Here is a 55,097-nt window from a genome sequence, read left to right as displayed (position 1 = left end):
GGCCGGATCAGCCCCGCCGAGTTCCTCGCCTTCCAGCGCGGGCACTTCCCGGGGCTCACCGAGGAGAGCGCGGCCGAGGCGTTCGGCCACCTCGACACCGACGGCGACGGCGTGCTGTCGCCCGACGAGTTCACCTCCGCCGTCATCGAGTTCTGGACCAGCTCGGACCCCGCCGCCACCGGCAACTGGTGGATGGGCCGCCCCGCCTCCCTCCCCTCCGGCCCCGCCCGGCCGTAGCCGGGGCTTTCGGCGGGGCCGGTCTCAGGGTTTGGGGAGCCAGCCGTGGTGGGCGGCGTTGGCTCCCGCCTGGAAGCGGGAGCGGGCCCCCAGGCGCTCCATGAGGTCGGCGGCGATGCGGCGGGCGGTGCGGGGGGAGACGCCGAGGTGCTTGGCGATGGTCTCGTCCGTGTGCCCCTGGGCGAGGAGGTGGAGGGTGGCGGTCTCCTGCGGGGGAAGGCCGTTGGGGTCGGCCTGCGGCGTGTGCCCGAGGGGGGTGGCGGTGTTCCAGACGCTCTCGAAGAGCGCGCACAGGGCGGCGACGGTACCGGCCCCGTGGAGGACGACGGCCCCCACGCGCGCGTCGTTGGTGTCGACGGGCAGGACGGCGTGGGTGCGGTCGGCGATGATCATGCGGATGGGGAGGGTGGGGCTGGTGCGGACCTGGGCGCCGTGGGTGTTGAGCCAGTCGACGTGGTCGAGGGTGGGCTGGTGGTTGCGGACGCTGTCCAGGTAGACGGTCCGCATGCGGATGCCGCGCTGGAGCAGCTCGGCGTTGGGGGTGCGGCTGGCCTCCAGGTCGGCGGTGGTGTGGGCGCCGCCGGGGGCGAAGGTGGTGATCTCCTGGGTGGCGCGGGAGGCGAGGCGGGCGAGCCGCTCGCGTATCTCCTCGGGGCCGGTGAGCTGTTCGGACTCGGCGTCGGGGGAGCGGGGCCGCAGGGCCGAGCACTCGGCGATGAGCTGGGCGGCGGCGGCCCGCGAGGCTTCCACGCGCATCTGCTGGGCCGCGAGTTCGGCCTGCTGGCGGGCGAGGAGGACCTCCATGGCGGTCTCGGGGCTGATGGCCCTGAAGCCCGCGCCCTCCCGGGCGGAGGGGTGTACGAGGGCGAGTTCGCTGAGCCGGTCGAGACCCGCGCGCACCTGGTCCTCGGTCATGGACAGCAGGCGGGCCAGTTCGGCCACGCCGTCTTGGGGACGGCCGAGCATGGCGCGGTAGACGCGTTCCGCGTCGGTGTCGAGTCCCAGTATGTCCAGCACTGTTCGACCTTTCCTTGGCCGCCTTAGGAGTGCACGGATTGTAAAGGCATTGTGTCTCCTCGCACAGGTGGACGGTTTATGCATGGCCGGAAGCGGCCCGGCTTGTCTGCTTGTGGGGGGTTCCGAGGGCCTTGAGGATCGGGTTCATGTATCTCGTGCACGCCCGCCTGAGGGCCCCCACAGGTCAGCAACTCCCTTCTCACACCGCCGGTTTCGTCTGCTGCCAGGCCCGGGACGCGGAGTGCCTGGAGCACGTCAGCGTCCACGAGTCCGGCGACGACTGGGTGCTGGGACTGTTCTTCACGACTCCCACCCTCGCCGAGGCCGAACGCAACGCGTCCCGGCTCTGCGTCCGCGCCCTCCAGGCCCCCGGACCCCTGCGCGGCTGGGAGCTGATCGGCTCCGGCGCGGCCCTGATCGACGCGCCCTGGGACGTCTGGGACTCGTGACGCGGGCCCTCGCCCCGTAAGTTCCGGTACGACGTCGAGGTGAGCGACGACGCGACGTCGAGCGACCGGCGTACCCCCCCGTACGACCTATGACGCGTGATGCGTGACGTGTGGGATTCGAGACTCGTGGGCGGCGGGCAGCAGGCGATGGCCTGAGGCCCGCGCCCGGGGTCTCAGGGCCCGCGTCCCGAGCTCCCGGGCCCGGTGCCCCCCACGTATCCCCGCGCCTCGTGTCCCGCAGGCGGCGGGTCTCCGGCCGGGCCGCTCCCGGGGCCGTACCGCATCGTGCGAAGACCCCGCCTCGACACGGTCGCCGGCCGCCCCCGAAATCGCGTGCGGCCCCTGCTCGGCCGTGCTGGGATCGATCACCGTGAACGATCTCTCCCCCGACCGGGCCGGTCTGCTGGACCGGATGGAACGCAACCTGGCGGAGCACGCCTGCCACCTCCACCGCGGCATGGCCGGCGCGACCGTCACGGACACCGGTGACCTCCTGGTCGCGGACAGCGGCCTGGACGACGACACCTTCAACATCGTCGCCGCGGCCCGCTTCACCGCCGCAGACGCCGAGGCCCGCATCACCGCGACCGCAGAGGCCCTGGCCGGTACCGGCCGCCCCTTCTCCTGGTGGGTGGGACCCGCCTGACCCCCGTGGACCTCTCCGCCCGCCTGGCGGCGGCCGGCCTCCCCGTGTCCGAACACGAGACGGCGATGTGGGCGGAACTCGACGGCACCCTGCCGCCGCCCGCCGCCCAGGGCCTCGACATCCGGCAGGTGACCACGCCCGAGCAGCTCGCCGACTACGCCATGGTCCTCGCCGCGAACTGGGACCCGCCGGCCGACACCGTCCGCAGCTTCTTCGCCCGGGCCGCCCCGCGGGCACTGGCCGCGCGGTGCCCGGCCCACTACCTGGTCGGCTACGCGGACGGCCGCCCGGTCTGCTCGGCCGAGGTGTTCCACCACGCGGACGTCGCCGGCGTCTACAACATCTCGACCCTGGCCGCCCACCGCCGCCGCGGCTACGGCGGCGCCATCACGCTCGCGGCCCTCCACGCGGCCCGCGCCCGGGACCACCGCATCGCGGTCCTCCAGGCGTCGGCCGAGGGCGAACCCGTCTACCGCCGCTTGGGGTTCCACTCCTGCGGCCGGTTCACCGAACACGCCGTCAACTCCTGAGCCACCCCCTTCCGGCGCCGAAAGGGCTGGTGGCGGGCGTGCGGAGGGTTCTCCGAGGGCCCCGGGCCGGTTCCGGCCAGACGCGGGGGAGGGTGGACGGCTTATGCCACTGCAGGATCCGTCCACCCTCCAGCCATTCCCCAGGCTTCCTCCAGGGGTCAAAGTAGAGCCATCGGCAGCCGCACGAGGGCCGGCCGGAAAGCAAGAAGAGCAAGAAGAGCAAGAAGAGCAAGAAGAACAGGAAAGCAGGAAAGCGGGAATCGGGAACCGGAAGCGGTTCCCCCGGACGATCCACACACGAGAGGAATTGAAATGACAGTCCGTCGCATCGCCTCCCTCGCCGCCGGCGCCCTGATCGTCTTCGGAGCCACGAGCGTCGCGGCGAACGCCGCCGACTCCTCGTCCCCCGCTTCCCCCGGAACCGTCGCCACCACCCCCGCCCCGGCGCAGCCCGAGCCCACGCCGGCGCAGGGACAGGCGGAGCCCACCCCCACGCCCACCCCCTCCGTGGAGGACGTGACCTGGGGCGGCTGAGCCCCCGGCCCCATCAGGCCGCAGCGCTCACCCAGACACCACCTGTCCCACCAGCCCCACCCGCACCACCCGATGCACAGCCCACGAGACGACATCCACCTCATGCGGCCCGTGCGTCACACCCACCACACAGACGCTCCCTCACCCAAGAAAGCAGGAACCCCAGATGAGCGGCATCAACACCACCCCGGCCTTCCTCTCCGACTCCAACGACGCCCTGGACAACGGTGACGTCTTCGGCCGCGAGAGCCGGAAGAACACCACCTGGGTCGTCGCCTGACGGAAACCCGAAAGGCCCCGGAACAATCCGCAGGAACCCGCGAAGAAAAGGCTGGAAACCGCGACAGTCGCCCGAATGACCTCCGGGAAAACCTCCCGAGAGCTTCCGGGAACCCTTGAGGAAGACTTCGCGGAAAACCCTCCCGGAAGATTCTCTCCCGGACGAGAACCGGAGGGAAGCGAAACGAAGATCCGGGAACCGGACGCGACCCCCGAGAGCCGGACGAGAGGCCGGGGGAGCAGGGACCGGAAACGGGTCCCGAGGACCGGACGAGGAGTCCGGATCCGGTGACGCGGCGGCGATTCCCGCCGACCGCGCAGGACGGAAGCGTTCATGGACCGGCCGGTGACCGGCCGAGAGCCGATCGGCAGCGATCGGGAAGGGGTGGAACGAATGCGAGGCAACCATCACGTGTACGCCGGGGCGGACCCGCTGTTCTACGACCACCCCGCCGGCGGCGGTGACCAGCGGCGCTTCGCGGCCGCCGACCGCGAGACCCCCGAGGGCTTCCGCCGGCACGAGACGGCCAGCTGGGTGCACCTGGTGCCCGAGGGCCCCGACGACCCGGCCCTGCCCGGCCAGGGCTACAAGATCCACGTCTCGTCCACCACCGAGGACGCCGAGCGCGTCGTCGACCTGGTCACCGAGTACTGCGTCCGCGAACGCGTGGCGCACAAGTTCCTGCCCACCCACCGCATCCACCTGCTCAACAACGGCAAGTACGCCCGGCGCGGCAGCAGCGGCAAGCTCCTCACCCTCTACCCCGCCGACGAGGCGCGCCTCGCCACCGTCCTGACCGACCTCGACCGGCGCCTCTCCGGCTTCACCGGTCCCTACATCCTCGGCGACCTCCGCTACAACGACGGTCCCCTCTACGTCCGTTACGGCGGCTTCCGGGAACGCTGGTGCACCGAGCCCGACGGCACCCGGATCCTCGCCATCGAGGCGCCCGACGGCTCCCTCGTCCCCGACCGGCGCGAACCGTACTTCCAGCTGCCGGCCTGGCTGACCCCGCCCGACGTCCTGAGCGAGGCCCTGCGCGCCCACGACCGGCAGAGCATGGACCCCTTCCCGTACCAGGTCGAGGCAGCCCTGCACTTCTCCAACGGCGGCGGGATCTACCGGGCCCGTGACGCGGAGGGCGGCGAGGTGGTCCTGCGCGAGGCCCGTCCGCTCGCCGGGCTGGACGGCTCCGGCACGGACGCGGTCACCCGCCTGGAGCAGGAGGAGCGCGCCCTGCGGGCCCTCGACGGCCTGCCCTGGGTCCCCCGTCTGCTGAACCGTTTCACCGTCTGGGAGCACCACTACCTGGCCGAGGAGTACGTCGAGGGCGAGACGCTGCGCCAGTTCATGGCCCGCAACAACCCCGTCGTCCGCCCCGACCCCACCCCCGAAGCCCTCGCCCAGTACGCCGCCCGCGTCGAGGACATCACCGACCAGCTGAGCCGGGCCCTGGACGCCGTGCACGAACGCGGCTGGGCCTTCGGCGACCTGCACCCCACCAACGTCCTGCTGCGGCCCGACGGCCGGATCTGCCTCATCGACTTCGAGACCGCGCACCGCCCCGGCATCGACACGCCGCCCAGCATGGGCTGCCCCGGCTTCGTCGCACCGCACGCCCCCGGGGGCTTCGCCCGCGACCGCTACGCCCTGCACAGCATCCGGCTCGCCCTGCTGCTGCCGCTGACCATGCTGATCGACCTCGACCCGGGCAAGCTCGACGAACTCCTCGCGGCGGCGGCCGAGTTCTTTCCCCTGCCGCCCTCCTGGCAGCAGGAGGTGCGCGCCGGACTGCACCGCCCCACCACGCCCGCCGCGGCCGGCCCGTCCGCGCCGTCACCGGTGACCTGGCCCCGCGAGGAGGACGGAGCCGCCGGCCTGTCCGCCCTGGGAGCCCGGCTGGCCCGCGCCCTGACCGCCTCCGCCACCCCCGAACGCACCGACCGGCTCTTCCCCGGCGACCCCGCCGCCCTCCACGACGGCGGCTACACCCTGGCCCACGGAGCCGCCGGCGTCCTGCACGCCCTCCACACCACCGGTCACCCGGTGAGGGAGGAACACGTCGAATGGCTCTGGCGCGCCGCCCGCGACGCCGCCGACCCGCGCCCCGGGCTCTACGCGGGACTGCACGGCGCGGCCCTCGCCCTGGACCGGCTGGGCCGGCCCGAGCAGGCCCTGGAGCTCGTCCAGCGCGCCGCCCCGACCGACGACGTCTCCCTGCACGGCGGACTGGCCGGCATCGGCATCGCCCTGCACCACCTGCACCGCCCCGCCGACGGCGCCGACCTCACCGACCGGCTCGACGACATCACCGCACGGCTGACGGACCGTCTGGACAGGCCCGCCCCCGGCCCGCACCGCACCGGTCTGATGCACGGCCCCACCGGCACCGCCGCGTTCCTCCTCCACCGCTACGAGGCGGTACGCGACCCCGCCCTGCTCGACCTCGCGCTGCGCGCCCTGCGCGCCGACGCCGAGCACTGCGTCCGCAGCGAAGAGGGCGCCGTCAACCTCCGCGAGGGCACCCGCATGCTGCCCTACCTCGCCAACGGCAGCGCCGGCCTGGCCCTGGTCGCCGGACACTACCTGCGCCGCCGCCACGACGACGCCCTCCACGACCTCCTCGACGGCACGCTGACCGCGGCCCGCGCCCCCTTCGTCCTCTACAACGACCTCTTCACCGGCCGCGCCGGCCTGATCACCCTGCTGGCCGCCCACCGCGACCGCCCCGGCGCCTCCGAAGCCCTCCAGCGCCACCTGCGCCTCCTGAGCTGGCACGCCATCGCCTACCAGGACGGCCTGGCCTTCCCCGGCGCCCAGCACTACCGCCTCTCGATGGACCTGGCCACCGGCACCGCGGGCGTCCTGCACGCCCTGCACGCCGCCGCCGGCGACCGTCCGCCCCTGCCCGGACTGCCCCTGCACTCCGAGCCCCTCATCCCGGCCGCCTGACCGGCCGAGCACGACACCCGCACCACCTCCACCCACCACCCGAAAGGACCCCTCATGTCCGAGATCCTGAAGCTCCAGAACCTGTCCGTGAACGAGCCGGAGGGCTCCGAGGACCAGCAGGTCGCGGACTGGTCGACCGTCAGCACCGGGTGCAACAACACGAAGATCGAGGCCTGACCCTCAGCTCCGCCCCGTACCGCTTCGCACCACCCCACCTCTCACCGACCCGAAGGGAACCCCTCATGTCCGAGATCCTCAAGCTCCAGAACCTGTCCGTGAACGAGCCCGAGGGCTCCGAGGACCCCCAGGTCGCGGACTGGTCGACCGTCAGCACCGACTGCAACAACACCAAGATCGAGGCCTGACCTCCCGCTCCGCCCCGAAGCACTTCGCACCACCCCACACACCCGCCGGCCCGCCGGCCGCAACCGAAGGGAACCCCTCATGTCCGAGATCCTGAAGCTCCAGAGCCTGTCCGTGAACGAGCCGGAGGGCGCGGAGGACCAGCAGGTCGCCGAGTGGTCGACGGTCAGCAGCGGTTGCAACAACACGAAGATCGAGGCCTGATCCTCCGCTCCGCCCCGTAGTACTTCGCACCACCTCCCTTCACACCGAACCGAAAGGAACACCTCATGTCCGAGATCCTGAAGCTCCAGAACCTGTCCGTGAACGAGCCCGAGGGCTCCGAGGACCAGCAGGTCGCCGACTGGTCGACCGTCAGCACCGGCTGCAACAACACCAAGATCGAAGCCTGATCCTCCGCCCCACCCCCGAGCGCTTCGCACCACCCCACCTCTCACCGACCCGAAGGGAACCCCTCATGTCCGAGATCCTGAAGCTCCAGAGCCTGTCCGTGAACGAGCCGGAGGGCGCGGAGGACCAGCAGGTCGCCGAGTGGTCGACGGTCAGCAGCGGTTGCAACAACACGAAGATCGAGGCCTGATCCTCCGCTCCGCCCCGTAGTACTTCGCACCACCTCCCTTCACACCGAACCGAAAGGAACACCTCATGTCCGAGATCCTGAAGCTCCAGAACCTGTCCGTGAACGAGCCCGAGGGCTCCGAGGACCAGCAGGTCGCCGACTGGTCGACCGTCAGCACCGGCTGCAACAACACCAAGATCGAGGCCTGAACCCCGAGGCGTCATCCGTGAAGTGGCCGGCACCTCGGTGCCGGCCACTTCGGCCGTGGCCCGAAACCGAAAGGAGATGCAGACCCATGCCGGCACCCGCGTCAGCCCCCGTTCCCGCCCCCGCGCCCGCACCCACGCCCCTGCACCGCAACCGGGACTACCAGCGGCTGTGGCTCGCGCACGCCCTGTCGGGCTTCGGATCCCAGGCCAGCGCCATCGCCCTGCCCCTGGTGGTGCTGCACGCCACCGGATCCATCACCGCCTTCGGCCTGGTGACCTTCACCGAGATCCTCGCCTCCGTCCTGGCGACCCTGCCCGCCGGCGTCCTGGTCGACCGCCTCCCGCGCAAACCCGTCCTGATCATCAGCGACGGCGCCCGCGCCCTGGCCTACCTGGTGATGACGGCCGCCGTCCTCACCGACCGGGTCACCCTGCCCCTCGCCCTGTGTGTGGCCGTCGCCAACAGCGTCTTCAGCGCCCCCTTCAACCCGGCCGCCTCCGCCGCCCTGCGCCACGTCGTCCCGCGCGAGCAGCTGCCGACCGCGCTGTCCCTCAGCCAGGCCCGCTCGGCCGCCGTCACCCTGGCCGGTCCGCTCATCGGCGCCGCCCTGTACGCCGTCGCCCCCGCCCTGCCCTTCCTCGTGGACGCCCTGTCCTACCTCGCGTCCACCCTGTGCGTGGCCCTCGTGCGCCTGCCCGCGGGCCGGCCCTCCGCCGAAGGCCGCCCGCCCGCGCCCCGCCTCATCAAGGACCTGGGCACCGGCTGGAAGGAGGTGCGCCGCAGCCCCTTCCTGCGCTACACCCTGGTCAACGCCGCCCTGGTCAACCTCGCCTTCAGCGGCATCGTCCTGGTCCTGGTCACCGGCGGCGCGCACACCACCTCGGGCGGCTTCCACAACGCCGTCATCATCGCCGCCTCCGGCGCGGGCAACCTCGTGGGCTCCCTCATCGCCGCCCGCACGACCACCACCCTGCCCCCGCGCACCCTGGTCCTCCTGGTGTGCTGGAGCACGGCCCTGTTCACCCCGCTGCTGGCCCTGAGCGACGACACCGCCGCCCTCGCCCTGGTGATCGGACTGTGCAGCCTGGCCACCCCGGCCGCCAATGCCGTGATCTCCGCCGCGCGCCTGCACACCATCCCCGACCACCTCCAGGGCCGGGTCCAGACCGCCTGCGGCCTCATCCCCGCCCTGATCATCCCCTTCGGCCCGCTGCTCACCAGCGCCCTGCTCACCCGTACGGGTCCCGCCACCGTCCTGCTCGCCAACTCCGCCCTCCTGCTCGCCCTGGCCTGCTACAGCACCTTCAACCCCGGACTGCGCCGCATCCCCGACCTGCGCCCCGGGAAGCAGACCCCGGCACAGCCCCCCGCACAGGACCCGGCCCCGGCACAGGACCCGGCTCCCGCGCAGGAGGCCCCGGCCCCCGTCCCGGACCGGACCCCCGAGCAGGACCAGGCCCCCGCACAGGCCCCCGTCCCGGCCGCGACCAAGGCGTGACCCGCCCCACACCCGCGTCCCCCTTCCGGGCCCCCTCCCGGTGCTAGGGTGATGTCGGATCGATCTCGATCGTCAGGATTGTTACTTCCCGAGGACACCACCCGCGTCGTCAGCACGACGCACGGCGGTGCACCGCTCGAGGGAAGGCAAGGCCTGGGTAGCGCCCTGTGCGCGACCCGGGCCTTTTTTGTTGCCCGAATCCAGGCGGAAGAGATCGAGGACAGCAGGCAGGACGGCAAGAGCCCCAGGATGCAAGGAAGCATCATGAACACACCCGTAGCGGGACCCGGCACGCTGGCGGAGCGCATCCTCCGCGGCGTCGGCGGAGCCGAGAACATCGAGAGCCTCACGCACTGCGCGACGCGGCTGCGCTTCCAGCTCCACGACGGGGCGAAGGCCGACCCGGCCGCGCTCGACGCCCTCGACGGCGTCATGGCCACCGTCCCGCAGTCCGGGGACCGCCTCCAGATCGTGATCGGCGGAGCCGTCGCACGGGTCTGGACCGAGATCATGAACCTGCCCTCGATGAGCGGCGGCGCGGGCGCCGCCCGCCCGAAGTCCGACGCCGACGTCAAGGCCGAGATGCGGGCCAGGAGCCGCGGCCGCTACGCCTGGGTCGACAACTTCTTCGAGTACCTCTCCGACTCCTTCCGCCCGCTCATGGGCGTCCTCCTCGGCTCCTCGCTGATCATCGCGATCGCCTCCGTCCTCGACGCCCTGGGCGTGGTCGACTTCCGTGCCGCGGACAAGTCCGCGAGCTGGGTGTTCGTCGACGCCATGTGGCGCTCGGTGCTGTACTTCCTGCCGATCATGGTCGCCTACAACGCGGCCAAGAAGCTGAAGGTCGACCCCTGGGTGGGCGCCGCGGTGATGGCCGCGGTGATGACCCCGAACTTCACGGGCATGCTCGACCCCGACTCCGGCATCCCCGGCATCACCTGCACCACGAACGCGACCCTGGGCACCCAGAGCTGCGTGGCGCACGTCTTCGGCCTGCCGATGCAGCTGAACGACTACGGCGGCCAGGTCTTCGTCCCGCTGATGATGGCCGCCGTGCTCGCCCTCGTCCACAAGGGGCTCCAGAAGGTCTTCCCGGAGACCGTGCACCTGGTCTTCGTCCCCTTCTTCAGCATGCTGATCATGATCCCGGTCACCGCCTTCCTCATCGGCCCGATGGGCGTCTGGGCCGGCAACGGCCTCGGCGAGGGACTCTCCTGGCTCAACGGCAACGCCCCGATCGTCTTCGCGATCCTCATCCCGCTGCTGTACCCCTTCCTCGTGCCGCTGGGCCTGCACTGGCCGCTGAACGCGCTCATGCTCGTCAACATCAACACCCTCGGCTACGACTTCATCCAGGGCCCCATGGGCGCGTGGAACTTCGCCTGCTTCGGCGCGACCGCCGGCGTCCTCCTGCTCTCCCTGCGCCACCGCGAGGCCGAGATGCGCCAGACCGCGACCGGCGCCCTGGCGGCCGGCCTCCTCGGCGGCATCTCCGAGCCGTCCCTGTACGGCATCCACCTGCGCTTCAAGCGGATCTACCCGCGCATGCTCGTCGGCTGCCTCGTCGGCGGCGTGATCGTGGGCGTCATGGGCGGCGTCGACACCGAGGCGTTCGCCTTCACCTCCCTGCTGACCATCCCGGTCTTCTCCCCGATGACCACCTACGTCATCGCGATCACGGCGGCCTTCGGCGTCTCCATGGCGCTCGTGTACTTCTCCGACTTCCGCACCCCCGAGGACCGCGCCCGCGCCAACGCCGAGCGCGACGCCGCCGAGGCGCTCGCCCCCGAGGAGACCGCGACGGCCGGCGCCCGGGAACTCGCCACGGTCGGCACCGCCAAGACCACCGGCACCGCCGGGACCACCGCGACCATGGGAACCACCGGAACCGCCACGACGGCCCCGGCCCCCGTGACCGAGGCCCCCGAGACCCAGCCCGAAGCCCCCGCCCCCGAGGCCCCCGCGCAGGGCACCGTGCTCGCGGCCCCGGTCGCGGGCCGCGTGGTCGACCTCGACGAGGTCGGGGACCCCGTCTTCGCCTCCCGCGCGCTCGGCGAGGGCGTCGGCATCGAACCGGCCGACGGCCACGTCGTCGCCCCGGTCGACGGAGAGCTGGCCGTCGTCGCCGAGACCGGCCACGCCTTCGGCATCCGCACCGCGGACGGCGTCGAGGTGCTCATCCACGTCGGCATCGACACGGTCCAGATGAACGGCGAGGGCTTCGACGTCCGGGTCCGTGCGGGCGAGCGGGTCCGTGCGGGCGACCTCCTCGTCGAGGTCGACCTCGACGCCGTACGCGCGGCCGAGCACCCGGCCGTCACCCTCATGACCGTCACCAACACCGCCGAGCTCGCCTCCGTCGAGCCGCACACCGGACGGAGCGTCGCCGCGGGCGCACCCGTGGTGACCGTACGGCGCTGACGAGGCCGGTCACCGGTCCGGCGGGGGCCGCGCCCACCCGGGCGCGCCCCCGCCGGACCGGCTCCGGGCGGCCGGCTCCGGGGGAGGCCGGACCGCGGACGGCGGACGATGCGGGACCATGGGGAAGAACCGGACCGCGCACGAGACAGGGAGAGCAGGCGTTGAAGGCGCTGCGTGTACTCAACAACAACGTGGTCCTCGCGCGCGACGACAAGGGCCAGGAGGTCATCCTCACCGGCCGCGGCATCGGTTTCAGCTCCCGCCAGGGCAAGCCCGTCGACCCCGCCCTGATCGTGCGCGTCTTCGTCCCGGCGGACGGCCGCGACCCCGACCACCTGAGCGAGGTCCTCGCCCTCATCGACGAGGAGGTCCTGCGGGCCGTCGTGATCGCCCTCGACGAGGCCGGCATCGAGGGACGCGAGTCCACCCGGCCGACCCTCGCCATCGCCGTCGCCGACCACGTCGCCGGAGCCCTGGACCGCGCCGCGCGCGGCATCACCGTCGAGTACCCGCTGCGCGCCGAGGTCCAGGCCCTGTACGCCGCCGAGTACGCCCAGGCCCAGCGGCTCCTCGCGGCCATCAACGAGCGCGTGGACCCGCGCCTGGAGGAGCCCGAGGCGATCGCCCTCGCCCTGCACCTGGTCAACGCCGGCTTCGCGACGGGCGACCTGTCCTTCACCTACACGATGACCGGGATCATCCAGCAGATGCTCGCCGTCGTGAGGCAGCGGCACGGCCTGTCCGTCGCCCAGGAGTCCATGAGCGCGGCACGGTTCATCACCCACGTCCGCTACCTCTTCGTGCGCATCCAGCAGCACCGGCAGCTGAAGGGCCACGAGTCCACGATCGGCCAGGGCATCCGCCGCCACTACCCGGAGGCGACCCGCACCGCCCAGCAGCTGGCGACGATCGTCGAGCTGCGCCTGGGCCAGCGCCTGAGCGAGGACGAGGTCTCCTACCTGGCGCTCCACGTGGCCCGCATGACCACGGAGCCCGACGGCACCCTCGCCTGAGCCCTCCCCGCACGCGGTCCGGTCCGCTCCCGTAAGGTCGGCGGCGGGCGGGGCCGTAGCGCAGAGGTCGTCGCGCGCGGTCTCCAACACCGCGAGGACGCCGGTTCGATTCCGGTCGGCTCCGCCTCCTCCCTCCCCTTCCCCGGCTCCGGTATACCGGTCACCTCGGGGCCGCGCCGAGCGGACACCGAGCCGGCACGGAGCAGACGCAGAACAGAGGGAGAACCGCCATGGCGCTTCAGCGGATGGACAACGTCGGCATCGTCGTCGACGACCTGGACGCCGCCGTCGCCTTCTTCGCCGAGCTGGGCATGGAGGTCGAGGCCAGGGCGCAGATCGAGGGCTCCTTCGCGGACCTGACCGTCGGGCTCGACGGCGTCCGCAGTGAGATCGCGATGATGCGGACCCCGGACGGACACGGCAAGCTGGAACTCGCGCAGTACCACGCCCCCGCGGCGCTCGGCGACGGATCGGCCGACACGCCGCCCAACACGCTGGGCCTGCACCGCGTCATGTTCGCCGTCGACGACATCGACGACACCATCGTCCGGCTGCGCTCCCACGGCGCCGAACTGATCGGCGAGGTGGCGCAGTACGAGAACGTCTACCGGCTCTGCTACCTCAGGGGCCCCGCGGGCATCATCCTCGCCCTGGCCGAGCGCATCGGCTGACGCCCCCTCGGACGGACGGAAGCCCCTGCGCGTCACCGACGTCCCCGACCTCCCCGGAACCGCGAACGGTAAACCGGATAAAACGCCTGTCGTACGCCTCCGAACAATCGTCCTGTTCTCCGCGATCACGCGCTGCGGTCCCCCCTCCCGCCACCGTCGGACCCCGTACGACCCCGGCTCCCGGGCCGGCCGTGACGCGCCGTTGACGTCCTCTTTCGAGCGCCGCCGCCAGGGAACCCACGAGGAGTCACGTCGTCCCCCGGCCCCCGCCGCGACCGCCCGGCCACCGGGTCGCCGGGCCGGGCCGCGCCGTCGCCGCGCGCTTCGGCGGCGCCGTACGGGCCCCCGGAGTAAGCTGGCAGCGCCGCCCACCGCACCCGACCAGCCCGAAGGCCGGATCGACGTCCGGTCGGCCGGCCGGCCGGTGCGCGCGGCCTCGCTGATGCCGGATTCCGGGCGTCGCGCATCCACCAGGGCCGACCCGTCCACCTGCCGCACCACTCGCACCCGTACACGTACACCGGCACACCCCGGGAGAGGCCCATGACCGTGAAGACGACGCACCTCGACCCCGAAGAGCTCCACTACAACCCCGCCTTCACCCAGGGCGTGATCACCCCCGCAGGGCGGATGCTGCACGTCGGCGGCCAGCTCGGCACCGACAGCACCGGAAACCTGCTCGACGGCATCGAGGCCCAGACCACCCAGGCCATGCGCAACGTGCTGACCATTCTCGAGGCCGCGGGCACCGGCCCCGAGCACGTCGCCAAGCTGAACATCTACCTCGTCGACGGAGTCGACGCGCGGGCGGGATACGCGGCGTCACGAGCCGCCTGGGGCGACCACCGCACGGCCATCACCGTCGTCTCCACCGCGGGACACGCCCGTCCGGGCGCGCTCGTGGAGATCGACGCGGTGGCCATCATCCCCGAATAGCCACTTCCCGAACGCCCGCCTCTCGGACACCCGTCTCCCGGACGCCCGGCCCGTCGCGTTGCAGGATGACCCCATGACCACTCATCTGGACGTCCCGCGACTGGCCGCCGGCGACCGCTTCCTGCTCCGCCCCTGGGAGAGGGGCGATCTGCCGCTCGTTCAGGAGGCGTCGGCCGACGCGTACATCCCGCTGATCACGACCGTCCCCTCCCCGTACTCGCGGGAGGCCGGCGAAGCCTTCGTGCGGCGGCAGTGGGAGCGGGCGTCCACGGGCACCGGCTACCCGTTCGTCATCGTGCGGACCGAGGATCGGTGCCCCGTCGGCGCCATCGGCCTGTGGCTGAGGGACGCCCACGAGGGCCGGGCGTCGCTCGGCTACTGGACCGCCGGCTCCGCCCGGGGCCAGGGCGCCGCCGCGGCAGCCCTCCGCGCAGTCGCCTCCTGGGGACTGGCCGACCTCGGCATCCCCCGCCTCCAACTCTGCGTGGAACCCTGGAACACCGCGTCGGCGCGAACGGCCGAGGCCGCCGGCTTCCACCGCGAGGGCCTGCTCCGGAGCTGGCAGCCGGTGGACGGCCGACGCCGCGACATGCTCATGTACTCCCTGCTGAGCACCGACCTGCCCTGACGCCCGCACCTCCGGCGGAAGGCACGGGACGGCGCTTCAGGCGCCGGCCGCTTCGGACGCTTCGGACGCTTCGAGGGCGATCCGGTCGAACTGGGCGCCCATGGCGGCGGCGAGGGCCTGCGCGGCGGAGAGCGGCCGGACCATGACCGTGAAGTCGTCGATCAGCCCGTCCTCGTCGAGGTGGAGGAAGTCGCAGCCCTGGATCCGCTTCCCGTCGACGGTGGCGGTGAAGACGAGGGCGTGATCACGCCCTCCGGGATCCGCGATCTCACGGACGTAGGTGAAGTCCTCGAGGACGCGCATCACGGCGCGCAGGATCGCGGCGGTGACGGCCTTGCCGGGATAGGGCTTGAAGGCGATCGGGCTGGTGAAGACGACGTCCTCGGCGAGGAGGGCCTCGATGGCGGCCTCGTCGCGGTTTTCGACGGCGGTGCGGAACGGGTGCATGGCCAACCACTCCATAGTCAACTAAGTGAATAGGTGACACGGAGCGTAGAAGGGGGGAGGCGAGGCTGTCCACCTCTCCGCCACCTCCTCCGCGCCGGACCGCCACCGAGGGATCCCGCGCGTCGCGATGAGTTCGGCGGCGCCCGGCGGTCGTACTGTCGAACCCGGCACTGAGGAGGACTGCTGATGCGCAAGGTGACCTACTCGATGGGCGTCTCGCTCGACGGCTACATCGTCGGCCCGGACGGCGGCTTCGACTGGTCGGGCCCCGACGAGGACGTCTTCCGCTTCTGGATCGACGAGATCCGCGAGGTCGGCGTCCACCTGCTCGGGCGGCGCCTGTACGAGACGATGCTGTACTGGGAGACCGCCGACCAGGACCCGTCCCTCGGAGAAGCGGAACGCGAGTGGACCGCCCTCTGGAACCCGCTTCCGAAAGTGGTCTTCTCCACCACCCTGTCGACGGTCCAGGGCCAGGCCCGCCTGGCCTCCGGCACCCTGACGGAGGAGATCGCCCGCCTGCGCGCCGAACCGGCGCAGGGCGACATCGCGATCGGCGGCGCGACCCTCGCCGCCGAAGCCGCCGAAGCGGACCTGATCGACGAGTACCGGGCCGTGATCCACCCCGTACTCGTCGGCGGCGGCATCCCCTTCTTCCCCCGCGACGAACGCCAGGTGAACCTCGAACTCCTGGAGACCCGCACCTTCAGCTCGAAGGTCGTCTACCTCCGCTACGGCGTGAAGCGCTAGCCCCGGCCGCTCGGCACACCCCCCCCACGACGTTTCCCGCCCCATCGCCGGGGCGGGAACGAGGCCGGGGCCGGGCTGCCGGGTCAGACCACCATCAGTCGCGTGGGTGCGGGGAAGCGGCTGAGGTTGCGGAACAGCTTCTTGATGTCGTTGGGCTCCAGCTTGATGCAGCCGGCGGACTTGTAGTCGCTCACGCCGTCCCAGCGCCGGCTCTCCGTGCTGCCCCGGCCGCCGTCGCGGGTCATCTCGCTGTGGATGAGCAACTGGGTCCGCCACGTCCGGTTGTCGCTGCACTTCTTGTCGCTCAGGGGGATCGCGTAGCCCTTGACGAGGGTGCCGTTGTAGCGGGTCTGGGCCGCGCCGACCTTGTACGTGCCCCGGGGCAGCCAGCCCTGCTCGCGGACGCACTCCTTGCGGCCGTTCCGGTGGGTCTTGCCGAGGCCGGATCCGGCGCGGAACTCGGCCACGGGCGTGCCGCCGCGGATGACGTACAGCCGGGAGTTCTGCGGGTCGGCGGAGTTCCTGACGAACTTCAGCGTGGTGACGACGTCGGACGCCGACGGCCGGCCCTGGTCGTCGGGTGCGGCCTGGCCGCCGGGGGCGGTGGCGGCGGCCGTGGTCACGAGGGCCAGGGCGCCGAGCCCGACCGAGAGGAGACGGGCTCGCAGGGAGGACGAAACGGACATGGTGATCACTCCTTAGAGGGGTTGGGGAAGTGGCGGTGCGCCGGACTCCGGCGTGGGCCACGGCACGTCCCGTGGCGTGTGCCAAGGGCGTATCGCCCTGTGGGCGGGCCTTCCGGACCGGCCGCCGCGGGCTGCCGAGGACAACCCTGCCCCCTTCCGGCCGCCCGGCGGGGCCCCATGCGCCATGCACCGATGCGTGATGATGCATGCACATATGCAGGGCGCTGACGTGCGGTTATGCAGGCGCGAAGAAGCTCGGAGGCACACATGGTCGAGGTCCGGCCGGACCGCACGGCGAGCGGAGCGGGGCAGGAACTGGCGCTGCTCCTGCGCGCGTGGTGGGAGGCCGCCACGGACGAGAGCGGCAGAAAGCCCACGCAGGAGTCCCTCGCGCGCCGGGTCGGCGTCAACCAGACCACCCTGTCGCGCTACTTCAACCCCGCGCACGCCTCGAACGCGCCCAAGGACATCGTCCGGGCCCTCCACGCGACCCTGGGCGCACCGCCCGAAGACCTGCCAACAGCCCTGGCCCTGGCCGAGACCGCCGCGGGCGGCCCCGCTCGGTCGGAGCCGCCGCCACCTTCCCCGGCCGCGCCTGCGCAGCCCTTTCCTCCCGCCCCGGAACCGATCTCCCCACCGAACTCCCCACCGGGCTCCCCGAAACCGCCCCGGAGCCTGTGGCGCACGGCCCTCGTGGCGGCGGTGACGACGAGCATCGCCCTCGCCTCCTGGGCCCTCCTCGCGGACCGCCGGCCCCCGGCGACCCACGACCGCCCCGTGGCGGCGGCCCGAGGCCCTGCCGCGACGGCACGCTGGCCCCTGGTGAGACTGGGCGAGAAGTCCTCCCTCACCTGGACGATCCAGCGCCTCCTGCAAGCCGACGGCCGCCGCTTGAGGGCGGACGGCATCTTCGGCCCGGAGACCCGCCGGCACGTGATCGCCTTCCAGCGCACCAGGGGCCTGCAACCGGACGGCAAGGTGGGGGAGCGGACCTGGCCGGTGCTGGTCCGCTCCGTCGCCTCCGGCGCCACGGGTCCTGAAGTCGAGGCGGTCCAGGACCTCCTGGGCCAGGCCGGCCTCCCCGCCGACATCACCGGCGTCTACACGGCGGGCACCCTCCGCGCCGTGTCCGACTTCCAGACCCGCCGCGGCCTGCCCGCCACCGGCGCCGTCGACACCCCCACCTGGCGGGCCCTGACGGCGTCCGTACCCCGCCCGTGAACGGGCGGGATCACCGTGACGGATCGAGTGCGGAGCGCCTCCGGACGGCTACCGGCCTTCGTTCCCGCCCCGCCCCGGCCCGAGGACCGAAGGCTTCCGCCGAGACCCCGACCGCACCCTCCGGCCGCCTCCGACGAGCTTCACACGATCGGGGGCCGCCCGGCGCGGGTGAGGCGGATGACGGTGTGCCGGCTCATGGGGGCGCGGCGTCCGTGGCCGCCGCGGAAGCCCGCGGCGGTGGCGCGGAGGGCCGCCCTGTCGCGGGAGCGCCAGAGGGTGAGGAGGACGAAGTCGGTGAGGTTGAGGGGGGCCAGGGGCGCGGGGAGGTTCCGTCGTGCGAGCCAGACGCGGTTGCGGGCGTTGAGCCGGTGGAAGCGGTCGTGGCGGGCGGGGTCGGTCGCGGGGTGGTGGACGACGACGTCGGGCAGGTAGCGGCCGGTACCGCCCCGGTCCCACGGCCGCCAGGCGAGGTCGACGCCCTCATGGAAGAGGAAGGAGTGTCCGGGCCGGCCCCCGGCGGCGTCGAACGCGTCGCGGCGGATCATGACGACGCCCTCGGCCATGACCGTCACGACTCCGGGCCGCTCCGGATCGCCGGCCCGCAGCCGGGGGAGCCGGCGGCGCACGGTGATCCCGGTGCCGGGGTCGGCGATCCGGGGCTGGACGTAGACGAGGCCGGGCTCGCGCAGGAGGGCACCGGCGAGGCGGACGAGGACGTCGGCGCCGGGCAGGACCGCGTCGTCGTCGAAGAAGAACAGCAACTCGCCCTCGACGCCCCGCGCACCGATGTCGCGGCCCTCGGGGATGCCGACGTTCTCCGCCAGGGCCACCGTCTTCACCCCGGCCGGAACCTGCGCGGGCACACAGCCGTTGCCGACCACGACCACGACCACGACCACGACCAGCTCGACACCCTCCTGCGCGAGGGGGGGACTCCATCGCCCTCGGGAGCTCACCGGGACGGTCGTTCAGCGTGAGTACGACCGCCCCGACGCGCGGTGCGCCGGTGCCCACGAAGACCACACCCCCTCCCGCGCCGGGAACCCGCCCGCCGCCGTCTCGCCCGCTGGAAGACGGCCCACCCTGGCCGTGTGCGGGCCGCACCCGTACGACGGCAGGCAGTGGTCGGACGGCGGCCGGGCGGCGACCGGGCCTGCGCGGGCCGCCGGGAGCCGGCCGCGCGCAGGTCAGGCCCGGCACGCGGCCCCCGTGGCTTGATACGGTGCAGATCTCCGCCGCAGGCGCCGACCTGGTGGTCCGCCTCGGCGGGGCGCACCGGACAGAGGCCGCTCCGCGCAGCCCCTGGACGGCGGCGAAGACCTTCATGACGACTGCCCCAACCCCTGGTGAGGAGCACCGCAGTGCCCCTGGTTTCCGTGGTGATGCCGGTACACAACTCGGCCGTCACTCTCGGCTCGTCGGTACGTTCCGTGCTGGCGCAGACGCATACCGACGTGGAGTTGTTGATCACCGACGACGCGTCCACCGACGACTCCATGGACCTGCTGCAGGAACTGGCCCGCCAGGACGAGCGCGTGCTCCCGCAGGCGGCGCCGGAGCAGGGCGGCGCGGCCAAGGCCCGCAACCTGGCGCTGGCGCGGGCGCGGGGCGAGTACGTGGCCTTCCTGGACAGCGACGACATGTGGCTCCCGGCGAAGCTGGAGCGGCAGATCGCGTTCGCCGCCGAGGGCGACGCCCCGCTGACGTTCACCTCCTACTACAAGGTCGACGGCGACTACACGGGCGAGGCGTGCGACTTCACGCCGAACGGCCGGGTGGTCGAGGCGCGGGAGCGCGTGACGTACCGCGACATGTTGGTGCAGGACCACATCGGGGCCCTCACCGCGATGTACGACCGGGCGGCGCTGGGCACGAGGCTGATGCCGGACATGCCGAAGCGGCAGGACTACGCACTGTGGCTGGCGATCATGCGGAACGGGAACCCGGCCCGGGGCATGAAGGAGCCCCTGGCGATCTACCGGGCCGGCCGGGCGGGTTCGCTCTCCTCGAACAAGCTGGCGCTGGTGGAGCACAACTGGCGGCTGTACCGGCAGCACGAGCGCCTCTCGGTGCCCCGGTCCGCCCTGGCGCTGTACGGCGCGGCCTGGCACTCGCTGCGCAAGTCCCGGATCTAGGGGACGGTCCGGTGCCCCCGTCGGCCCCGGAAGAGCGCAGGGCGGAGAACTCGCGGTGACGCCCTGCCGTTCGTCCGGGGCGGGGCTCACCAGGCACAGGGCCCGGAGAGTTCGGTGACGGGCCGGCGGGCGGCCCGGGGGATGCGCAGCGAGGCGCGGGCCCGGTGGACGGCCTGGAGTTGGCCGGCGGCGGCGGGCCCCCAGTCGAACAGTTCCACCACCTGCTCGGGGGTGGCCAGGACCCGGACGTACGCACGGCCGGTGGCCGGATCGACGGGCGGCGCGCCGACGCGTCGGAGCGTCGCGGCGTAGCGTACGCGTGCGCACGGCTCCTCGGGGTCGGAGAGGTGCCCGAGGTACACGACGTCGGCCAGTTCGGCCGCGGCCTCTTCCCGGGCCTCGCGGACGAGCGTGGTCGCGGGATCGCCTCCGTCCCGGCCCTCCGGGGTCCCGCCGGGCAGGCAGGCCGCACCGGTGTCGGGTTCGAGGAGCACGAGGACCCGGCCGTCCGGGGCGAAGGCCCAGCACCACGCCTGCCGCACCACGAGGCCCCCGGGGACCGGCCGCGGGTGGAAGGGGAAGTGGTGCCGCGCCCGGGCGGTACGCAGGACCCCCACCCGGTCCAGGACGCCCGGCGTGACCGGAACACCGTCCTCCAGCAGGACGACCCCCGCACCGTCGATGCGGGCGCGCAGGGCCGCCAGAGCGCGGCGCGCGTCGCCCGGCGACATGAGGGCCGGCAGATCGGCGGGCTCGACGCACTCGACCGCCTGGATCTCGTCCGCCGCCAGCCGGATCGCGGCGAACCGCTCCTCGCCCCAGATGCCTCCGTCGAAGACGTGCAGGATCTCGCCGGGGAACCGCATCTCCGCGGGTGCCCCGACCGCGGCCGCGGAGACCCAGTCGACGGCGAGGCCGCGGCGGACGTCGAGGGCGACGCCGAGCTCCTCCTGCACCTCCCGGACGGCGGCCCGGCGGGCACTCTCGCCCTCGTCGACGGCACCGCCGGGCAGGAGGCGGAAGGGCCGGTAGCCGACCTCCTGGACGAGGACCCGCCCCCGCTCGTCCGTGATCAGCACGGAGGTCCCGGCCCACACGGCGGCCGAGGCGCGCAGCGCCCCGTACTGCTCGTCGGTCATCTTCGAGGTGGACGGCTGGGCGGGGGACTGGTCAGCGGCGTTCGTCGTCATGGTTTCTCCGATGGGCGGGTGGGGCTGATGCCGCGGCGCGGCGCGTCATGTCGGGGCACGGCCGGCCGGTCAGACGACGAGCCGGTCCGCGACGGCCGGGGCCGGGGCCGGGCCGAGGCCGATCCTGGTGAACTGCTCGGACCGGAGGATCCGGTGACGGTCGGCCGCCGGGAGACGGGCGAGGACACCGGGCAGGGGCCGCTCGCGCGCGACCTCGCCGCGATGCGCGAGGATCGCCCGCCACTTGACGCCGATCCACGGTGTGACGTCGACATGCGCGGTCACGTACGCGTCGTCGACCGCGAGGACGCTCTTGCCCACGCGCTCCAGCAGCGGGCCGAGCAGGCCCGCGCCCGACGTGGAGTGGGTGGCCGCGTACAGGGCCGCCGGCCGCCACGGCGGGCCTGTCTCGGGGTACAGATGGGCGTGCCCGGAGGCTTTGACGGCGAGCAGGACGACCTGGTGTGTCCGTACGTGGTCGGGGTGCCCCGTCAGCTGTCCGACCTCGTCGTGGGTGACGACGACCTCGGGCCTGAAGTCGCGCAGCTCGGCGACGAGACGGCCGACGACCTCGTTCAGAGGCGCGTCGACGAGCCGAGGCCGCCCCGGAGCCGCCTCGGGATCGCGCGCGTCCCCGTAACCGAGCAGACGCGGAGGGCCCGCCCCCAGCACGTCGAGGGCGGCGGCGAGCTCCGGCGCCCGGCGGCTCCCCGGCGCCCAGGTGGCGGTGACGACACTCGTACGCGCCCCGGCGGCACGGTGCTGCGCCAGCACACCGCCGGCCAGGAGGCTCTCGTCGTCCGGGTGCGCGAACACTCCCATCAGCGAAGGCATGGACGGGCCGTTCATCGCGTAAGGGCCTCCTCGAAGTCCGCGGACGGAACGGAGGTGACCCTTCCCGGCCGCCGTGGGATCGAAGCCCCCAGGCGGATGCGCACACCAGACCGCCGATACCGCCGGGCAGGAACAACACGGTCGACGCCGATTTCCCGTTCTGGCTGTTCCTTTATGGCCCCTGGCGGTCCTGTCGCTGGTCCGGGCCCCGTTCGATCCAGCGCAGCGCGGTTCGTGTTCTCGTATCGAGGGCGGAGTCAGAACAGGCAAGACTGCTCCCCCTCAGGAGCCGAAGACGACCGCTTGGGCCGCACTCCGGCGGTCATGTCCAGCTCCGGCAGGGTGCGCCGCCGCCCGTCCCGCTCCCCGTCCGCCAGCAACCTGACCAGAAGCTGGGCGGTGACTTCGACGTCCGGCATTGCGCGGTGCCGTCCGGCGGGCCGGGGAATGCCGTAGTGGGCGAGCAGGCTGTCCAGCCGATAGGAGCTGAGGCCGGGGACGGTCGCCTTGGCCAGTCGGAGTGTGTCCAGCAGCGGGATCGCCGCGAGCCTCGGACAGGGTTCCGCCTGGCGGGCGATGATCCCGGCCTCGGTCGAAGCGTGGTGGGCCACCAGACGACACGGTGACGCGGGCAGGCCGGCGTCGAGTCGCGCCATCACCACGGAGGCAGGGGCTCCGGGGGCGAGCATCCGTTCGGTGATGCCCTTGAGGCGGACGTCCATCGCCGTCACCGGCACGTCGGCGGGCGGCCGGATCAGCTCCTCGAACCGGCCGGTCTCGACCAGCCGTCCGTGCTCAGGGCGCAAGGCCAGTGCCGCGACCTCGACCGGTTCGGCCGGCCTGCCCGCCGGAGTGAGCCCTTCGAAGTCGATCACGATGAAGGTCGTCTCGTCGAAGCGAGGGTCGATCACCGCCATACGTAGGGCCCGTCCACCATCGCCGGCAGTTCGACGGGCTCGTCCGGCGGGCCGGAAAGGCCGGTGAGCACGGCGCCGACGGCGGGGTAGAGGTGGAGGCCCGCGGCCTGGCCGACGGGGATCCACACGACCCGGGCGCCGTCGTCCGCGTCCTGCTCGGTCGTGGCGATCAGGGCGCGGTCGCTGTCGGGCACGGTGAGGGTGTGGACGAGATGGAGCCGCTCGAACAGGCCTGGTGTTCGGGGACGGGTGGTGCGCTGGTACTGGACCCATCGCAGCACGGGCGGCTCCGGTGTCTTGAGGGCGTCGAACCCCAATTCCTCCGCCAGCTCGCGTACGAGGGCGTCCGTCGTGCTCTCGCCGAGGTGCCGCAGGCCGCCGGGCAGGGAGTACTGGTCTCCTGTCGGCCGCCGGCGATGGATGAGGCAGAGCTCGTCCGCGTTGGTGATGACCGCGCAGGCACGGACGAGGATGCCCGCGGGCGGGGGAGCGCTGACGGGGGCGGCTTTCGAGGGGAGGACGGCTGCCGGAAGGTGCCCGTCACGATGCCGACGTGCGTCCGTGCCGGACGGGACCAGGGCGATCGGCTCGGCGCCGTGGGCCGGTGGGAGCGTGCCGGCCGGGTGGGGAACCCCGGGCCGTGGGAGCGTGCCGGCCGAGAGGAGGGCGCCGGGCCGGACGCTGCCGGTGGCGAGGCGGGTGAGGGTGCGGCGGCCCCGTTCGACGAGTTCCGGATCCCCGGTCCGCGTCCCGAAAGCGATGCCGGAGACCGCGTCCAGGGCCGCGCCCGCGACCAGATGCGCCTCCTCCGCGGGGGTCGGCCGTCGGCCGTAGCCGGTGAAGAAAGCGGTGGCCAGGTCCTCGCGGTCCTCGAAGCGGTCGAGAAAGCGGACGAAGTCCCGTACGCGCGGCTGGGGTTCACTGCGTGCGAAGTCGATGACGCGCACCGTGCCGTCGGCGCCGAGGAGGAGATTGCGCAGCTGCAGATCACCGTGGGTCACCACCGGCGCGAGCGGGCCGGAAGCCTGGGCCATGGCGACGGCCCCACGGACACGCTCCTCGTCGCCCGGCTCCAGCAATGCCCGCGCCGCCTCCAGTCGGCGTTCCATCCGGTCGTACGGCCCTGCGGGCGCACCGCCGCCCGCCACTTCATGAAGGGCGAGAGGAGAGGCGTGGACGCGAGCCGCGAGAGCACCGATCGCCTCGAACACCGCACGTTCCTCGGCGCCGGTCAGCACCATCCCGTGCAGGGGCCGTCCCTCGACGGCCGTCACCACGATCGCCCGCGACTCCGGGGCGGCGGCCACGAGGCGCGGCCCGGCGCCGCCCAGTCCGGGAACCCAGCCGCGGAGCGCCGCCACCTCGCGCCGATGGAACTCCTCGTTCTGGTGGACCTTCACGAACCACGTACCGCCCGCCGCACCGCGCGCCTGCCAGACCCGGCTGTTCTCCCGGGCCCAGGACACGTCCGTCCACGCGGCGACGCGACCGACCGCGCGCTCGGCGAAGCCCTTCACGGCCGCGCCCGGTCCGCGCTCGGCAGCCCCAGCCCCAGCCCCGATCCCTGGGACGAGGCGGAGCCTGTCGAGCGCCGGATCGCAGTCGTACCCGATCGGGTCATCCGGCTCCTGGAAGTGCAGCGCGACCCCGGCACCGGCCCGGTACGCGTCCAGTCCGGCACGGCAGTACGCCACCATCGGGTCCGGCAGCACGTCGAACGGGAACCAGTCCATCCCGTCGCACACGTCCGGCTCCCGGATCTCCGGCGTACCGGACCAGCGCCGCACCTCGAACAGGATCCCGATCCGGGCGCTCCCGGAGGGCGCGCGGTGGTGGACGGTGACCGCGGCGCGCACGTCGGCGGGATCCACGACGAGACCGGTCTCCTCGGCCGTCTCCCGGACCAGCGCGGTGACGACGTCCTCGAAGGGGCCGTCCACGTGCCCGGACGGCAGGTGCCACAGTCCCGCCGCGTAGACGCCACCCGCGCGGCGCGACAGCAGCACCTCCGAACCGTTCTTCCCCTCCCGGACCGCGAGGAGGTGCACGTCGACCGGCACCGCGTGCCGGCCGCCGCTCACAGGGACCCGCCCGGACGCCGCGCGAGCAGCACGGTGAACACCGCCTCCTCGACGAGCCCGGCCCCGGCGGCGTGCCGCTCCAGCAGCAGCCGGGCCTCGCCCTCGAAGTCGGCGTGCCGCTCCGCGAACTGCGCCGCGCCCGCGAAACTGCTGCTCCGCAGATATCCGAGGACCCGCTCGGGCGTCCAGGTCCGGCGGACCGGGAAGCGGTACGTGGAGACCTCGCCGAACGCCGACTCGGCGAGGACGTCCTCGTGGGGGCGGACCGGTTCCTCGTAGAGGGAGGTGCCCGCCCGGCGTGCGGCGCCGAGGTAGGACTGGACGAGGGCGCGCAGCTCCACGGTCCACGGCGCCTCGCAGGTCCACAGGCTGCCGTCCCCCATGATCGCGACGACGGCCGTGGGCGCGGTGACCCGGTCGGCCGTCGCCATGACCTTCGGGAGGTCCATCCAGTGGGCGGCCCGCGCACAGGTGACCAGGTCGGCCCGGTAGCCGTCGTGGGGCGGCGCGAAGTCCTGGGCGGTCACCGGGTGGAAGTGGACGTCACGACCCGCCAGGAACGGGGCGAGCATCCCGGCGGCCTCGGCCAGCATGCTGCGGCTGGAGTCGACCAGGTCCATACGGCCGATGCGGGGGACGGCCGGCAGGAGGGCGGCCGGTACCTGCCCGGTCCCGGTGCCGAGGTCGAGCAGTGCGGGCCGTTCGATCCCCTCCACCGCGTCCGCGAGGAGGCGGACCGCTTCGTCGGGAAGTCCGGGACGGTGGAGGGCGTAGTGAGGCGCGGCGGCGTGGAACATGTCTTCGGGCTCCTCGTCCGTCTCGGCCGCCGGCTCCTGCCGCAGCAGCACGCGCAGTGCGGCCGCGTCGGCCAGGAACCTCTCCTCCTCCTGGCGCCCCTCGCTGAGAAACTTCCACGGCATCGGTCCCCCGGGTGCCGGGTCGCCCTCCCCGTGGCGGGGGAAGACGTGCGAGTGCAGGTGGGGCACGGCGTTGCCGAGGGTGGAGTAGTTCATCTTCAGCGGCTTGTAGAACGCCGTCAGGGCCCTGCCGAGAGCGAGCGTGTCGCGCCAGTAGGCGGCGGCGTCGGCCTCGGACAGGTCCGTGGGCTCGGCCACGTGCGGAGGACCGCGGTGGATCAGCACGCAGTAGCCCCGCACGCACCCCTGTCGCCACAGGTAGGCGTCGGCGACCTCACCACGGCGCAGCAGGACGCCCCGGCCGATGTCGTCCGAGGCGTGGTCGTCGCGGCACATCGGGCATCCGTCCCCGGCGACGCGCGCCGGGAAGTCCTCCGGCCAGCCGGCCGGAGACGCGGCGCCGGGAACGGCCGGGGGAAGTGCTTCGTGAGCGTGACGCATGAGCAACTCCGTTCGAAGCGAAGGCTTCAGGGGACTGGTGGGAACTGAAGGGAACTGATGGGAACTGGCGGGGGATTGATGGAGGTCGGCCAGGGCTGCTGCGTGTGTGGCTGGACGGCAGCGTGTCGACGAGCGGAGACGGACCGGGGCGGACGTCAGTACCCGCCGCATCCGCCGCCTTCCGGACGAGCTCACCGCACCCACTCCCCCTCGGTGTACGTGCGTCCCGCCCGGATGCCCTCGATCGCGGCGCGGGCGTACGGGACGATCGGCTCCGGCAGGTCCTCGGCGTTCCACCACTGCCAGGCGAGGCACTTGTCCGGCTCCCGCAGTTCGGGGGTGCCCTCCCACCGCCTGGCCCGGAAGAAGAGCTGGAGGCGGGGCGGGGACGGTGCGGGCCGCTCCCGCAGGTGCACGGTGTGGACGAGTTCGACGTCGGCCGGGTCGATCACCAGCCCCGCTTCCTCGTACGCCTCCCTCACCAGGCACTCGGTCGCGGTCTCCGCCTCGCAGTGCCCCGCCAGCACGTGCCACGTCCTGCCCGCGTACGCCGAATCCGGATGCCGGAGCCCCAGCAGGACCCGGTCGTCGCGTTCCAGATAGAGGTGGACGCCCACGACGTGCAGCAGCCTCCCCGACGGCTCCGCCGCCGGGCCCGGTCCGTCGGCCGACGGCTCCTCCCCGGACGCGGGGTGCTCTGCGGCGTGCCGCTCCAGCAGGGCCCGGGTGGTCCCCAGCATCGTCATGTGCGGGAACTTCTCGGGCGTCACCCAGGCGAGCATCACGCCCTCGGTCAGGCGCAGCCGGTTCGGGTCGCCGCTCCACAGGCCGGTGAACAGCTGGATCGGCACCCGGGTGCCGTCGGTGCCGGTGACGTTCTCGACCGCGTACGGTTCGAGACCGGCGACGGTGAGGCCGGCCTCCTCCGACAGTTCGCGGACGATCGTGTCGCGCAGGGTACGGTCCTGTGGCTCCCGGCCGCCGCCGAGCAGCGACCAGCATCCCGGCTCCCAGATCCACGGCTTGTTGGCGTCGCGCAGGTGCAGCAGGTACCGGCCGCGGCCGTCGTGGACGATCGCGGAGGCGTTCACCGGCACGATCGCGCCGCCCGCGGCGGAGGCGGTGAGCTTCGCGCTCAGCGTCGGGCAAGGCACCTCCTCGAACGGCAACCAGGCCGTGTCCGCCACGCCCTCGGCTCGCGGAGCGAGGTGGGGCGCGTCGTCGGCGAGGCGGAGGACGAAGCGGAAGTCGTAGTGCCGGTGGCCCGGCCGGTTCTCCACCGGTTCGGTCTCTGCCGTCCCGCCCTCCACCGGTTGGGGGACGACGTCGTGGACGCCGACGTCGATCGGCCCGTCCCGGAACTCGGGAGTCCGGACGAGGAAGGAGGCTGCGATCCCCGTCTCCTCCTCGACCTTCCGCAGGGCCGTGGCCAGCGGCGTGTCGTCGGCGGCTTCGACGGGCCCGCCCGGGCGGAGCAACAGCCCCCCGCTCTCCTCGGGGCGGAGGTGGAGGACGCGCTGATGCCGGTCGATCACCACCGCGCTGCACGTGATGTGCGAGGGAAGAGCGGTGGTGCCGGTCGGATCGCCTTCGGCTTCCAGAGCGGCCGACAGCCCGGCCAGCGCGCTGCGCTCGCCGGGATTCCGGTCCAGGTACGCGGCGAGCAGGGGACGAAGGCGGGTGAGTGCGGGCGGCATGTGAGACCTCGCAGGTGAGGAAGCGGAGAGGCGGAAAACGGGGGACGGAAAAGGGGAAGGCGGAAGACGGAGACAGGGAGGCGAAGAAGAAGGAGGCGAAGAGGAGGGACAGGTCACTGGACACAGCGGTCACGGCCGGCGTGCCTCCCCGTGGGGCGTCGGTCGCCGGTCGTCGGCGGGAGCGCCGAGTCCGCGGGGCGGGTTGGACCGGAACCGAAGGGATGGGGAACTGTCGGGCCTGCAACTCGTATCCAGGATGCGAGCGGTCACGGCCGAAGCCGACCGGCAGTCCGCGCCGATCCCCCGACAGGACGGCGACAGCCTCGGTCATCGGCAGCGCCGCGCGCACCCTCCTGGAAACGTTCCCGGGACCGAGGCCCCCCACGAGCAGGAAGTTGACCGTGATCAGGGAGACGGCCCGCGTCACCCCCTGCACGATCTCGCTCAGCGAGACCGTGCCGAACGCCCGGCGGTCGGCTTCGCGGGTGAGCCGGACGGCGAGCCGGACCTGCCGGGGAAGCATCCGGCCCATCTCCCATGTCCCCAGCGCCACCCAGGCGTCGGAGTGGACGGCGAAGCCCTGGTCGTAGGTGAGCTTTCCCCCGAACAGCAGCCGCTCCGACTCCGAGGCCGCGTTCGCCGCCGCTCCCGGCCCCGCGCCGAGGCCGGTGGACCTGCGCGAGACGCTGGAGAAGGGGAAGAGGAGGCATCGCAGGCTCCCGGTGGATCGAGTCAGGCTGTCGCAATGCTCAACGAGACCGGACGCCGGAGCGAGCACACCGGATTCGGACGCTGTTCGAACCCCGGAACCATGCGAAAACTCGTTCGTGTGGTGTGCATCGATCCGCCGGGGACGGGGAAACGGCTCATGGCACAGATGGCCGAAACACCACTGAGGCGGCTCTCCACGAAAACCGCCCCCGGAACCCCGCCGACGAGGACGTACCACCGGAGCCGCCGCGCTCCCTCGGACGGGCGCCAGACCTTTCCGTGTACGTCCTGCTCGTGGGCCGGCTCTCCTTCGACACGTCCTCACACCCCCCGGCAGCGGCCGGACATCGCCCGGCCGTTCTTCCTCACCCCGCACGAGGGAGCTGCACGAAGAGCCTTGCCCCGGCGCCCGTGCTCTGATCTCGGCCCGGCCCGACCCCGGGACTACGTCTTTGGTGCCGGGGCGGACGGGGCCGTGGTCCGATTCGGCGGGGCGCGGGCGGGGATAGCTTCGCCGCATGCGTATCGGACTGCTTGGTACTGGAAATGTCGCTCGCGCACTGGCTTTCGGCTGGAAGGGGGCGGGGCACGACGTCGTTCTCGGGTCGCGCCGCCCCGGGGAGCGGGAGGGTCTCGGCCTTCCTGTGGCGGGGCTGGGGGAGACGGCTGCGGAGGCGGAAGTGCTCGTCAACGCGACCCCCGGCAACGTCTCCGTGGAGCTGTTGCGTTCGATCGGGGAGGAGGCTCTGGCCGACAGGCTCCTCGTCGACGTCGGGGTCGGTCTCTCCGACGACTACACCCGGCTCTCCCACCCCAACGACAGCCTGGGTGAACAGATCCAGGCGGCTTTCCCCCGGACCCCCGTCGTCAAGACGCTGTGCACCATGGACTCCACCGCGATGGTGGATCCGGGCGCGCTCGACGGGCCGAGCACCGTCTTCCTCTCCGGCGACGACGCCGAGGCCAAGCGGACCACCGGGCGGTTGCTCGCCGACCTCGGCTGGCCGGCCTCGTCCCAGCTGGACATCGGAGGCATCGTCACCGCCCGCGGACAGGAGCACTTCGCCTTCCTCTTCATGGGCATCGCCGGCGGCCTGGGCGCCCACACCTTCAACATCAAGGTGGTGCCCAGGAAGGCGTAGGGCCTGCTGCCCTGACACGGACGGGGTGTCCCCAGGGTGGAAGGGCGTGGCGGAGGGCGACCGCGTACGGGTTCGCGGACGGGGGAGGGGGAGGTCGGCCGGCCCGACCGCGTACCGCCGCCTGGCATCCGCCTCGGTCTCGCGCACTCTGAAGCCGGTGAGCACGACGGTCCCGTGGCCGCTCCCTTTCCCGGGTCCGGCGGCAGAAGTTCGCCGCGGCCTCGGCCCGTTCGAGCGGATCGCTGTCGGCCGGCGTCACCTCGCCCAGTGCGTGCGCGCCCGAGAGGACCTCGCGGGTGAGGGACGCCGAGGCGACTGCGTGCGGTACGGGATTTCTCCCGCAACCGCCTGTGTATGCGTCCGTGGCCGAATCGCCCCGCCCACGCCAGAGAGCACCCCTGGCTCCAGACCACGAACCGCGCGCCGGGCCCGTTGGCCCGGCTGCGGGCCGGTGTCGCGTGCACCCGCCGCGGCATCCCCCGGGGCTCAGAGCGCGATGAGTCCCGCCGTCGTCGGCGTGAAACCGCAGGCGTCGAAGTAGAACGGTCGCAGGTGGTCCTCGAAGTCGACGTGCAGCCAGGTGCATCCGGCCGTGCGGGCCTGCCGGGCGGCCTCGGCGACGAGTTCGGCTCCGATGCCGGACCGGCGGCCGGCTGCCGTGACCACGGTGTCGAGGAGGAACGCGTGGACGCCGCCGTCCCAGGCGACGTTGACGAAGCCGGTGAGGTTTCCGTCCTCGCGGGCGCAGACCCAGCCGAGGCTGTGCCGGCGCACGCGGCTGAGCCAGTCGGTCTCCGAAGGCGGGCCGTCGAACCCCTCCGCGTGCAGCGCGTTGAGCGAGGCGTTGTCGAAGTCGGCCCGCCACTCGTAGATGATCGCCATGGCGCGAGGGTAGCCCGCGCTTCTTCCTGTCCTCGGCGGGGTCTGTTCCCGCATGGCCTCCGCTGTTGTCAAGTCCGGTGGGAACGGCCGTGAAACGTGCCGTTCCGCCGTGCGTACGCTGCGGGCGTCCGGCCGTTTGTGAGGAAGAGCTGCGGATGTCTGAGAACCCTTCTGTGCCCGGCCAGCGCCGGAACATCATGATGCGCAACGACTGGTGGGCGACGGGGTGGGAGCACGTCCTGCCCCGCCAGGGGCTGCCGCTGACCATGCTGATCGGGACCGCGAGCCAGCCGGGGTGCACCGGCTCCCTGGACGACGTGCTGCGGGAGGTCTTCGACGGCCACTGGGCCATGATCGGCGGCGACCTCGAAGGCGCGCTGTCGTTCCGGTGGTCCGACGAGGAGTGGGACCACGAGGAGGAGCCGGAGGGCCGGGAGGCGTACGAGGCGAGGCACTGGGAGAAGTTCGGCGCCATGCTGACGGCCGCGGGCTTCCCCGTCCCCCGGACGGTGCGCGACCTCTCCGAGCTCTATCTGGCGTGGGGTCTGGCCGGCCGCGAGGAGGGGCCGGAGGGCACGCGGTGGTCGATGCCCGACACGCTGCCCCTGCCCGAAGAACTGCTGCCCCTGGACGCCGAGGCCACCGAACTGATCGCCCGGACCCGCTGGGCGCTGCACGTCCACCCGCTCGTCAACAACCTCACCGGCCACTTGATCGACCGTTTGGGTGCACCGAAGGAGATCCTCACCTCCCTGGACAGGCTGGCGGCCGCCACCGGCCAGAAGGTCGGCGACGTCCGTCACGCCCTCCTGGAACTCGTGAAGTCCGACGACGCCCGGGTGTACCGGGGTGAGGAACCGGCCGAGTCGGCAAGCCTGGAGGCGCACCAGCGCTTCCGTCTGGTCATGGACTGGGACCACTTCCACGAGGCCCGGGTGTGGGCGGTGGGCGACACGGACGACGGCACGTGACGCGAGGGGAGTCGTGTCGTGCGGTGACGTGAGGGCGCGCGCCGGGGGGTGGAGCGGAGTGCGTCCGGTGTCCCGGTCAGGCCAGGCGTTCGGTGTCGGTGGCTGCCGCCGTGTCCTGGAGGAGCCGCAGTACGTGTCGCAGGTCGGGACGCTTGCTGGTCCCTGCGCGGCTGACGGTGAAGACGGACCGGGAGACGGGGTGGAGCAGGGGGTGCAGACAGAGGCCGTCGGCGGTGTCGGGCAGCGCCATGCGGGGGATGAGGGCGATGCCCGCTCCTGCGGCGACCAGGGCCGCCAGCACGGCGAAGTCGCTGCTGCGGGCCCTGATGTCCGGGACGAAGCCGGCCGCACCGCAGGCGCGTTGGATCATTTCGTAACAGGAGGTCTCCGGTCCCGGCGTGAGCCAGGGCATGTCCGCCGTGCGGGACAGGTCCACCGGTCGGCCGGGCTGTAGGCCCAGCTCGCCGGCCTGGCGCGGATGCAGGGCGAGCAGTACCGGTTCCTCCATGAGGAGGGTCTGCTCGTAGGCGGCGGGGAAGCTGCGTGGCAGCACGGTGTAGCTGTGGACCAGGGCGAGGTCGGTGGAACGCTTGTGCAGTTCGTCGAGGGCTTGGTCGGGTTCCTGTACGGACAGCCGCAGCGACAGCTCCGGGGCGGGATCGGTGCCGGTCAGCCGTTGCCACAGGGGAGCGACCAGGGTGCGGGCGGCGGAGGCGAAGGCGGTGATCCGCACGATGCCGCGCCGACCGCTCTGCAGGGCCGCCAGACCGGACTCGGCTGCCGCGAGTTCCGCGAGGATGATCTCGGCGTGAGCCACGAGCAGTTCCCCGGCCGCGGTCAGCCGCAGGGTGCGTCCGTGCTTCTCCACCACCGGTGTGCCGGCCTCTTTCTGCAGTGCGGCAAGGTGCTGGGAGACCGCCGGCGGCGTCAGGTGGAGGGCCTCCGCGGTGGCCGCGACGGTCCCGTACGCGGCGAGGTGCTGCAGGATGCGCAGGCGTCGTACGTCGAGCACGGTCTACTCCTTGATCGGGGCAGGGGCAGGGGCAGGGGCGTAGCCGGAGCCGGAGACGGGTTCCGCGATGCGGTGCGGGCCGGGGCGGGCGTTCTCGCCCTGCGCGGTCTCGGGCCGGTCGGCCGTCGGGCGGCCGGGGGCCCGCCGGTTGATCATGATCACTCCCGCGACGCTGACCGCTCCGCCCGCCAGTTCGATCAGGTGGGGCACCTCGCCCAGCCAGAGGAAGGAGATCAGCAGGGTCACCGGCGCGACCAGGTACAGGGCGGCGGTGGAAGCGGCGAGTGGCAGTCGGGCCACGGCGTACGCCCAGATGACGAAGCCGAGCGCGGAGGGAAGCAGACCCAGGTAGACCGCGGAGAGCAAGGCGTCGGCCGGCGCCCGCAGGGCGGCGTGCCAGGCGGCGGGGGCCAGCGGCAGAGCGAGGACCGTGCCGGCGACCATCGCGTAGGTGGCGACCTCCAGGCCGGTGTAGCGACGGAGGAGGGGCTTGGTGGCGACGTGGTACACCCCTTGGGCCACGGCGGCGGCCAGGACGACGAGCGCGGAGGGGGTGAACCCGCCGACGCCCTCGGCCATGCTGACGACGGCCGCGCCGGCGAGCGCGACGACACTGCCGAGGACGATGCCGCGGCTCAGCCGCTCCTTGAGGACCAGGCTTCCCAGCAGCACGCTGAAGGCGGGGACGATCGCGATCAACAGGCTGGCCGTACCGGCCGCCACCTCGACCTCGCCCCAGTTCAGCAGGAGCTGGTAGGCGGTGATGCCCGTCGCCCCGCACAGGGCGATCAGGGGAAGATCGCCCCGCCGGGGCATGCGGACCTTCGCGAACGGTGCCACCAGGAGCAGGGCGACGGCCGCGATCGCGATGCGGGAGAACGACAGGGCCTGGACCCCCAGACCGTCGACCCCGACCCGGATGGCGGGAAAAGCCGAGGCCCACAGGATCACGGTGCCGGTCAGGGCGAGGGAGCTGGAGGAAGTGAGGCGTGGCTGCATGGGTCCACCATCCCCGCCAGGAATGGAAAGTTCCATTTAGTCTTTCGGAGGGGAATCGTTAGTCATGCTTATGCGGTGGCCCGGGAGCGCTGCGCCCGCCCTCCCCGTTCTCGGTGACACCTCAGGATCCCTCGATGGAGTTCCCCACGAGGACGGCGCGCGCCGACCCTCACGCTTCCGGGAGCCCGAGGAAGAACGTGCCGGGCGGCCGAGGACGTCGGAGAGGACGCGGAGCTGCTCGGTCCGGTGGGGGAGGGGCCGGCGAGGTCGTAGGCACGGCTGTCGTGACCGTCCTCCAGGGGGCGTGGGCGGCGACGGCGGCGATGCCGCGCTCGTCGATTGCGCACCACCGGCGCCCCGCTCCACTCGGTCGCCGCCCGCGTCGGCTACGCCTCCGAGTACGCCTTCGCCCACGCCTTCAAGCACGAGTTCGGCACCCCGCCCGGCCGCTGCCGCCGCGAGGAACGCCGGGCCCCGCGGCCGGCGTAGCCGCACCGTCCGCGACCCGGCCGGGGACGTCAGCCCTCGTGCCGGGACGTGTCACCGCGGACGCTCGGCTGTGCCTCCGGCACCGCACAGCCGTGTATCAACCGTGCATCACCGCTGGTCAGGCGGACGGCTCGGCGGATGGCGCAGGGCCGTGGGGTGCGTGGAGAACCGTGGGAGGAGGCATGATGGGGGCCGCCGACCACCCCGCCCGCCTGATGGATGCGCATGTCTGAAGCCACTCCCGTGATGATCCTGCTCGTCGAGGACGACGAGGTGATCCGCAGATCCGTCGCGATCGCCCTGGAACGCTACGGCTACGGCGTGACCGTCGCCGGTGACGGGCTGACGGGGCTCGAACTCTTCAGGGAGGGCCGTCACGACCTCCTGCTGCTCGACGTGATGCTGCCCGGCCTGGACGGCATCGGGCTGTGCCGCCGCATCAGGGAGTCGAGCACGGACCCGATCCTGATGATGTCCGCGCGCGGCGACGCCCTGGACGTGGTTTCCGGCCTGGAGGCCGGAGCGGACGATTACGTGGTCAAGCCCGTCGACACCGCGGTCCTGGTGGCCCGGATCCGCTCGCTGCTGCGCCGGGCCACGTTCGCCTCCCCGGTCCGGGACGGAGCGGCCGGGCGGGACGAGGCGGACGGCCGACTGGTCTTCGGGGACCTGACGATCGACCCCGCGGCCCTGGAGGTGACCAGGAACGGCCGCGAGCTCACCCTGACGCCGACCGAACTGCGGCTGCTGCTGGAGTTCGCGGCCCATCCCGGGATCGTGCTGGACCGCCAGGCCCTGCTGCGCGAGGTCTGGGACTACGGCTGGGACGGCGACACGAGGGTCGTCGACCTGTGTGTGCAGAGGCTGCGGAAGAAGATCGGCGCCGACCGCGTCGAGACGGTCCGCGGCTTCGGCTACAAGCTGCGGCGCTGAAGGGGGTCACGGACCATGACGGCCGCCCGCTCGCCGCAGAACCTCCGCTCGCCGCTGAATCCCCGCTCGTGGCCGAGCCCCCGTTCGCTGCTGAATCCCCGCTCGATGCGCTGGAAGACCGTCTTCCTGGTGGCCGTGGCGTGTTCCTCGATGGCGTTCACCATCGGCCTGCTCGTGCACGACTCGACCCTCGACCGGTCGATGAACGACGGCGCGGCCAAGGCCCGCGGCAGCCTGGACCGTGCCCTGCACGACGCCCGCACCACGGGCCAGGAGCCGCCCCTCGCCACCCCCGGCGAACTCCCGGACGCCCTGCTGCGGCAGCTCGACCAGCACGGCGAGGGCACCCTCTACGAGAACGGTCCCCCCGCCCCCGTCTACTGGGCGGCCCTGAAGGAAGGCGGGAAGCTGTACGCGGTCGAGGTCGACATGACCACCGACCTGCTCACCCGCCAGGCGCTCGACCGGCACCTGTGGAAGTACTCCCTGCTGACCCTGGCCGTCGTCGTCCCGGTCACGGCCCTGGCCACCGCACTCCCCGCCCGGCGGCTCCGCAGGGTCGCCCGCACGGCCCGCAGCATCACGGCCGGCGACCTGAACGCACGTACGGGCATGGGAGGGAGCGGCGGCGACGAGATCACCGAGATCGCCGCCACCGTCGACTCGATGGCCGACAGCCTGCAACGGCGCATCGCGGACGAGCAGCGCTTCACCGCCGACGTCGCGCACGAACTGCGCACCCCGCTGATGGGCCTGCTCACCTCGGCCGGTCTGCTCCCCGAGGGGGAGGTCACCGATCTGGTGCGGGACCGTGTCCAGGTCCTGCGCGACCTGGTCGAGGACCTCCTGGAGATCTCCCGCCTCGACGGGGGCGCCGAGCAGCCGCTGCCGAGGCTTGTGGACCTCGTCGAGTTCGTCGAGGAGTCGGTGGCCAGGACCGGCTTCACCGCCCGGGTGACCACCCGGGGCACGCCGCCGGCGGCCTGGACCGATCCCCGGCGCCTGGACCGCATCGTCGCCAACCTCGTGGCCAACGCCCACCGCCACGGCGCCGGCCCGGTGGAGATCACCCTCTCCGGCACCACGATCACCGTCCGGGACCGCGGCCCCGGCTTCCCGGAGGACCTCCTCGCCCACGGCCCCCGCCGCTTCCGCACGGGCGCCGCCGAACGGGGCCGCGGGCACGGCCTGGGCCTCACGATCGCGCGGGGCCAGGCGCAGGTGATCGGAGCGGAGCTGGACTTCACGAACCATCCCGAGGACGGAGGGGCGGTGGCGGTACTACGTCTTCCCGAGACGGCCCAGGACGCTCCCGAGGACCACCAGGGGCCGGAGGGCCCCGATCCGGTGGCGGCGGTTCAGGCCTAGGCACCGGCCGATACACGGCTGATGCCTTTCCGAGCCTCCGCGGAGCGGTCGCGGCGGACGGCCCGACAAGCCGCCCCCGCAGCCTTGCAGGCGTACCCCGACCCGCACGGCAATCCCCGGAGGTGGCCTCCATGCCCCTTTCCCCCGCTCGTCGTCACCACGTCGCAGGCGGCGCGCTGGCCCTGCTCGTCCTGTGCGGCACGGCCGTCACGGCCGCCACGGCGGGGAGCGGGGCCGACCCCTCGTCCGCGTCCGCCGCACGGGCACCGGGCTCCGACCGGGGGCCGGTCCTCGACGGAAGCACGATCCTGTGGCCCGAGGACGGGCAGAGCGCGGTCGAGCTGGTGGGCGCCGGAGCCCCGGAGGCACGAGGCGAGCAGCGGCCGGTTCCGATCGCGAGCCTGACGAAGGTGATGACCGCCCACGTCATCCTCAGGGAACATCCGCTGCGGCCGGGCGAGCCGGGCCCGCAGATCGAGGCGGACCCGCAGGCCGCCCACGAGGTGGCGGTCGGAGGCGAGTCGACCGTCCCGCTCCAGGCCGGCCGGACGTACTCCCAGCGCCAGCTCCTCGAACTGACGCTGATCCCCTCGGGGAACAACGCCGCCCGTCTGCTGGCCCGCTGGGACTCCGGCAGCCAGGACGCCTTCGTGGAGAAGATGCGGCGCGAGGCCGCCCGGCTGGGGATGGACCGGTCGACCTACACGGGAGCCAGCGGGATCGAGACCACGACCGCCAGCACGGCCGTGGACCAGCTGAAACTGGCCAGGGAGGCGATGAAGGACCCCGTCCTCCGCGAGATCGTGGCCAGCCGGAGCGTCACCGTGCCCGGCATCGGCCCGGTCACCAATACCAACTCCCTGCTGGACACCCCCGGAGTCGTCGGCCTCAAGACCGGCTCCAGCACCCCGGCGGGCGGCAACCTCCTGTGGGCCTGCGAGGTCCGTACCGGTGGCACCACCCGTCTGCTCCTGGGCGCCGTCCTGCACCAGCGGGCGGGCACCACGCCCGGCGAGGGGATCCACGAGGCCCTGGAGAGCAGCCGCCGGCTCGTCACCGACCTCCGCGACCGGCTGTCCTCCGCACGGACGGGGAGCTGAACCACGATGACGACCCCACGAATGGCGTCCGGGGCCCCTGCCCGGGACGGCGAGCACGGCGAGGCGTCGGACGACACGACGGCGACGACGGCGATGAGGGCGACGACGGGGACGGGGGTGACGACGGAGGCGGAGGTCGGAAGCCCGCCGCAAGGCCGAGGGATGCGACTGCGGCAGCCACGCCGGTCACAGCAGGCCCAGGAGGCCGAGCAGGTGCCACAGCGGCCGCAGCAGACAAAGCGATCGCGGCGCAAGGGCACGATCACCACGGCCTGCGCCGTCCTCCTCGCGCTGATCGTCGCGGGCCACCGCTGGATACCCGACGGTCCGGGCCACGTGGGCAGCCTGGCCGAGACCCTGCTGCCCTGGACCGCGCTCGCCCTTCCCGTGCTGCTCGTGGCAGCGCTGCTGCGCCGGTCGCGGACGGCGACGGCGGCTCTGCTGCTCCCGGTCACCGTCTGGCTCGCGGTCTTCGGCGGCCGGCTCGCGGACAAGTCCTCGCCCGGCGGGGACCTCACCGTCGTCAGCCACAACGTCCGGCAGGAGAACCCGGACCCGCGCGGCACCGCACAGAGCCTCATCGCCTCCCGGGCGGACGTCCTGGCGCTCCAGGAGCTGAGCCCCGACACGGCGCCCGCGTACGAGCGGGCCCTCGCGGCCGCGTATCCGTACCACTTCTACCAGGGCACGGTGGGCCTGTGGAGCCGGTACCCCGTGCGCGGCGCGCGTCCCCTGCCGATCATGCCGTGGACCCGGGCCCTGCGGGCGACGGTGGACACCCCCGCAGGCCCGCTCGCCGTCTACGTCGCCCACCTCCCCTCCGTACGCGTCACCCCCTCCGGGTTCACCATCGGCGCGCGCGACGAGGCCCTCGGCCGCCTGGCCGCGTACCTCCGGGCCGAACGCGTCCAGCGCGTGGTCCTGACGGGCGACCTGAACGGCTCCGCCGACGATCGCGCGCTGCGCCCGCTGACCCGTCACATGGAATCGGCCCAGGAGACGGCCGGCGAGGGCTTCGGCCTCACCTGGCCGTCGCGCTTCCCCGTCGTCCGGATCGACCAGATCCTCCTGAAGGGCGTGAAGGCCACCTCGGCCTGGACCCTCCCCGCGACGACGAGCGACCACCTTCCCGTCGCCGCCCGCGTCGGCCTCGCGCCCTGACGCCGTTCCGCCCTCCGCCCGCACCAAAACGGAGCCCATGGTTCCTTACCCTTGGACCACCAGGTACCTTGTATCGCATGACACCTGGTGAGGCGGCGGCCAAGCACGCCCGGGCGGCCGTACAGCTGCGCAAGGGCGTGCTGGAGTACTGCGTGCTCGCCCTGATGCGGGACCGCTCCCGCTACGGGGTGGAGCTCGTCCACGCCCTGGAGGAATCCGGCGTTCTGGCCACCAGCCAGGGCACGGTCTACCCGCTGCTCTCCCGGCTCCGCCGCGACGACCTGGTCACCACCACCTGGCAGGAGTCCTCCTCGGGGCCGCCCCGCCGCTACTACGCGCTCACCGAAGGCGGCCGGGCGGCACTCGACGAGTTCACCCGCGTCTGGCCCGCCTTCCGCAACACCGTCGACGCCTTCCTCGCGCCCGCGCCCGCCCCCACCGGAGACCCCGCATGAAGACCCCCGCCGATCCCGTACGCGACTACCTCTCGGCCGTCGAACGCGAGGCGTCCGCGCTCCCCGCCGACCGCCGCCAGGAACTCCTCGCCGACCTCGCCGAGCACATCGAGGTGACCCGGGCCGAGCACCCCGAAGCCGGCCCCGGAGAGGTCCTGGCGCGGCTGGGGGATCCCCGCACCATCGCGGGGACGGCCCTGGCCGAGGCGGGAACCGGAACCGCCGGCGCGGCCTGGGACCGGCCCCGGGCCGCCGCCCCCGCCCGACGGGCCAAGGTGCACCCCTCGGTCCCGCTCCTCCTGATCACGCTCCCGTTCCTCCTCGCGACCGTCGTCCCCGACGCCCCCGCCCTCCAGCTCTGCGTCGGGACGCTCCGCATCATCGGCGCGGTGTTCCTCTGCACCTCGGTCTTCTGGACCCCGGTCCAGAAGGTCGTCGGCGTGCTGCTCGCCATTGCCCTGCCGGCCACCGCCAACATCGTCTGGGAGGTGACCACCGTCGCCCCGGCGGGCGACGAGCCGGCCCTCGTCGCCAACCTCGCGACGCTCGCCCTCCTGGCCGCCACGTCCACCTGGCTCTGGCGAAGCCGCCGCGCCTGAACCCGCCCGCGCAAGACGTCGGCCCCTCCCGGAGAACGCCTTCCGGGAGGGGCCGCCGTGTTTCCCGGTGAGGTCGGAAGGCGCGGACCCGGTCCTGGGAGTCGGCGTCGCCCGGGGTCTGGGCGGTGACGGACGCCGTCCTGCCGAACCGGTCGACCGCCCCGTACTCCTCACTCCTTCCGCGCGTCGGTCCCGGTCAGCCCTCGCGGGCGGGCGCCGTTCCCTTCTCGCGCTCGGGCTCGTCACTCCGGATCACCACGACGGGGCAGGGGGCGTGCTGTGCGCAGCGCCGGCTCACCGAACCCAGGAGGGCGCCTTCGAAGGTGCCGAGGCCCCGGCTGCCGACCACGAGCAGGTCGGCTCCCTCTGAGAGGTCCAGGAGCGCGTTCGCCGGATCACGTGCCAGGACCTTCGGGACGACCGTCACCCCGCCGTCCGGGCCGACCGCCCTGTCGATGCCGGCGTCCAGCACCTTCGCGGCGCCCTCGAAGGGGTCGAAGCGGACCGCCTCGTGCAGGGTGCGCGGCACTTCGACGGCCAGCACCACCTCGAGCCGCGCGCCCGTCAGACGCGCTTGGCGCACCGCCCACGCCAGTGCCTTGTCCGCGTGCGGTGAACCGTCGACGCCGACGACGATCCTGGGCGGGGCGTCCTCTTCGGGGCGGGGCATGTCGACCTCCCGGTGGCCGGTCACGTACACGTCCTTCCACCCTCGCTCCGCCTCCGGCCCGACGGGCAGGGCCACAGGTCCCTCCCGTGGGGCCCGGGTGGCAGGGGTGGCTGTGCGGGCTTCCCGCCCCCGGCCGGACGGCACGACGGCGAGTTCCCCAGGAGCGGGGGACCGCCGTGGCACGATCGCCTCACCGCCGTCCCGGATCCCGGATCCCGGATCCCGGATCCCGGATCCCGGATCCAGAATCCTGGATTCTGGATCCCTGATTTTGGATCCCGCCTTTTGTCCTCCAGCCCCTGCCACCCCCCGCCCCCCTCGGACCCTGAAGGACCGCTGTGTCTCCCCTCCCCGTCGTGCTGCACAACGCCCGGATCGTCGACGGCACCGGCGCCCCGCCGGTCCCCGACGGGGTCCTGGTGATCGAGGGGCCCACCATCCGATGGTGCGGTCCCGCCGGCGAGGCCCCCGACGACCCCGACCTGCGCCGTGCGACCCGAGTGGACCTCGGAGGGCGGACCGTCTGCCCGGGGTTCATCGACGCGCACGTGCACTTCGCCCTGCCGGGTCCGGTGGAGAGCCCGTTGGCGGGCGCGGGCGAACCCGTCAGCTACCGGACGCTGAAGGTGCTCGAACGGCTCCGCGTCACCTTGCACAACGGGGTGACCACGGCACGCGACCTCATGGGACTCGACGCGGGCTTCCGGCGGGCCGTGGCCGAACGGCGCGTCGCGGGGCCGCGGCTCCTCGTCGCGGTGAGCATGCTGAGCCAGACCGCGGGCCACGCCGACTTCCGCCTCCCGAGCGGCATCGACGCCCTCGCCTCCGCCGTCGCCTTCCCCGGCAGTCCTCCCGGCATCGTGGACACCGTCGACGACCTCCGCACCCGCGTGCGCGAACTCGTCGCCGCCGGCGCCGACTGCGTCAAACTCGCCGCCAGCGGAGGGGTCACCTCCCCGCACGACCAGCCCGAATGGCTCGGACTGCGGCCCGAGATGATCCGCGCGGCGGTCGAGGAGGCCGAGGCGTACGGGGGCCTTCCCGTCGCGGTCCACGCGATCGGGGAACCCGGCATCGCCGCGGCCGTCCGCGCCGGCGTCCGCAGCATCGAGCACGGTTACGCCCTCACCGACGAACTGCGGGCGGAGATGGCCGAACGCGGCCAGTTCCTCGTCCCCACCCTCCTGGAGACCATGCACGACCCCGACCCGTCCACCGTGCCCGCGGCCGTGCGCGCCAAGGCCGTGCACTGGCACCGGGTCGCCCAGGAGTCCGTGGCCCGCTCCGTGCAGGCCGGGATCCGTATCGCCATGGGGACCGACGCGGGCCTGATCGCCTCCCACGGCCAGAACCTCAAGGAACTGGGACTCCTCGTCCGCATCGGCGGCATGACCCCGCTCCAGGCCGTCCGGGCGGCCACCTCCGACGCCGCCGACCTGTGCGGCGTGGGCGACACCACCGGCAGCCTGACCGCAGGCAAGGCCGCCGACCTCGTCGTCTGCGGCACGGACCCCCTGGACGACATCGACTCCCTCGCCGATCCCGCCCACGTGCACGCCGTCCTCAAGGAAGGCCGCGTCGCCATCGACCGCGCCGGCGTCCTCACCGCCGCCGGCCTGCCCGACCTGATCCCGTAGAAGCACGGAACGGAAGGGAACAGAAGGGAGCAGGCGGAAACGGGCAAGAACAGAGGGGCGAGAACGACGTGGCTTCAGACGGCGAGTGGTGGCTCGTTCGGGTTCCTCTCCCTCCCGGGCTCGTGGAGCGGCGCGCCGCGTCGGGCGGCATACGCGACGCTCATGGCGCGGTAGGGCGCAGGGGGAGGGCGTCGCCCCTTCTCTGAGGGGCGGTTCTCCGGAAGGCGGCTCACCGGGGGCCTCGTCTGCGCGTACGGTGGCGTCACCACGTCCCTCCTGGAGGTGCCGATGAGCGCGCAGCCCGACCACACCCCCGCCCCTCTCCACGCCCCCGCGCCCGGGGCGCCGGCCGAACTCCTCGCCCGGCTCCGCTCCAGCGACCGCGCGGAGCGATGGGTACCGGCCTTCGAACGGGAATGGGCGGCTGCGCTGGAGGAGTCCCGCCGTACGTTCTCCCTCGCCGGACTGTACGAGGTCGTCCGGGACTGGCAGGGCCGCCTCGCCCACGCGTCGGCGGTCGACGCGTTCATCGCCTCCGGATACGACGACGGCGACGCGATCGACATGACGGAGCTCAGGGGAAGGCGCCGCCGATGACCGGCGCGCCCTACGCGGTCCGCATCTCCTCGCAGGCCGCCAAGATCCTCGACACCCTCCCCGACCACGTCGAGGACACCGTGTGGGACGTCCTGGACGCCGCTGCGGCCGACCCGTGGGGCTTTCGCCCGTGGAACGCCGACGATCCCGAAGGCGAAGACGTACGGTACGCGTCCGTCGGCCAGTTGTCCCTCGCCTACTGGGTCAACCGCCCCCTGCGCCGGCTGACCGTCCTCGACATCGTCTGGCTCGGGCAGCAGCCGTAGGCAGACGCAGCGGAGTATCCAGGCCGGGACGCCGGCAGCCGTCGCCTGTTGTGACCCACAGCGGCTGCCCCCCCCCGTGAACGAGGGTCCGGCACTCGAAGCCCTACACCACTGCCCGCCGGGACGGTGGCCGGAGCGTCCGATACGACTCGACTGTTGTCCGGACCGCCCCGGACGGCATCCGGGGGCGTCACCAGACAGCGGCGTCGCCGACCCCGTACTCGGCTGCGCGATTCCGATCGCCCTGGCGATAGCGGCCGCCGGAATCTGGCTGCTGAGCGTCAGTTGGGGCCCGGCCGCCTCGGAAGGGCGAGCCATGTGCGGCAGCCGGGAAACGGAAGAGGGCCAGGTCTGCCTCCGTGGAGTCGGCGATGACGCCGTCCGGTCCGATGCCGATGAGGAGAAGAGGGGGGACGAGCTCGCCCGGCGGATATTCGGCTGGATCGGCACCGCCGTCGGAGGGGCCGTCTGGGTGGGCGGAGCCGCCATGCTGGTTGTGGTGATCAAGGATCGGAACGGCTGACTTCGGGAGGGGCCGCCTCCGGCCGGAAGTCGTCGGCGACCCCGCAGCGGTTGCCCCCCGCCTCGCTCCTGACGCGGGCGGGGCATCCGATGACGGAACTCAGCAGGCGTTGTAGGTGTTGGACTGCCAGATCGGGTAGCCCTTGAAGTCGTAGATGACGATGTTGCTGTCGTTCTGGATCGCCAGGAGGGAATTGGCGTGGCCCCAGGTGCGTGACGCCCAGACAGCGGTCGCGTAGTCGCTGCGGTAGAGCACGAAGTTGCCGTCGTCCTGGAACTTCGCGGTTATGGCGCCGGAGTTCCACGTGCCGGTGGACCAGACGGGCCGGCTGCTGACCGGAATTCCGTCCTGCCAGTCGACGCAGTAGAGCACGAGGTTGCCGTCTCGCTGCATGCTGAGCTTGGTCTTGCTCGTCACGTAGCAGTCGCCGCCGTTCATCCGGAATCCGCCGTTGTACCAGAGGGTGCTGCCGCCGTTCCAGAAGCAGTCCCCCGGCCCCATTCCGTAAGCCTGCGCCGGGGTCGCGGTGGCCGCCACTCCTGCGACGGAGAGTCCGAGGGTTGCCACGAGCGCCAGGATCTTGCGCTTCATCCGGGATCGCCTTTCGAGTCGTCAGGTGCCCGGTCACCCCGGGAACGTCGTTGATCATAAGGGCACATGATCGACGCGGGAGCGATTCGTGCGGGCTTCGCCCACACCCTCTGTGCCGGTCAAGCCCAGGCTCAGAAAGGCGTGTTGATCGCCCGCCGGTGATCCCGCCGCCGGACACGACGCCCGTCGCCGGCCGGCAGCAAGTGCCGAAGCCGCTTCCGCTCGGCATCGCTCGGATCACTCCGACCCCTGCCCACGTCGACGGCTTGGGAACGCCCGCCGTCACGTGGCCGACGCGACGGCCACCCGGCGGCCTGGAGAGGAGAACCCGGCGGATCCAGCTCGTCGAGGCCGTCGACGACGGGAACCACGAGACGCGTCCCCATCAACCGCCGCGCCGCCGCGCCGCCGCGCCGCCGCGCCGCCGCGCTGCCGACGCCGAACGCCGCCGTCAGGTGCTGGACCAGCCAGTCCTCCGGGTCCTGACCGGTCCACGAGGAGGCCGTCATGCGGAGGGCGACGGCCTGCCCGGGCTCCCTGTCCCGCGCGACGTCGAGCACCCACGACAGGGCGGCCAGGGAATTTCCGGTTCCGGCGTCGTCCGTGACCTCGGCCCCGGTGACGACCATGCGCGGTGGCGAAAGGCATCGGTGCAGCGCGGTCGGCTCGCTCGACCGGCCCCCGGCCGGCGCCCCTTCGACCGCCCCGTGGACGAGCACGGTGCAGGCGAGGCCGATGCGGCCGCCCGTGCTCCTGCCCAGCCACCGCACCTACTCGGCCTGCTCCCTTCGGAGAGGGCTCCGCACGCGGGGGCGGTGCCGCTGCGTGCGGCACCGATCGCACGTTCCCGGGCCCGCTGTCGGGTCCGCGGTCGAGGTGTTCGCACGCACGGGTTCGCGTGCGCGCGGCGGCCGAGCCTCGTGGGCGGGACGGATCCCGGTCACGCGCGGACGGCGTACGCCGCGGACAGCTCCGCGAGGCCCTCCAGGCCGCCGTCCTCGGTCGGGCCTCCGTCCAGGCAGGAGATCCAGAGCACCCGGGCCGGTACGCCGGCGGCGGCGTACGCGGCGAGCCGGTGATGGCCGTCGAGGACCACGCCGACGAGCCACCGCTCCTCGTCCCGGGCCTCCACGTACCGGTCGTCGACCCAGCCGAGGACCACGGCGGCCGGCCGTTCCCCCGCCGCGACGGCGGCCGCGTGCCGGGCGACGGTGGCCGGGTCGAGCGCCTCCGGCGGCTGGGAGGGCAACAGGGCTCCGTACGTGGCCGGCACCCGGGCGCCCGGGACGGGCGTGGGGAGCTGGAGGTGCGCGACGCCGGGCCAGGCGTCTTCGGGGCGGGCCTCCTCGGCGTAGGACTCGTCCTCCTCCGGCGGCCGGGCCGCGGCGCGGCGGTGCCACCACGAGCGAGCCGGATCCGTCACCCGCTCCAGGGGGAGGTCGAGCAGGAGGGCACGGTAGTGGCCGGTCGCCAGCTCGCCGAGCACGGGACTCCAGTCGGCCAGCAGCGCGGCGTCGAGCCGGTGCAGGTCGGCCAGCCGTCCGCGCATGCGGGCGGCGACGCGGCTCGCCTCGCCGTCCGGCCAGCCGAGGAGCGACAGGCCCAGCTCGCACGTGCCGCAGACCGAGCCGACCCGGTACAGCGGCTTGCCGTCGAACGTCAGGGACCGGTCCCAGCGCGGCCAGGAAGAGCCGGGTGCCGGCGGGTCGAAGTCGACCCGGATCCGGCCGGCACCCTCCTCGACGCGGAACCGGGCGCGGGTGCCGGAGTCCACGACGAGGTCGCGCACTCCCGGCCGGGCGGGCTCGGTGCGACCGTCGGCCCACGCGGCGCGCACGGCCGCCGCGTACGCGGCACCCCTCGCGCCCTCCGGCAGGAGCGGGTCGCGGCCGGTCAGCCGTACGAGCGCGTGGTGGACGTCGTGGACCCGCTCCTCGCGGCTCTCCGCCAGCCGGCGCAGCAGGTGCGGGACGGCGGCCCGGTCGCCCATGAGCTCCAGCGCCACGGCGAACGCGGCGCGGTCGAGTCCGGTCACCTCGAAGAGCCCTTCGGCGATCGGCACCGTCCACGCGCGGGCGCCGAGCCGGCCGAGCGCGAGTGCCGCCCTGCCGCGCGGAGCGGAGGGGTCGCCGAGCAGTGCTCCGAGGCGGGGCGCGAAGGACGGGTCGCCGGACAGGCCCAGGGCGTCGACGAGTTCCGGAGCGGGCGGGCCGTCGGCGTCGGGGGCGGTCCCGCCGGGCGCGGGGCTTAGCCGCGCGTAGGCGCGCAGCGCTTCCGCCGGCAACCGGAGGCCGCGGTCGACGGCCGCCCTCAGCACGTCCTGACGCTCGGCGGGCGCGAACGTCCGCTCGACGAACAAACGCTTCAGGAGCTCGTCGCCCGCCTCGCCGAGCCGCTTCAGGAACCAGGTGAGGTGGCGGCCGAAGGCGGCCCGGTCGGGGTCCGACCGGTACATCTCCTCGACCGCCCCGGCGAACGGGCCGGGCCGTCCGGTGTCCAGCGCGTACAACGCGGTCCACGGATCATCGGCGCACAGGGCGGCGCGCAGACGTGTCCGGACGGTGTCGTGATCCCCCATGCGGGCAGTATCGGCCATGAAGCGGCACGTCGGTGCGCAAGCGGACTTCGAACGCGCCGTGGGTGTCCGTCCGGACGGACACCCACGGCATACTGGCCCGGACCTCGCCCTCGGCCTCCGGATCAGCCGGGACGGAGGCGGATCGGACGGATCAGGGGCAGAGCCGGCCCGGGCGCGGCTGGCACTCGGGCTCTTCCGGGTCCCCGGGTCCGCCGGGACGGAAGTTGGACCACCACAGGGGGGTCGATCCGTAGTACACCACCATGTTCCCGGAGTTCTGGATGGCGAGGTGGGCGCCCGGGTGGGAGTGCGTCCGGCTGTTCCACACGGGGCGCATGCCGGCGTCGTAGACCACCAGGTTGCCGTCCGCCTGCATGTAGAGCTCGTTGCCGACGCCGTAGCTTCCGCGGGCGGTCCAGATCGCGGCGCCGTCGTGGTACAGCACGGCGTGGCCGTCGCCCTGCATCGCGAGCATGGTCCGGCCGTCGGGCGAGTACCAGGCCTGGCCCCGCGCCAGCACGCTGGTGCCCTGGATGACGGTGTCGCCGGGGGCCGCGGCCACCGCCGTGCCGGCCGCCGGGGGAGTCCCGGCGGGTGCGGCGGCGGCGGGGCCGGCCAGGAGGCCGACGGCCGCGAGGAGCGTGCCGGCGGCGACGGCGGTGCGTGCGGCGAGCGGGTGGCGCGGGAGTCTCATGACGGGTCTGCTCCTCGGGACGTCGGATGCTCGGGACCGGCCGTGGCGGCGGTTCGTACGGTGCGTCCCCCCGGACCCGCCGCCTCGGCCGGGCCCCAGTGTCGCCACGCCTCCATACGGAGGACAAGGCCCTTCGAACTCCCTCGAATCCGGACACGGGACGCGTGCCGTGCGGCGTCTCCCGGCCAGTTCCGCGACAGGCGGCCACGGCCCCGCACCAGGACCGTTAGCGTGCCGTGAGCTGGTCGTCCACCGTCGCCGTCCCTTCCGGAGAACAACCGGTGCTGCGTATCCACTTCACCGCGGAGGACCTCGTCCGCGTCCGCGTGGCCCGGGTCCCCGACCCGCTCGCCGAGACCGTCCTGAGCCTGCCCGTGCTCCAGGACGGCGGGCCGGGAGGCGTCGCGTTCGCGGGCTGGCGGGAGCGCACGCGCGGAGGCCTGCGGGCCGCCATGCGGCCGCTGTTCGAACTGGCCCCGGCCGGCGTCGGGGAGTACGTGCCGGAGGTCTTCGGACACGCCGCCACCGGCACCCTCGCGGACAGCCTCGACCACACCTGGTCCCTGCCGCGCCTCCAGTGGACGGCGGACCTCGACGCCGTCGTCAGGCAGCGCCCCCGCGCACCGCGCTGGATCCACGCGCTGCACCACGGCGACCCGGAGTGGGGCTCGGTCGTCCGCCGCGCCCTGTCGGCGTACCACGCCGTGGCCGTCGCCCCGTACTGGGCGCAGATCGCGGCTACGGCGCACACCGACCGTACGCGGCGCGCGCTGGCCCTGGCCGACACGGGCGTCGAGGGGCTCCTCGCCGGCCTGCACCCCGAGGTCCGCTGGACCGCGCCCGTCCTCCACGTCCCGTGCGAGGCCGACGCCGACCTGCCGCTGGCGGGGCGAGGGCTGCTGCTCGTCCCCACCTTCTTCTGGCCGAAGCCGCTCGCCCTCACCGACAACGCCGCCCCGGACCGCCCCCTGGTGCTGCGCTACCCCGTCGCCCGCGACCTCTCCGACTACGGCCAGGTCTGGGCGCCCTCCGCCCCGAGCCGCCCGGACGGAGCCCTCGGCGCCCTCCTCGGCAGCACCCGCGCCCGCGTGCTGCGCGCCGCCGAGGCGCCCGCGAGCACGGCGGAACTGAGCCGGCGCACAGGTACGTCCCCGGCCACCGCGAGCCACCACGCAACCGTGCTGCGCACGGCCGGCCTGCTGACGTCGGACCGGTACGGGAACGGGGTCCGCCACGTCCTGACGCCGCTGGGCCGCGCCCTGCTGAGCGACAACTCCTAGTCGAGGCGCCGGTCCGACACGGCTGGACCGGGTCGGACCCGTCACCGCGACATTCCTGCGACGTCGTGTGCACGGCCCTGGGCGAGGCCGTCGTCCTGCGCGACCGGGGCATCGACGCCGCCGCCGGCACCGCCTTCCCCGGCGCCCTGGCCGTGGCCGGCGTCGTCTTCCCCGGCATACGGGAGAGGGTCGCCGAACTCGCTGTCCTGAAGGCCACCGGCTGGTCCGACGCGGACCTCGTACGACTCGTCCTGCACGAAGGAGCGCAACCGGGTGCGCCGGGAGCGGCCCCGGGAGCCGCCACGGGCACGGCGACGGTCGCACGGCTCACCGGACCGCTCGACACCACCGTGGCCGTCACCGCCGCTGCGGCCGCGCTCGGCGGCGTCGTCCTCACCGCCGCAGCCGGCCTCGTCCCCGCCGTCGCCCTGCTCCGCCTGCCCGCAGTTCTCCCTGCTCGCCGAGGACCGAACCCACGAACCGCCGCACGACCTCCGGCGCGCCCCCGACGCGGACCGGCTCAACCCGTCTCAATCCGGCAGACGGCTTTCCAGCTCCGCCAACTCCTCCGGCTCCAGAGTGAGTTCCACGGCCCCGGCGGAGTCGGTGACGGAGGCGGGGCGGCTGGCTCCCGGGACCGGGATCACCGCGGGGGAGCGGGCGAGGAGCCATGCCAGGGCGACCTGCTGGGGGCTGACGCCGCGCGCGGCGGCGACGCGGTGGAAGGCCGTGCGAGGGAACGCGGGGTCGGGGGAGGCCGGGCCGGAGGGGCCGTCGAGGGAACTGCGGGAGATGCCGCCCAGCGGGCTCCAGGGCAGGAAGGCCAGACCCAGTCGCTCGCTCAGCCGCAGTTCGGGCTCGCTGTCGCGGACGGCGGGCGAGTACCGGTTCTGCACGGAGACCAGACCGTCGCCGAGGATCCGGTGCGCCTGGCGGATCTGGGCGGTGGTGACGTTGGAGATGCCGGCGGTACGGATCGTGCCGGCGTCGAGGAGGTCGCGCAGCGCGCCGACGGATTCCTCCCAGGGCACGGCCGGGTCCGGCTTGTGCAGCTGGTACAGGCCGATCGCGTCGACGCCCAGCCGCCTGGCGGAGGCCTCGGCGGCCTTCTTGAGGTGGGCGGGGGTGGCGTCGACGGTCCAGCCGCCGTCGCCGGTCCGGCCGCGGCCGCCCTTGGTGGCCACCAGGACCTGGGAGGTGTCACCGCCGTAACGGGTCAGGGCGCGGGCGACGAGCAGTTCGTTGTGTCCCGTCTCGCCGGCGTGCCAGTGGTAGCTGTCGGCGGTGTCGATGAGGGGGGCCATCCCCGCGGGTGCGGGGAGCAGTTCGTCCTGGGTGACGTCGAGGCGTTCGTGAAGGGGCCATCCCCGCGGGTGCGGGGAGCAGTCTTGCTGACCAGCAGTTCTACCCCACACCAGCCCCCTCCCAAGCAACTTTCACCGAAACAGACAAACCACCCACCCCACCCCCGCCGACGCAGGGAGCAGGGGCTGATTGCGGCGGGGGTAGGGGGTGAGGAGGCCATCCCCGTGGGGGGGCGGCCCACATCGCATAGGGCGGAAGTGTGGGAGTGGGCAGCCTGCTTGGCGCTGTCCCGCGTTCTGACGCCTTGCTGGTCTCTTCCTCGTCGGCCGTAGCCTTATCGGCCTCCGAAGCGCCGGCGCTTGGACGCTTTGCTCCATCCGGACTTCTTGGCGGGGTCGGTCGTCGGCGCCGGTGAGGCGGGGGAAGGGCGGTGGATCAGAGTCAGGCCTTCGTGGTCTTTGGGGTGCCAGGTGTGGTCGAAGGTGCGGAAGGTGTAGCCCTGTTCGTTGTTGGTGGTGTGGGCGAGGAGTGCCCGGCCTTGGTCGGCGTATTGCTGGACTTCGTTCCAGAGGATGTCGCGGATGCGTGCCGAGGGATTGCCGATGAAGACGCCGGCGGAGATTTCGAGGAGCCAGCGGGTGAGGAAGCCTCGCAGGCCGGCGGGGCAGTTGGTGAGGACGATGACGGTCACCAGGTGAGCACCAGCCCGTCGTGGGTGGGGTCGTTGGCGTCGCCGTAGTTGCGGCCTGCCGGGACGTGTTCGTTGCGGTCGCTCTGCAGGGTGACGACGTCCCAGGCGATGTCGATGTCGGGTGGGGTGGGGTCGTCGGTGCCGAGGAGGAGCCGTTTGATGTCGTTGACGCAGCGGTCGAGGAGGGATGTCTCGTGGATGCGGTCGCGCAGGGCTCTGCGGGTGCGGGAGGCGACGTCTTCTTCGTGTTCTGCGGCGATGTCGAAGGCGAGGGGGATGCCGATGTCGGTCTTGTAGAGGTCGGCGATGTCCAGGACGAAGGAGAGTTCGTGGCCGGAGTGGACGAAGCCGAGTGCGGGGCTGCATCCCAGGGAGGTGACGACGGCGTGGGCGACGCCATACATGCACTGGGCGGCTGCGGTGATGGCCTGGTTGACGGCGTCGCCTGCGGTGAAGTCGCCGGGGACGTAGTTGCGGCCGCGCCAGGCGACTCCGGTGCGCTCGGCCTGGGCGCGGTAGCACTTCTTGACGCGGTCGCCTTCGTGGCCGAGGAGTTCTCGGCGGGTGAGACCTGCGGGGTCCTCGTCGGGGAAGCGGAGGCGGTACATGGCGCGGGCGACGGCGAGGCGGGAGCGGTTGTTGGCCCACTGGACGGCCTGGGCTTCGGCGAGGGCGGAGGAGCGGGTCAGGGCGCGGCCGCTGGCGTAGTAGCGGACGCTGTGTTCTCCGACCCAGGTGACGGCGGCGCCGGTCTCGCCGAGGACGCTCATGGCCTGGTGGGTGATGCGGGTGCCGGGGCCGAGAAGGAGGGTGCCGATGGTGGCTGCGGGGATGTGGGTGGTGCCGTCGGCGTCGGTGGCGGTGATGGCGTTGGCGTCGCGGTGGATGGTGCAGCGTTCGAGGTAGAGGAAGGAGAGGCGTTCGCTTGCGCGGGTGAGTTCGCGCGGGGTGTGGGCGCCTCGGCGGGAGACGGTGGTCACGGGGTTGCTCCTTGTGGGAGCGGAGCGAGCGTCATCAGGCCGCATCCGTAGGCCTTGGCCTTGCCGATGCCGTGGGTGAGGGTGCGGCGCATCAGGTCGGGGTCGGTGACTTCCAGGCGGCCGTCGTAGGTGACGGTGACGAGGGTGACGGGTTTGCCGCGTCGGGCGCCGGCGGGCCGTGCTTTGTCGAAGGCGGAGGTGCGGTGGTCGCGGACGGTGAGCTGGTAGCGGTCTCCGTGGTGTTCGTGGCCCTGGTGAGTGGTGCCTTCGGGCAGGAGCCGCTTGTCCTTGGCTTTTTCCAGTATGCGGAAGCCGCCGCGTTCCTGGCGGGTGGGGTCGAGGAGCCATCCCATCTGGTGGTGCGGGGTCAGGTGGGCGGTGCGCTTGCGGAGTTCGTTGTCGGTGCGGCGGATGTGGTGGACGGGGTTGGCCGTCAGGCGGAAGCCCCAGTGTGCGCCGGCGGTCAGGTTGTCGAGGAAGGGGGTGTAGGCGCGGGTCTGCCATCCGGGGCCGTCGACCAGGGCGGTCGGCCATCCTGCCTGTTCGACCAGGTGGGTGAGGTCGGGGGCGTCGGGGCTGACGAGGTAAAGAAGTACTTCGCCGGGGGCGTTGTGGTCCAGGCGCCATAGGACCCGGGGAGCATCGCCGGTGGGCTGGTCGTTGGGCAGCAGGGCGGGGAAGGAGGACATGACGGCTGCGTGCAGGACCTGGCGGGAGGACAGCAGGCGGCGGGCGCCGGTGCGGGCGGTGTTCACCCTGAAGCGGGTCAGGTACATCAGCGGCTCTCTTCTGGCAGCGCGTCGAACGGGTCGTGGTCATGCCGGGGCCGCGGAGTAGTCGTGGGGATGTCGACCGAGGTGCGGACGATCGTGCGCAGGGCGTGGCGGCGGTGTTCGGCGGCGAAGCTGACCGGCTGGTCGCGCAGGGTGTCGGTGTCCGCGGTGGTGTCGTCGCTCTCGTGCAGGACGGGGAGGGTGATGTAGGGCCGTTTGGTGTGGCGTCCGGTGTGCCAGCGGGAGGCCTGCCAGGGCTCGTGGCTCAGGGCCTGCAGGAGGTTCTTGTCGGGGTGGAGGCCGAGTTCGAGGGGGCGTGCGGGCGGGCATGAGCGCCGGCCGAGGAACGGTGGGTAGGCGGGGGTGCGCAGGGCCGCGTGGAGGTCGGCGAGGAGGTCGGGGTCTCCTTCGACGGCGGCGACGAAGACGGCGTCGGCGAGGTAGAAGCGTTCGGACAGCGGCATGGACTTGCCGCTGTCCCAGTGGATGGCTGTCTGGAAGTCGCGCAGCCGGGTGCCGGGCTGGTCGATCCGTACGCCGAAGCGGAGGGCGGTCAGGGGGCGCAGCTGGTCGTCGTCGCCGCGCTGGATGCCTTGTGCGGAGGCGAGGAGGCCGATGACTCCGCTTTTGGTGGGGGCCGCTTCGGTGGTACGGCGGGAGAAGCGGGCCGCGGCCCCCCAGGACTGGAGGGGGCCGGCGAGCAGGAGGGTGAGGGTGCTCATGCGGGGGTGTCCAGGCGGTCGGTGACGGCCTGGCCGACGGCGGCGACGAGGTCGGAGATGTTGTCCGCCTCGATGCCGATGCCGCTGAGCTTGTGGGTGTTGGGGCCGACGCGCAGGACCCAGGTGAGGGTGGAGGTGTCGTCGCCGTAGGCGCGTTCGATGTCGGGGATGTACTCGGCCAGGCGCTCGGCGGCTTCGCGGAGGTGTCCGCCCTGGTCGCCGCGTACGGCTTCTTCGAAGGCGGCGACGAAGCTGATGGGGCGGGTGGTGCGGAGCTTGACGATGACGGCTTCGGGCAGGGTGTGGTTGCCGAAGGTGTTGATCTTGCCCTGGGGCAGGGACTCGACGAAGCTGCGGACGAAGGCCTCGACGGCGCGGCGGACGGGGGTCGTCCTGGACTCGTCCTCGCGCAGGCCCTGGCCGAGGTTCTCGGCGAGCTGGTGGACGCCGAGGGCGGCGTAGCGGTAGAGGGTGGCGGAGTTGAAGTCGACGGTGCCGATCATGCCGGCGCCGGGCTCGTCGTCGTTGTTCTCGTCGTCGACGGCGGTGTAGTAGTCGGACTCGTTGTCGACGCGGTGGACGCTGATGGCGTGGGCGACCTGGACGGCGGCGTCGACGTTGATGTCGGTGACGTCGGCGACCATGCGGCCGAACAGGGCGATGTCGACGGAGTGGCGGGTGTCGGCGTGGGCCTTGGCGCGGTCCTTGTTCGCCTTCTCCTTGAAGAAGGCCTTGCTGTCCGCGGCGCTCTCGATGGCGAGGGCGGCCAGGGAGTCGAGCTGGCGGGAGCTGAGGAACATCAGGTACTTGGCTTCCGGCAGCGGCTCCGGTTCGCCGTTCTTCTTCGCGGCCTCGGCCTTGCGCTTGGGGACCTCGATCTTGAGGCCGGCGGCCTGGACGACGTCGGCGGCGAGCTGTTCGGCCCGGGCTGCTTCGAGGGCGGGGTCGGCGGCGGTGATGCGGGCGGCGACGACCTCGACGATCTTCTTGGTGCGCACGCCGAGCTCGCTGGGGTCCAGGAGTTGCTCGTCCTTGAAGTAGGCGCGGGTGGCGCGCTTCCAGGCCTGGCTGGAGACCCGGGCCCGGGGCACGCCGCCGTAGGTCGCGGTCTTGGGGGCGCCGGTGTCGTCGCGGTTGAGGTTGCTGGGCGGCACGGTCTGCAGGGCGTGCACGTCGAGGTAGAAGCGGTTCACAGGGTGTCCTTGTCGGTGGCGTCGGGAAGGTCGGAGGAAAGGTCGCCGGGAGCGGGGTTGTCCTGCTGGGGGCCGGAGGCGCGATGGTCCTGCCAGGCGTGGAAGGAGCGGCCCCAGGCGATGCGAACGCGGTCGGCACCGCCTGGCCACTGCCACTGGTAGAGCTGTCCGGCGAGCAGGGCGTAGTCGAGGTGGACGTCTTCTCGGCGCAGGAGGGTGACGATGTCGCGCAGGCGCTGGGCGAGGGTGGTCAGGTCGGGTGCGTTTCCGGCGCGGACCAGGCGCTTGCGCAGGGAGTCGTCGATGTCGTTGGGGGGCATGAGGCGGTGGACGGCGGCGCCGAGGCCACGGGGGTGCTCGGGGCGATGCGGTTGGTGCATGCCGGTGCCGCGGGACTGCTGGTGCAGGGCCCACAGGGTCACGGCAGTGTGCAGGGCGTCCTCGGCGCGGGCCAGTTCGGTCTCGCTGAGAGGGCGGCCGTCGCGGCGCGCTTCGTGCAGGCCTTGGGTGTCGAG

General features: G+C 72.9%; 57 protein-coding genes, 1 tRNA gene and 4 pseudogenes (2 of these 62 only partly in view). 37 read left to right on the top strand and 25 right to left on the bottom strand.

From position 1 onward, the window contains the following. Positions 1-237, top strand: the final stretch of a protein-coding gene (locus tag IE326_RS20590) for an EF-hand domain-containing protein (protein ID WP_190042544.1). 348 nt of this gene lie to the left of the window's left edge; 237 of the gene's 585 nt are visible here — the last part of the coding sequence; its start codon lies off the left edge, out of view; the stop codon is at positions 235-237. Positions 238-261: 24 nt separating this feature from the next. Here IE326_RS20590 and IE326_RS20585 read toward each other — a convergent pair whose 3' ends face one another. Then, a complete protein-coding gene (locus tag IE326_RS20585; protein ID WP_030748625.1) occupies positions 262-1,254 on the bottom strand; it encodes a helix-turn-helix domain-containing protein in 993 nt (330 codons plus the stop codon). Positions 1,255-1,400: 146 nt separating this feature from the next. On the opposite strand from IE326_RS20585, the gene IE326_RS20580 reads away from it, so the two are divergent. From IE326_RS20580 to IE326_RS20530, 17 genes and pseudogenes are all read left to right on the top strand, one after another. Beyond that, positions 1,401-1,703 carry a hypothetical protein gene (locus tag IE326_RS20580; protein WP_150226269.1) on the top strand — a complete coding sequence of 101 codons (303 nt, stop codon included), beginning with the start codon at positions 1,401-1,403 and terminating at the stop codon, positions 1,701-1,703. A gap of 412 nt (positions 1,704-2,115) precedes the next feature. Further along, positions 2,116-2,879 (top strand): annotated as a pseudogene (locus tag IE326_RS20575) (GNAT family N-acetyltransferase). A 312-nt stretch (positions 2,880-3,191) separates the two neighbouring features. After that, positions 3,192-3,413, top strand: coding sequence for a hypothetical protein (locus tag IE326_RS20570; RefSeq protein WP_150226268.1), 222 nt, complete (start codon positions 3,192-3,194; stop codon positions 3,411-3,413). Between the two features lie 673 nt (positions 3,414-4,086). Continuing rightward, a complete protein-coding gene (lanKC, locus tag IE326_RS20565) occupies positions 4,087-6,645 on the top strand; it encodes a class III lanthionine synthetase LanKC (protein ID WP_190042543.1) in 2,559 nt (852 codons plus the stop codon). A 54-nt stretch (positions 6,646-6,699) separates the two neighbouring features. Then, complete coding sequence (locus IE326_RS41535; protein ID WP_267882304.1) at positions 6,700-6,822, top strand: hypothetical protein; 123 nt, start codon at positions 6,700-6,702, stop codon at positions 6,820-6,822. A 65-nt stretch (positions 6,823-6,887) separates the two neighbouring features. After that, positions 6,888-7,010: a hypothetical protein gene (locus tag IE326_RS41530; protein WP_267882715.1), complete on the top strand. Its 123-nt coding sequence runs from the start codon at positions 6,888-6,890 to the stop codon at positions 7,008-7,010. 79 nt (positions 7,011-7,089) lie between these two features. Beyond that, the gene (locus tag IE326_RS41525; RefSeq protein WP_268983032.1) at positions 7,090-7,212 is read left to right on the top strand and encodes a hypothetical protein; all 123 of its coding nucleotides are present in this window, start codon (positions 7,090-7,092) and stop codon (positions 7,210-7,212) included. A gap of 65 nt (positions 7,213-7,277) precedes the next feature. Next, positions 7,278-7,400, top strand: a complete 123-nt coding sequence (locus IE326_RS41520) for a hypothetical protein (protein ID WP_267882304.1) — start codon at positions 7,278-7,280, stop codon at positions 7,398-7,400. 65 nt (positions 7,401-7,465) lie between these two features. Continuing rightward, positions 7,466-7,588 carry a hypothetical protein gene (locus IE326_RS41515; RefSeq protein ID WP_268983032.1) on the top strand — a complete coding sequence of 41 codons (123 nt, stop codon included), beginning with the start codon at positions 7,466-7,468 and terminating at the stop codon, positions 7,586-7,588. A gap of 65 nt (positions 7,589-7,653) precedes the next feature. After that, the gene (locus IE326_RS41510) at positions 7,654-7,776 is read left to right on the top strand and encodes a hypothetical protein (RefSeq protein WP_267882304.1); all 123 of its coding nucleotides are present in this window, start codon (positions 7,654-7,656) and stop codon (positions 7,774-7,776) included. A gap of 86 nt (positions 7,777-7,862) precedes the next feature. Next, positions 7,863-9,275, top strand: a complete 1,413-nt coding sequence (locus IE326_RS20560; RefSeq protein WP_150226266.1) for an MFS transporter — start codon at positions 7,863-7,865, stop codon at positions 9,273-9,275. Between the two features lie 264 nt (positions 9,276-9,539). Beyond that, positions 9,540-11,696, top strand: a complete 2,157-nt coding sequence (locus IE326_RS20555; RefSeq protein WP_190042542.1) for a glucose PTS transporter subunit IIA — start codon at positions 9,540-9,542, stop codon at positions 11,694-11,696. 161 nt (positions 11,697-11,857) lie between these two features. Further along, positions 11,858-12,709: a PRD domain-containing protein gene (locus IE326_RS20550; protein WP_150226264.1), complete on the top strand. Its 852-nt coding sequence runs from the start codon at positions 11,858-11,860 to the stop codon at positions 12,707-12,709. Between the two features lie 49 nt (positions 12,710-12,758). Then, positions 12,759-12,833: transfer RNA gene (locus tag IE326_RS20545), tRNA-Trp, on the top strand. 106 nt (positions 12,834-12,939) lie between these two features. Next, positions 12,940-13,380 carry a VOC family protein gene (locus IE326_RS20540; protein ID WP_150226263.1) on the top strand — a complete coding sequence of 147 codons (441 nt, stop codon included), beginning with the start codon at positions 12,940-12,942 and terminating at the stop codon, positions 13,378-13,380. A gap of 543 nt (positions 13,381-13,923) precedes the next feature. Beyond that, positions 13,924-14,316, top strand: coding sequence for a RidA family protein (locus IE326_RS20535; protein WP_150226262.1), 393 nt, complete (start codon positions 13,924-13,926; stop codon positions 14,314-14,316). 73 nt (positions 14,317-14,389) lie between these two features. Then, positions 14,390-14,944, top strand: coding sequence for a GNAT family N-acetyltransferase (locus IE326_RS20530; protein ID WP_190042541.1), 555 nt, complete (start codon positions 14,390-14,392; stop codon positions 14,942-14,944). A 36-nt stretch (positions 14,945-14,980) separates the two neighbouring features. On the opposite strand, the gene IE326_RS20525 is transcribed toward IE326_RS20530, so the two are convergent. After that, the gene (locus tag IE326_RS20525) at positions 14,981-15,391 is read right to left on the bottom strand and encodes a nuclear transport factor 2 family protein (RefSeq protein ID WP_150226260.1); all 411 of its coding nucleotides are present in this window, start codon (positions 15,389-15,391) and stop codon (positions 14,981-14,983) included. Positions 15,392-15,577: 186 nt separating this feature from the next. Here IE326_RS20525 and IE326_RS20520 point away from each other — a divergent pair, with 186 nt between their 5' ends. Next, complete coding sequence (locus IE326_RS20520) at positions 15,578-16,141, top strand: dihydrofolate reductase family protein (protein WP_150226259.1); 564 nt, start codon at positions 15,578-15,580, stop codon at positions 16,139-16,141. An 83-nt stretch (positions 16,142-16,224) separates the two neighbouring features. On the opposite strand, the gene IE326_RS20515 is transcribed toward IE326_RS20520, so the two are convergent. Then, positions 16,225-16,827, bottom strand: coding sequence for a L,D-transpeptidase (locus tag IE326_RS20515; RefSeq protein ID WP_190042540.1), 603 nt, complete (start codon positions 16,825-16,827; stop codon positions 16,225-16,227). A 267-nt stretch (positions 16,828-17,094) separates the two neighbouring features. Here IE326_RS20515 and IE326_RS20510 point away from each other — a divergent pair, with 267 nt between their 5' ends. After that, on the top strand, positions 17,095-18,048 hold the full coding sequence (locus IE326_RS20510) for a peptidoglycan-binding protein (protein ID WP_190042539.1): 954 nt from the start codon (positions 17,095-17,097) through the stop codon (positions 18,046-18,048). A gap of 140 nt (positions 18,049-18,188) precedes the next feature. On the opposite strand, the pseudogene IE326_RS20505 reads toward IE326_RS20510, so the two are convergent. Beyond that, positions 18,189-18,987: pseudogene (locus IE326_RS20505) on the bottom strand (glycosyltransferase family 2 protein). Between the two features lie 422 nt (positions 18,988-19,409). Here IE326_RS20505 and IE326_RS20500 point away from each other — a divergent pair. Beyond that, positions 19,410-20,183, top strand: a complete 774-nt coding sequence (locus IE326_RS20500; RefSeq protein WP_150226255.1) for a glycosyltransferase family 2 protein — start codon at positions 19,410-19,412, stop codon at positions 20,181-20,183. A gap of 86 nt (positions 20,184-20,269) precedes the next feature. Here the strand turns inward: IE326_RS20500 and IE326_RS20495 are convergent, their stop codons facing one another. From IE326_RS20495 to IE326_RS20465, 6 genes are all read right to left on the bottom strand, one after another. Continuing rightward, positions 20,270-21,373 (bottom strand): NUDIX domain-containing protein, encoded by a 1,104-nt coding sequence (locus IE326_RS20495; protein ID WP_229915529.1) that lies wholly within the window; start codon positions 21,371-21,373, stop codon positions 20,270-20,272. A 69-nt stretch (positions 21,374-21,442) separates the two neighbouring features. Next, entirely contained in the window at positions 21,443-22,222 is a 780-nt protein-coding gene (locus IE326_RS20490; protein ID WP_190042538.1) for a PIG-L deacetylase family protein, read from the bottom strand. Between the two features lie 242 nt (positions 22,223-22,464). Further along, positions 22,465-23,124, bottom strand: a complete 660-nt coding sequence (locus tag IE326_RS20485; RefSeq protein WP_190042537.1) for a 3'-5' exonuclease — start codon at positions 23,122-23,124, stop codon at positions 22,465-22,467. Then, a complete protein-coding gene (locus IE326_RS20480; protein WP_190042536.1) occupies positions 23,115-25,205 on the bottom strand; it encodes an NUDIX domain-containing protein in 2,091 nt (696 codons plus the stop codon). The genes IE326_RS20485 and IE326_RS20480 overlap by 10 nt, the downstream gene beginning before the upstream one ends. Next, positions 25,202-26,563, bottom strand: coding sequence for a methyltransferase domain-containing protein (locus tag IE326_RS40780; protein ID WP_229915528.1), 1,362 nt, complete (start codon positions 26,561-26,563; stop codon positions 25,202-25,204). Before IE326_RS40780 ends, IE326_RS20480 begins: the two co-directional genes overlap by 4 nt. 191 nt (positions 26,564-26,754) lie before the next feature. Beyond that, positions 26,755-28,260 carry an NUDIX hydrolase gene (locus IE326_RS20465; RefSeq protein WP_190042535.1) on the bottom strand — a complete coding sequence of 502 codons (1,506 nt, stop codon included), beginning with the start codon at positions 28,258-28,260 and terminating at the stop codon, positions 26,755-26,757. A gap of 401 nt (positions 28,261-28,661) precedes the next feature. On the opposite strand from IE326_RS20465, the gene IE326_RS20460 reads away from it, so the two are divergent. Continuing rightward, entirely contained in the window at positions 28,662-28,850 is a 189-nt protein-coding gene (locus IE326_RS20460; protein WP_190042534.1) for a hypothetical protein, read from the top strand. 639 nt (positions 28,851-29,489) lie between these two features. Next, positions 29,490-30,113 carry an NADPH-dependent F420 reductase gene (locus IE326_RS20455; protein WP_190042533.1) on the top strand — a complete coding sequence of 208 codons (624 nt, stop codon included), beginning with the start codon at positions 29,490-29,492 and terminating at the stop codon, positions 30,111-30,113. Positions 30,114-30,599: 486 nt separating this feature from the next. Here the strand turns inward: IE326_RS20455 and IE326_RS20450 are convergent, their stop codons facing one another. After that, on the bottom strand, positions 30,600-30,995 hold the full coding sequence (locus tag IE326_RS20450; protein WP_190042532.1) for a GNAT family N-acetyltransferase: 396 nt from the start codon (positions 30,993-30,995) through the stop codon (positions 30,600-30,602). Between the two features lie 155 nt (positions 30,996-31,150). On the opposite strand from IE326_RS20450, the gene IE326_RS20445 reads away from it, so the two are divergent. Next, positions 31,151-31,966, top strand: a complete 816-nt coding sequence (locus IE326_RS20445) for a DUF6042 family protein (RefSeq protein WP_190042531.1) — start codon at positions 31,151-31,153, stop codon at positions 31,964-31,966. A gap of 76 nt (positions 31,967-32,042) precedes the next feature. Here IE326_RS20445 and IE326_RS20440 read toward each other — a convergent pair whose 3' ends face one another. Together IE326_RS20440 and IE326_RS20435 are read right to left on the bottom strand one after the other, a co-directional pair. Continuing rightward, positions 32,043-32,978 (bottom strand): LysR family transcriptional regulator, encoded by a 936-nt coding sequence (locus tag IE326_RS20440; RefSeq protein ID WP_190042530.1) that lies wholly within the window; start codon positions 32,976-32,978, stop codon positions 32,043-32,045. Positions 32,979-32,981: 3 nt separating this feature from the next. Beyond that, on the bottom strand, positions 32,982-33,977 hold the full coding sequence (locus tag IE326_RS20435; RefSeq protein ID WP_190042529.1) for a DMT family transporter: 996 nt from the start codon (positions 33,975-33,977) through the stop codon (positions 32,982-32,984). A gap of 321 nt (positions 33,978-34,298) precedes the next feature. On the opposite strand from IE326_RS20435, the pseudogene IE326_RS20430 reads away from it, so the two are divergent. The 7 genes and pseudogenes from IE326_RS20430 to IE326_RS20400 all read left to right on the top strand — a co-directional run. Further along, positions 34,299-34,466, top strand: a pseudogene (locus IE326_RS20430) (helix-turn-helix domain-containing protein); the annotation flags it as partial. Positions 34,467-34,691: 225 nt separating this feature from the next. After that, a complete protein-coding gene (cseB, locus tag IE326_RS20425; RefSeq protein WP_150226246.1) occupies positions 34,692-35,399 on the top strand; it encodes a two-component system response regulator CseB in 708 nt (235 codons plus the stop codon). Between the two features lie 105 nt (positions 35,400-35,504). Beyond that, on the top strand, positions 35,505-36,767 hold the full coding sequence (locus IE326_RS20420) for a sensor histidine kinase (protein ID WP_373310279.1): 1,263 nt from the start codon (positions 35,505-35,507) through the stop codon (positions 36,765-36,767). A 131-nt stretch (positions 36,768-36,898) separates the two neighbouring features. After that, entirely contained in the window at positions 36,899-37,867 is a 969-nt protein-coding gene (locus IE326_RS20415) for a D-alanyl-D-alanine carboxypeptidase family protein (protein WP_190042526.1), read from the top strand. Between the two features lie 162 nt (positions 37,868-38,029). Continuing rightward, positions 38,030-39,028, top strand: coding sequence for an endonuclease/exonuclease/phosphatase family protein (locus tag IE326_RS20410; protein ID WP_190043434.1), 999 nt, complete (start codon positions 38,030-38,032; stop codon positions 39,026-39,028). A gap of 77 nt (positions 39,029-39,105) precedes the next feature. Further along, a complete protein-coding gene (locus IE326_RS20405) occupies positions 39,106-39,483 on the top strand; it encodes a PadR family transcriptional regulator (RefSeq protein WP_190042525.1) in 378 nt (125 codons plus the stop codon). After that, entirely contained in the window at positions 39,480-40,082 is a 603-nt protein-coding gene (locus IE326_RS20400) for an HAAS signaling domain-containing protein (protein WP_190042524.1), read from the top strand. Before IE326_RS20405 ends, IE326_RS20400 begins: the two co-directional genes overlap by 4 nt. Before the next feature lie 196 nt (positions 40,083-40,278). On the opposite strand, the gene IE326_RS20395 is transcribed toward IE326_RS20400, so the two are convergent. Next, positions 40,279-40,827 carry a universal stress protein gene (locus tag IE326_RS20395; RefSeq protein WP_308440329.1) on the bottom strand — a complete coding sequence of 183 codons (549 nt, stop codon included), beginning with the start codon at positions 40,825-40,827 and terminating at the stop codon, positions 40,279-40,281. A gap of 263 nt (positions 40,828-41,090) precedes the next feature. On the opposite strand from IE326_RS20395, the gene IE326_RS20390 reads away from it, so the two are divergent. From IE326_RS20390 to IE326_RS20375, 4 genes are all read left to right on the top strand, one after another. After that, the gene (locus IE326_RS20390; protein WP_211821649.1) at positions 41,091-42,389 is read left to right on the top strand and encodes a metal-dependent hydrolase family protein; all 1,299 of its coding nucleotides are present in this window, start codon (positions 41,091-41,093) and stop codon (positions 42,387-42,389) included. Positions 42,390-42,677: 288 nt separating this feature from the next. Further along, entirely contained in the window at positions 42,678-42,986 is a 309-nt protein-coding gene (locus IE326_RS20385) for a DUF6247 family protein (RefSeq protein WP_190042523.1), read from the top strand. After that, complete coding sequence (locus IE326_RS20380; RefSeq protein ID WP_190042522.1) at positions 42,983-43,252, top strand: NUDIX hydrolase; 270 nt, start codon at positions 42,983-42,985, stop codon at positions 43,250-43,252. Before IE326_RS20385 ends, IE326_RS20380 begins: the two co-directional genes overlap by 4 nt. A 316-nt stretch (positions 43,253-43,568) precedes the next feature. Beyond that, positions 43,569-43,775: a hypothetical protein gene (locus tag IE326_RS20375; protein ID WP_190042521.1), complete on the top strand. Its 207-nt coding sequence runs from the start codon at positions 43,569-43,571 to the stop codon at positions 43,773-43,775. 99 nt (positions 43,776-43,874) lie between these two features. On the opposite strand, the gene IE326_RS20370 is transcribed toward IE326_RS20375, so the two are convergent. From IE326_RS20370 to IE326_RS20355, 4 genes are all read right to left on the bottom strand, one after another. Next, positions 43,875-44,342, bottom strand: coding sequence for a hypothetical protein (locus tag IE326_RS20370; protein WP_170313746.1), 468 nt, complete (start codon positions 44,340-44,342; stop codon positions 43,875-43,877). A 155-nt stretch (positions 44,343-44,497) separates the two neighbouring features. Beyond that, positions 44,498-45,136 (bottom strand): hypothetical protein, encoded by a 639-nt coding sequence (locus IE326_RS20365; protein WP_190042520.1) that lies wholly within the window; start codon positions 45,134-45,136, stop codon positions 44,498-44,500. Between the two features lie 170 nt (positions 45,137-45,306). Then, on the bottom strand, positions 45,307-46,944 hold the full coding sequence (locus tag IE326_RS20360) for a HEAT repeat domain-containing protein (protein ID WP_190042519.1): 1,638 nt from the start codon (positions 46,942-46,944) through the stop codon (positions 45,307-45,309). Positions 46,945-47,095: 151 nt separating this feature from the next. Beyond that, the gene (locus tag IE326_RS20355) at positions 47,096-47,638 is read right to left on the bottom strand and encodes a hypothetical protein (protein WP_150226237.1); all 543 of its coding nucleotides are present in this window, start codon (positions 47,636-47,638) and stop codon (positions 47,096-47,098) included. 236 nt (positions 47,639-47,874) lie between these two features. Between IE326_RS20355 and IE326_RS20350 the strand changes: the two genes are divergently transcribed. Both IE326_RS20350 and IE326_RS41880 read left to right on the top strand, forming a co-directional pair. Beyond that, entirely contained in the window at positions 47,875-48,918 is a 1,044-nt protein-coding gene (locus tag IE326_RS20350; protein ID WP_190042518.1) for a winged helix-turn-helix domain-containing protein, read from the top strand. 65 nt (positions 48,919-48,983) lie between these two features. Beyond that, positions 48,984-49,346 (top strand): annotated as a pseudogene (locus IE326_RS41880) (FtsX-like permease family protein); the annotation flags it as partial. 102 nt (positions 49,347-49,448) lie between these two features. Here the strand turns inward: IE326_RS41880 and IE326_RS20345 are convergent. The 7 genes from IE326_RS20345 to casB all read right to left on the bottom strand — a co-directional run. Continuing rightward, complete coding sequence (locus tag IE326_RS20345) at positions 49,449-50,222, bottom strand: aldo/keto reductase (protein ID WP_190042517.1); 774 nt, start codon at positions 50,220-50,222, stop codon at positions 49,449-49,451. A 335-nt stretch (positions 50,223-50,557) separates the two neighbouring features. Continuing rightward, complete coding sequence (cas2e, locus tag IE326_RS20340) at positions 50,558-50,914, bottom strand: type I-E CRISPR-associated endoribonuclease Cas2e (protein WP_190042516.1); 357 nt, start codon at positions 50,912-50,914, stop codon at positions 50,558-50,560. Next, positions 50,911-51,894: a type I-E CRISPR-associated endonuclease Cas1e gene (cas1e, locus tag IE326_RS20335; protein WP_190042515.1), complete on the bottom strand. Its 984-nt coding sequence runs from the start codon at positions 51,892-51,894 to the stop codon at positions 50,911-50,913. Before cas1e ends, cas2e begins: the two co-directional genes overlap by 4 nt. Further along, positions 51,891-52,670 (bottom strand): type I-E CRISPR-associated protein Cas6/Cse3/CasE, encoded by a 780-nt coding sequence (gene cas6e / locus IE326_RS20330; protein WP_190042514.1) that lies wholly within the window; start codon positions 52,668-52,670, stop codon positions 51,891-51,893. Before cas6e ends, cas1e begins: the two co-directional genes overlap by 4 nt. Then, the gene (gene cas5e / locus IE326_RS20325) at positions 52,670-53,389 is read right to left on the bottom strand and encodes a type I-E CRISPR-associated protein Cas5/CasD (protein ID WP_190042513.1); all 720 of its coding nucleotides are present in this window, start codon (positions 53,387-53,389) and stop codon (positions 52,670-52,672) included. The genes cas6e and cas5e overlap by 1 nt, the downstream gene beginning before the upstream one ends. Beyond that, a complete protein-coding gene (gene cas7e, locus IE326_RS20320) occupies positions 53,386-54,582 on the bottom strand; it encodes a type I-E CRISPR-associated protein Cas7/Cse4/CasC (protein WP_190042512.1) in 1,197 nt (398 codons plus the stop codon). Before cas7e ends, cas5e begins: the two co-directional genes overlap by 4 nt. Continuing rightward, positions 54,579-55,097 carry the 3' portion of a type I-E CRISPR-associated protein Cse2/CasB gene (casB, locus tag IE326_RS20315; RefSeq protein ID WP_190042511.1) on the bottom strand. 198 nt of this gene lie beyond the right edge of the window, so only the last 519 of its 717 coding nucleotides appear in the window; its start codon lies beyond the right edge, outside the window — the gene reads right to left on this strand; the stop codon is at positions 54,579-54,581. The genes cas7e and casB overlap by 4 nt, the downstream gene beginning before the upstream one ends.

The sequence above is a fragment of the Streptomyces filamentosus genome (assembly GCF_014654895.1).
Lineage (GTDB): Bacteria > Actinomycetota > Actinomycetes > Streptomycetales > Streptomycetaceae > Streptomyces > Streptomyces filamentosus.
Note: the sequence above shows the minus strand (reverse complement) of the source record. Positions and strands in the feature narration are given on the sequence as shown.

Excerpts from the sequence above, each read along its gene's own strand:
- IE326_RS20405 (WP_190042525.1), top strand. The coding sequence starts at position 39,106 with ATGACACCTGGTGAGGCGGCGGCCAAGCACGCCCGGGCGGCCGTACAG.
- IE326_RS20540 (WP_150226263.1), top strand. The coding sequence starts at position 12,940 with ATGGCGCTTCAGCGGATGGACAACGTCGGCATCGTCGTCGACGACCTG.
- IE326_RS20450 (WP_190042532.1), bottom strand. The coding sequence starts at position 30,995 with ATGGCGATCATCTACGAGTGGCGGGCCGACTTCGACAACGCCTCGCTC.
- IE326_RS20525 (WP_150226260.1), bottom strand. The coding sequence starts at position 15,391 with ATGCACCCGTTCCGCACCGCCGTCGAAAACCGCGACGAGGCCGCCATC.
- IE326_RS40780 (WP_229915528.1), bottom strand. The coding sequence starts at position 26,563 with ATGCGTCACGCTCACGAAGCACTTCCCCCGGCCGTTCCCGGCGCCGCG.
- IE326_RS20485 (WP_190042537.1), bottom strand. The coding sequence starts at position 23,124 with ATGGCGGTGATCGACCCTCGCTTCGACGAGACGACCTTCATCGTGATC.
- IE326_RS20455 (WP_190042533.1), top strand. The coding sequence starts at position 29,490 with ATGCGTATCGGACTGCTTGGTACTGGAAATGTCGCTCGCGCACTGGCT.
- IE326_RS20360 (WP_190042519.1), bottom strand. The coding sequence starts at position 46,944 with ATGGGGGATCACGACACCGTCCGGACACGTCTGCGCGCCGCCCTGTGC.
- IE326_RS20345 (WP_190042517.1), bottom strand. The coding sequence starts at position 50,222 with ATGGCCCCCCTCATCGACACCGCCGACAGCTACCACTGGCACGCCGGC.
- IE326_RS20515 (WP_190042540.1), bottom strand. The coding sequence starts at position 16,827 with ATGTCCGTTTCGTCCTCCCTGCGAGCCCGTCTCCTCTCGGTCGGGCTC.
- IE326_RS20580 (WP_150226269.1), top strand. The coding sequence starts at position 1,401 with ATGTATCTCGTGCACGCCCGCCTGAGGGCCCCCACAGGTCAGCAACTC.
- IE326_RS20400 (WP_190042524.1), top strand. The coding sequence starts at position 39,480 with ATGAAGACCCCCGCCGATCCCGTACGCGACTACCTCTCGGCCGTCGAA.
- IE326_RS20375 (WP_190042521.1), top strand. The coding sequence starts at position 43,569 with ATGTGCGGCAGCCGGGAAACGGAAGAGGGCCAGGTCTGCCTCCGTGGA.
- cseB (WP_150226246.1), top strand. The coding sequence starts at position 34,692 with ATGTCTGAAGCCACTCCCGTGATGATCCTGCTCGTCGAGGACGACGAG.
- cas5e (WP_190042513.1), bottom strand. The coding sequence starts at position 53,389 with ATGAGCACCCTCACCCTCCTGCTCGCCGGCCCCCTCCAGTCCTGGGGG.
- IE326_RS20555 (WP_190042542.1), top strand. The coding sequence starts at position 9,540 with ATGAACACACCCGTAGCGGGACCCGGCACGCTGGCGGAGCGCATCCTC.
- IE326_RS20560 (WP_150226266.1), top strand. The coding sequence starts at position 7,863 with ATGCCGGCACCCGCGTCAGCCCCCGTTCCCGCCCCCGCGCCCGCACCC.
- IE326_RS20435 (WP_190042529.1), bottom strand. The coding sequence starts at position 33,977 with ATGCAGCCACGCCTCACTTCCTCCAGCTCCCTCGCCCTGACCGGCACC.
- IE326_RS20420 (WP_373310279.1), top strand. The coding sequence starts at position 35,505 with ATGCGCTGGAAGACCGTCTTCCTGGTGGCCGTGGCGTGTTCCTCGATG.
- IE326_RS20385 (WP_190042523.1), top strand. The coding sequence starts at position 42,678 with ATGAGCGCGCAGCCCGACCACACCCCCGCCCCTCTCCACGCCCCCGCG.
- IE326_RS41535 (WP_267882304.1), top strand. The coding sequence starts at position 6,700 with ATGTCCGAGATCCTGAAGCTCCAGAACCTGTCCGTGAACGAGCCGGAG.
- IE326_RS20415 (WP_190042526.1), top strand. The coding sequence starts at position 36,899 with ATGCCCCTTTCCCCCGCTCGTCGTCACCACGTCGCAGGCGGCGCGCTG.
- cas6e (WP_190042514.1), bottom strand. The coding sequence starts at position 52,670 with ATGTACCTGACCCGCTTCAGGGTGAACACCGCCCGCACCGGCGCCCGC.
- IE326_RS20465 (WP_190042535.1), bottom strand. The coding sequence starts at position 28,260 with ATGCCGCCCGCACTCACCCGCCTTCGTCCCCTGCTCGCCGCGTACCTG.
- IE326_RS20380 (WP_190042522.1), top strand. The coding sequence starts at position 42,983 with ATGACCGGCGCGCCCTACGCGGTCCGCATCTCCTCGCAGGCCGCCAAG.
- IE326_RS20490 (WP_190042538.1), bottom strand. The coding sequence starts at position 22,222 with ATGAACGGCCCGTCCATGCCTTCGCTGATGGGAGTGTTCGCGCACCCG.
- IE326_RS20495 (WP_229915529.1), bottom strand. The coding sequence starts at position 21,373 with ATGACGACGAACGCCGCTGACCAGTCCCCCGCCCAGCCGTCCACCTCG.
- IE326_RS41520 (WP_267882304.1), top strand. The coding sequence starts at position 7,278 with ATGTCCGAGATCCTGAAGCTCCAGAACCTGTCCGTGAACGAGCCCGAG.
- IE326_RS41510 (WP_267882304.1), top strand. The coding sequence starts at position 7,654 with ATGTCCGAGATCCTGAAGCTCCAGAACCTGTCCGTGAACGAGCCCGAG.
- lanKC (WP_190042543.1), top strand. The coding sequence starts at position 4,087 with ATGCGAGGCAACCATCACGTGTACGCCGGGGCGGACCCGCTGTTCTAC.
- IE326_RS20530 (WP_190042541.1), top strand. The coding sequence starts at position 14,390 with ATGACCACTCATCTGGACGTCCCGCGACTGGCCGCCGGCGACCGCTTC.
- IE326_RS20355 (WP_150226237.1), bottom strand. The coding sequence starts at position 47,638 with ATGAGACTCCCGCGCCACCCGCTCGCCGCACGCACCGCCGTCGCCGCC.
- IE326_RS20510 (WP_190042539.1), top strand. The coding sequence starts at position 17,095 with ATGGTCGAGGTCCGGCCGGACCGCACGGCGAGCGGAGCGGGGCAGGAA.
- IE326_RS41525 (WP_268983032.1), top strand. The coding sequence starts at position 7,090 with ATGTCCGAGATCCTGAAGCTCCAGAGCCTGTCCGTGAACGAGCCGGAG.
- IE326_RS20520 (WP_150226259.1), top strand. The coding sequence starts at position 15,578 with ATGCGCAAGGTGACCTACTCGATGGGCGTCTCGCTCGACGGCTACATC.
- IE326_RS20570 (WP_150226268.1), top strand. The coding sequence starts at position 3,192 with ATGACAGTCCGTCGCATCGCCTCCCTCGCCGCCGGCGCCCTGATCGTC.
- IE326_RS20445 (WP_190042531.1), top strand. The coding sequence starts at position 31,151 with ATGTCTGAGAACCCTTCTGTGCCCGGCCAGCGCCGGAACATCATGATG.
- IE326_RS20410 (WP_190043434.1), top strand. The coding sequence starts at position 38,030 with ATGCGACTGCGGCAGCCACGCCGGTCACAGCAGGCCCAGGAGGCCGAG.
- IE326_RS20535 (WP_150226262.1), top strand. The coding sequence starts at position 13,924 with ATGACCGTGAAGACGACGCACCTCGACCCCGAAGAGCTCCACTACAAC.
- IE326_RS41515 (WP_268983032.1), top strand. The coding sequence starts at position 7,466 with ATGTCCGAGATCCTGAAGCTCCAGAGCCTGTCCGTGAACGAGCCGGAG.
- IE326_RS41530 (WP_267882715.1), top strand. The coding sequence starts at position 6,888 with ATGTCCGAGATCCTCAAGCTCCAGAACCTGTCCGTGAACGAGCCCGAG.